This is a genomic window from Kitasatospora sp. NPDC004723 (genome assembly GCF_040609255.1).
Lineage (GTDB): Bacteria > Actinomycetota > Actinomycetes > Streptomycetales > Streptomycetaceae > Kitasatospora.
Window position 1 is genome coordinate 113111 of the sequence record NZ_JBEXJT010000012.1, and the last position, 56695, is coordinate 169805.

Here is a 56695-nt window from a genome sequence, read left to right on the forward strand (position 1 = left end):
CGGTCAACGGCACCGGCAAGGCCGGTGATGTCCGCTCCCCCTACGACACCAAGGCGGTCTCCGCCGACGGCCACTCGGCCCTCGTCCAGCTCACCGTGAACGGCGAGCGCGAGGAGGCGGTGAAGAACGTCACCGCCGTGGTCGACGCCGTCGCCGCCGTGCAGAAGCAGCACCCCGACCTCACCGTCGTCGAACTCGGCGACGCCAGCTCCGGCAAGTGGATGGAGGAGCAGTTCTCCGACGACTTCGCCCGCGCCGAGTGGACGGCGGTCCCGCTCGCCCTCGGCATCCTGCTGGTCGCCTTCGGCGCGCTGGTCGCCGCCGTGCTGCCGGTCGTGCTCGCGCTCACCGCCTTCGTCGCGGCCGGCGGACTCGTCGCGCTGAGCAGCGGGCTGCTGCACACCAGCAACAACGCCAGCTCGGTGATGCTGCTGGTCGGCCTCGCCGTCGGCGTCGACTACTGCCTCTTCTACCTGCGCCGCGAGCGCGAGGAGCGGGCCGCCGGGCGCGACCTGGAGACCTCCCTGCGGATCGCCGCCGCCACCAGCGGCCGGGCCGTGCTGGTCTCCGGCGTCACCGTGGTGATCGCGATGGCCGGCATGTTCCTCACCGGCATCGCCGAGTTCCAGGCCATGGCCTACGCCACCATCGTGGTCGTCGTCACCGCCGTGCTCGGCTCGCTCACCGTGCTGCCCGCCCTGCTGTCGATGCTCGGCGACCGGGTCGGCAAGGGCCGGGTGCCGTTCCTCGGCAGGCTCCGGCACCCGGACGCCGCGACCACCGGCGGCCGGTTCTGGAACGCCGTGCTCACCCCGGTGCTGCACCGCCCGCTGGCCGCCACCGTGCTCGCCGGGGCCGTGCTGATCGGACTGTCCGCCCCGCTGCTCACCATGCACACCGCCAACCTCACCTTCCAGCAGCAGCTGCCCAAGGGCAACGAGCTGGTCGCCGTCTCGCAGAAGATCGAGGCCGCCTTCCCCGGCAGCCCGGCGCCCGCCTCCGTGGTGATCAAGGCGACCGACATCGGCTCCCCCGCGATGACCGCCGCGATCGCCGACCTCGAGGCCCGCGCCCTGGCCAGCGGGCAGATGCACGGACCGGTCGACGTCACCGTCCACCGGCAGCAGAACGTCGCCACCGTCGACATCCCGCTCAACGGCACCGGCAACGACGAGGTCAGCAACGCCGCGCTGAAGACCCTGCGCGAGCAGCTCGTGCCCGCCACCGTGCTCAAGGTTCCCGGCACCGAGGCGCCGGTCACCGGCCGCACCGCCGGCTCGTACGACTTCAACGCCAAGATGACCGGCTCGATGCCGCTGGTCTTCGGCTTCGTGGTGGCCTTCGCCTTCCTGCTCATGCTCACCTCGTTCCGCTCGCTGGCCGTCGCCGGCACCGCCGTGGTGCTCAACCTGCTGTCGGTCGGCGCCGCGTACGGGGTGCTGACGCTGGTCTTCCAGCACGGCGTGGGGGCCTCGCTGCTCGGGACCGAGGGTGTCGGCGCGGTGGAGTCCTGGGTGCCGCTGTTCCTCTTCGTGATCCTCTTCGGCCTCTCGATGGACTACCACGTCTTCGTGGTCTCCCGGATCAAGGAGGGCCGGGACCGGGGTCTGCCGACCCGGGCCGCGATCGCCCACGGCATCCGCTCCACGGCCGGTGTGGTCACCAGCGCCGCGGTGATCATGGTGGCGGTGTTCGCGGTCTTCGGCACCCTGTCCATGCAGGCCATGAAGCAGATGGGCGTCGGCCTCGCGGTCGCGGTGCTGATCGACGCGACGATCATCCGCGCCGTGCTGCTGCCCTCGGTGATGACCCTGCTCGGCGAGCGCAACTGGTACCTGCCGCGCTGGCTCGGCTGGCTGCCCTCCCTCTCGCACGGCGAGAGCGTCCCGCCGGTCGGCACCGGCGCCGCCGCCCAGACCGCCCCGGTCCCGCAGGCCGCGACGGAGCCGCAGGCCCACCAGGCCCGGCACCGCCGGATCGAGGTCTGACCTTCCCCAGCGGTCCTCGGACCCTCGGACCTCGGACGATGCCGGGCCCCGTGCGACACGGGGCCCGGCAGCCGTTTGCCAGAATGATCGCCCACCCACACCCGGCTGTCATGCAAGGAAACGGACACCCTCATGCTCCCCTTCGACGAGGGGCGGGCCCGAATGCTGCTCGCCCACGCCTGCGAGTCGGCCGGCCTGCCCGGCCCCGCCGACGCCCGGCTGCTCGCCCTCGGCGAGAACGCCGTCTTCGACCTCGGCGACCCGGCCGTGGTCGCCAAGGTCGGCCGCGGCCCGGAACTGCACGAGCGCGCCCGCCGTGAGCTCGCCGTCGCCGACTGGCTGGCCGGCCACGACGTCCCGGTGGTCCGCCCGTACGACGCGGTCCCCGTCGAACCGCAGCTCGCCCACGGGCACCCCGTCACGTTCTGGCACCGGCTGGCCCCCGCCGAGCGGCCCGCCCGCCCGGTCGACCTCGCCCCGCTGCTGCACGCGCTGCACCGGCTGCCCGCCCCGCCGTTCACGCTCGGGCGGCGCGATCTGCTGGCACCCGTCGGGCGCTGGCTCGCCTCCGCCGAGGGCCATGTCGACCCGGCCGACGTCGACTTCCTGCGTCGGCGCCGGGACGCCTTCGAGGCCGAGGCGGCCGCGCTCGTCCCGCACCTGCCGACCGGTGTGATCCACGGCGACGCGCTGCCGCGCAACGTCCACATCGGCCCGGACGGGCCGGTCCTGCTCGACCTGGAGTTCGTCGCCGACGACCTGCGCGAGCACGACCTGGTGGTGCTGGCGCTCAGCCACGACCGGTACGGCGTGCCGGGCGAGGAGTACCGGGCGTTCACCGAGGCGTACGGCTGGGACGTGCGCGAGTGGCCCGGCTTCACGGTGCTGCGCGGGGCCCGGGAGACGGCGAGCGCCTCCTGGGTTGCGCAGCAGGCGCCGGGCAATCCGGCGGCGCTGGCCGAGTTCCGGCGGCGGGTGGACTCGCTGCGGACGGGGGCCTCGGAGGTGCGCTGGTACCCGTTCTGACCGGTTCCGGCCCGGGTCGCGGTGGCCGGAACGCGCCGGTCGGCCGGGGTGTCGGGCCGTGGAACGGGAACCGACCACGGTATGAAAGACGTCTTGTCGGTCAGTCATCCTGACCGAGGATCGGCACCGTCTCTGCCCCTCAGGAGCCGCCGCCATGCCGGAGCCCGCTGCCCCGCGGTCCCTCTCCCCCGCCGTCCGGCGCGGCCTGCGCCGGACCGCGGGGGGCATCGCTGCGGCGCTCACCGCGCTGGCCCTGGCCGCCTGCGGCACGGCGAACGGCGCGCTCCGGCCGGAGCCGAGCACCACCGCCCCGGAATCCCCCGCGCCGGCCCCGTCCTCCCCGACGGCGACCCCGTCCTCCGCCGCGCCGGCCCCGGCCTCCCCGGAGCCCACCCCCACCCCCACCCCGACGGCCGCCCCGCCGCCCGCCGTCTCCCCCACCACCGGCGTCCCCACCGCGGTCGTCCACTCCACCGCCTCCGGCGGCCGGACGGTCGCGCTCACCTTCGACGACGGCCCCGGCCCCGCCACCGGCCAGGTCCTGGACCTGCTCGCCCGGTACGGGGCCAGGGCCACGTTCTGCGTGATCGGCCGGCAGGCCGCCGCCGACCCGGCCGCCGTGCAGCGGATCCTCGCCGCCGGCCACCGGCTCTGCGACCACACCGTGGACCACCCGCAGCCCTTCGCCGCGCTCCCCCACGACCGGGCCGAACACGAGATCGCCGACGCCCGGCAGATGATCGTCCAGGCCGGCGGGCCGGGCACCGAGGTGGGCTGGTTCCGGGCCCCGGGCGGCGCGTTCACCGCCGACAACCGGACGATCGCCGCCGACCACGGCCTGCGCCCGCTGGGCTGGTCGGTCGACCCGCGCGACTGGTCCCGCCCGGGCACGGCGGCCATCGTCGCCGCCGTCCAGGCACAGCTCAAGCCCGGCGGCGTCGTCCTGCTGCACGACGGCGGCGGGGACCGCACACAAACCGTCGCCGCGCTACGGCAGTTGCTGCCCTGGCTGACCGCCCAGGGCTACCGGTTCGACCTCCCCGCCGCGTGATCCGGCCGACCGGAGCCCCTACACTCCGCCCCATGGCCACTGATCAGCCCACCGTCCTCGGACCGCGCCTGAGCAGCGGTCGGATCGTCGGACTCGTCGTCGTCTCGGCGTTCACCGCGACGGCCGGATGGCTCACCGCCACCGGTTTCGTGCGCGCGTTCGCGGCCCACGCCTGCGGTCCCGAGCAGGGGTGCGGCGCCCTCGGCACCACCCTGTACCTCGCGGGCGGCATCCTGCTCTGGCTGCTGTGCCTGGTGGCCACCGCCACCACCGCGCACGGCGACGCCCCCACCACCGAGCCCTCGGCCACCTCCGACCGGGGCGTCCTGCTGGCCTGCCTCGCCCTCGGCCTGCTCGGCGCGGCCCTCGCCAACGGCTCCCTCCACCCCTGGCTGCTCGTCCCCGTCCTCCCGCTCGCCCTGCTCACCGTGGTCCTCGACCGGTGGGGCGCCCGCCGCTGGCGCACGTTCCAGCGGGACAGCCGGATCCGGGCCGGGCGGGAGGACCGCCTGGAGCGTCACGGCATCACCGTTCCCGGGCGGATCACCGGCCTCGGCCACACCGGGAGCACCTACAACGACTGCCCGGAACTGCGGATCACCGTCGCGTTCACCACCGCCGACGGCGAGCAGCACGCGACCACCGTCATCGAGAGCTTCCCCGCCTACGACGCCCCGCGCCGGGGCGATGCCGCCGAGGTCCGCTACGACCCCGCCGACCCGGGCAACGCCCGCGCCTCGCTCGTCGCCGGCCCCGCCCCGGACGCCGTCCCGGTCGGGCCGGCCGCCCCGGACGCCCCGCCGACCCCGGGCCTCGACCTGATCGCGGCCCTGGAACGCCTCGCCGCCCTGCACCGCGACGGCTCGCTCGACACCGCCGAGTTCACCGCCGCCAAGGCCCGGCTGCTGGGGACCGGGCTCAGCGCAGGGGCCAGCGGGGGTCGATGACGGCCTCCGGGTCCTTGCCGCGCCGCAGCCAGGACTGGAGGTCCTCGGCCCAGGCGCGGAACCAGTCGATCTGGCGTGCGTGCAGCTCGGCCACGGGGACGTCGCCGACCCGGTCGGGGTAGCGCTCGGCGAGGGCGACGGCGACCCGGACGGCGGCCAGGGCGTCGCTTCCGGCCTCGTGGGCGTCGGTCAGCTCGACCCCGTACACCTCGCAGACCCGCTGGAGGGTGCGGGAGCCCTTGCGGTACTTGTCCACGGCGCGGTCGATGACCAGCGCGTCGAGGACCGGCGCGACCGGCCCGCCGAGGCGCTCGGCGAGCGGCGGCAGGCCGTGCCGGCGCAGCTCGGCGTCGAGCAGCGACAGGTCGAAGGGCGCGTTGAAGGCGACCACCGGCCGCCCGGCGGCCAGCCGCTCGCACAGCGCCGCGGCTATCTCCTCCACCGCCTCCTTGGCCGGCCGCCCCTTGGCCCGGGCCAGGTCGTCGCCGATCCCGTGGATCGCCGCGGCCTCCACCGGGATCGGGACGCCCGGATCGATCAGCCACCCGGTGACACCCACCCGGCGGTCCCCGACGGTGTCCACGAGGGCGGCCGTGACGATGCGGTCCACGGCCGGGTCGGTGCCCGTGGTCTCCAGGTCGAAGCCGACCAGTGGCTGCTGCCACCAGCTCATAGGGGTGTGTCCTTCCGTCCTCCGGTGCGAAGCAGCCCCTATCATCACCCGCCCCTCCGACAATCCGGCCGGTGGGGGCTCGCCGCCCGTGCACCGGCGCCCGTTCTCGGCGGCACGGCTGGGACACTGTCCGGGTGGCCATCACGACAACCAGCACCCCCGACTGGAGCCTGCGCCCGGGCAGGTCCGCCGATGTCGAGCCGATCGCCGAGCTGCGGGCCGAGGTGATGCGGGCCGATCTGGTCCGGCTCGGCCGCTACGACGAGGACCGGGTCCGCCGGCGGCTGCGGGAGACGTTCTCCACCCGGTACACCCGGGTCGTCGAGGTCGACGGCGCCCTGGCGGGCTGCGTCACCGTCCGGCCGGACGGGCCGACGGACGGGCCGGACGGGCCGGACGAACCGGGCGCGCGACTGCTGGAGCACTTCTACCTCGCTGCGGCGCACCAGGGCCGGGGGCTGGGGGCCGCCGTGCTGCGGCACGTGCTCGCGGAGGCCGATGCCACGCGGGCCGCGGTCCGGCTGGTGGTCCTCCAGGGCAGCGCCGCCCGCCGGCTGTACGAGCGGCACGGCTTCACGGTGGAGGGGCAGGACCCGGTCGACGTCTTCATGGTCCGCCCGGCGGCGGACCGGCCGGGCGGACCCGGACGCTGACGTCAGGACACCGGGCGGGAGTCGGCCCAGACGCCCTCGAACTCCTCGCGGTAGACCTCCAGCAGCCCCGCGTCCGTGCCGCCCGGCTGCTGTCCGGCGCCGCCGCGCAGCACGAGGGCGGGCGACTCCATGCCGCGGGCCCGGCGCAGATAGGGCTGGACGACGCCGAGGTCGCGGGTCTGGCGGCGGCCACCGGGAGCCGGGGCGGCGGACGGCACGCCCTCGACCAGGTAGGCGGTGAAGCGCGGGGTCTCGTCGAACACCCGGATCTCGAAGCCGCCCTGGTCGCGCAGCGCGGCCCGGACCCGGCGCACGTGCAGGATGTTCATCTGGATCGAGCGGCCCAGTTCGCCGCGCCCGAGGCCCAGCTCGCGCTCACGGCGGCGGACGGCGCTGCTGGCCGGGTTGAGGAAGAGCAGCCGGACCCGGCAGCCGTCGGTGGCGAGCCGCACGAGCCGCTTGCCGGTGTAGTTCTGGCAGAGCATGCCGAGGCCGATGCCCAGCGCGTCCAGCCGCCGGGCGCCGTCGAGCAGGTCCTCGACCGGCAGGTCGCGCTGGAGCCGGACCCGGTCGGGGTGGACGGCGACGACGTCCGCGTACCGGCCGGCGACCAGCGACTCGACGACGTCCGCGGGGACGGCGCCGGCGCCGCCGTCGAACAGGGCGAGCAGCCGGGCGGCGGCCCGTTCGGTCTGGGCGAGGACGGTCGCGGTGAGCACGCGGTTGCGGGAGACGACGTGCCGGGCGACCTCCAGCTCGTCGAGGGCCAGCTCGATCTCCCGGCGGTCGGCCAGGTAGGGCTCGAAGCACGGCCAGTGCTGGACCATCAGCTCGCGCAGCTGTGGCAGGGTGAGGAAGACCAGCGGATCGTCGTCGGCCGGGTCGAGCAGGTAGCCCTTGCGCCGGCTGACCTCGCGCACGGCGCCGGCCCGGTGCGCCCACTCCTCGCCGGCCGGTCCGGCCGCGGCGGTGACCCAGTCCTCGCCGTGGGCGGGCGCGTAGATCGGGTGCAGCACCTCGTCGACGAGCGAGCGCAGCCGCTGCTCGACCAGGTTGAGCCAGACGTAGGCGCGGCCGGAGAGGCGCACCCGCTGGTAGGCGTCCTCCCATTCGGCGCCGGACCAGGCGAGCGCGGGGACCTCGACCGGTCCGCCCTGGGCCGGGACGAGCGAGCGTCCGCCGGTCAGGGCGGGCCGCATGACCACCGTCGGCGCCTCACTGCGGGCGCTGCCCCGGTCGGGGCCGCCGGGCCCACCGCCACGGCCGCCGGCGGGGAACACCATGCGCCACCTCACCTGGTTCCTGCTGGGAGCCGCCGGGGCCGCTCGGAGCTGTCTGCCTGCCGTCCGGCCGGTCGGCCGCACGGCGCGCCATCGGCGCCCGCACCGGCGGTTCGCCGTCGGTTCGCCTGATGGACCGCCACGAGCCCCGGACGGCCGGACGATCAAGGGTACTGCCCGCCGCGAACCGCCCGCAGCCGGTTGGGCCACGGCGTCCCCCGGACCGGGCCGCCCGCCCCGGCCGTCCCACCCGCCCCGTGCGGCACACAAGCCCCACGGCGGGGCCGCGACGCCGGAGCAGCGCCACCGGGGCCCGTGGGGACACCCGTTCGGGCGAACACGGCGCGAATGGCCCCGCCGTCGGGGAGGGCGTCGGGGAGTATGGCGGACTGTGTCGCCTGTGTGCCGTACGTCACGGCGCCCGGCCGGCACGCGCGCCCGGTTCCGCCCGGCCGGTCGGAAGTGCGCCCCCGCGGTCCGCCGCCCCGACCATCCAAATGCCCGTCAGTTCTCCTTCTGGACCAGGAAGTCGAGGAAGCATGCAGGTCTGGCCAGGGACCCCCTACCCCCTCGGTGCCACCTACGACGGGGCCGGCACCAACTTCGCGGTGTTCTCGGAGAGCGCCGACCGGATCGAGCTCTGCCTGCTCGGCGAGGACGGTTCGGAGACGGCGGTCGAACTGCGCGAGACCGACGCCTTCGTCCGCCACGCCTACCTCCCCGGCGTCCAGCCGGGCCAGCGCTACGGCTTCCGCGTCCACGGACCGTACAACCCGGGCCTCGGCCAGCGGCACAACAGCGCCAAACTGCTGCTGGACCCGTACGCCAAGGCGATGAGCGGTCACATCGACTGGGACGAGTCCGTCTACGGCTACCACTTCGGCGCCCCCGAGCGGCGCAACGACCTCGACTCCGCCCCGCACACCATGCACTCGGTGGTGATCAACCCGTACTTCGACTGGGGCACCGACCGCCCGCCGCGCACCGACTACCACCGCACCGTGCTCTACGAGGCCCATGTGAAGGGCCTGACCAAGCTGCACCCGGGGATCCCCGAGGAGATCCGCGGCACCTACGCGGGCGTCGCCCACCCCGCCGTCATCGAGCACCTCGCCAAGCTCGGGGTCACCGCGATCGAGCTGATGCCGGTGCACCAGTTCGTCCGCGACCACCGGCTGCGTGACCTCGGGCTGGCCAACTACTGGGGCTACAACACCGTCGGCTTCTTCGCCCCGCACTCCTCCTACTCCTCCACCGGCGACCGCGGCCAGCAGGTGCAGGAGTTCAAGTCGATGGTGAAGGCGCTGCACGCGGCCGGCATCGAGGTCATCCTCGACGTCGTCTACAACCACACCGCCGAGGGCAACCACCTCGGGCCCACGCTCTCGCTGCGCGGCCTGGACAACGTCTCCTACTACCGCCTCGCCCAGGACCAGCGGTTCTACGAGGACACCACCGGCACCGGCAACAGCCTGCTGATGCGCAGCCCGCACGTGCTCCAGCTGATCATGGACTCACTGCGCTACTGGGTCACCGAGATGCACGTGGACGGCTTCCGCTTCGACCTCGCCGCCACCCTCGCCCGGCAGTTCCACGAGGTGGACCGGCTCTCCTCGTTCTTCGACCTCGTCCAGCAGGACCCGGTGGTCTCCCAGGCCAAGCTGATCGCCGAGCCCTGGGACCTCGGCGAGGGCGGCTACCAGGTCGGCAACTTCCCGCCGCTGTGGACGGAGTGGAACGGCATGTACCGGGACACCGTGCGCGACCTGTGGCGCGGCGAGAACGCCACCCTCGCCGAGTTCGGCTCCCGGCTCACCGGCTCCTCCGACCTCTACCAGGACGACGGCCGCCGCCCGATCGCCTCGATCAACTTCGTCACCTGCCACGACGGCTTCACCCTGCGCGACCTGGTCTCCTACAACGAGAAGCACAACGAGGCCAACGGCGAGGGCAACCGGGACGGCGAGTCCTTCAACCGCTCCTGGAACTGCGGCGCCGAGGGCCCCACCGACGACCCGGCCGTCGAGGAGCTGCGGGCGCGCCAGCAGCGCAACTTCCTCGCCACCCTGATGCTCTCCCAGGGCGTGCCGATGGTGTCCCACGGCGACGAGTTCGGCCGCAGCCAGCAGGGCAACAACAACACCTACTGCCAGGACAACGAGCTCACCTGGGTGCACTGGCCGGAGGGGGACGGACCGCGGACCAGGCTGCTGGAGTTCACCCAGCGGATGGTCTGGCTGCGCCGCGACCACCCGGTGTTCCGGCGGCGGCGCTTCTTCCACGGCCGTCCGGTCCCGGGGCGGCCCGCCGGGGAGGGCGGGGGCGGCGGCGAGTACGAGGACCTCACCGACATCGCCTGGTTCACCCCGGCCGGGGAGGAGATGACCAAGCGCAACTGGGGCGCCAGCCACGCCAAGTCGCTCACCGTGTTCCTGAACGGCTACGCCATCTCGGAGCCGGACCGGCGCGGCGGGCGGATCGTCGACGACTCCTTCCTGCTGATGTTCAACGCGCACTTCGAGCCGCTGGAGTTCACCGTGCCGGCCGGGCACGGCCAGGAGTGGCAGGTGGTGGTGGACACCGCCCTGGCCCGGCTGCCCGCCCCCGGCGCCGGGGCCCGGGTCAAGGCCGGCGACACCCTCTGGCTCACCGACCGCGCGCTGATGGTGCTGCAGCGTCCCGCCTGAGCCCCCTCCTTGCGGCCACGTCGGCCACCGCGCTTGCGCACCGGCCGTCGCGCGGGCCACGGTGGTCCCCGGGAGTACCGGGGACCGAGGGGGCGGCCGAGATGGCGGGCGATCGACCGAGCGCGACGGAGTTCATCCTGGGGACGCTGCTCTCCGTCCCCGGCCGGATCGCGGACGCGACGATCCGGCGCCCGCCCCCGTACCGGCGGGTGCTGGCGCGCACCCGCACCCCCGAGGCGGAGGCCGCCCGGGCCGCCGAGCGCGCCGTGGTCGACGGCCTGGCCGCGCGGCTCGGCGCGGTCGACGGGCTGATCCACGTGGTGACCCAGGTGGACGACCGCCGGATCACTCCCGGCCCCGGGCTCGACCCCGGCCGCCGCCTGGAGCTGGTCTGCCGGCTCGCCGCGACCGCCTACTTCGCCACCGCCCTGGACGTCCCGGAGCTGCTGCGCCGGATCGGGGCGGCCGAGGTCGCCGACTGGGGCGGCGGCCTGTACCAGGACCCCCGGCTGCCGCACCCGCGCGGCTCGGTCGCCGAGGCGCTGGCGTACTACCGGAGCAACGGCCGCCACCCGGACGGATCGCCGCGCGACAGCCCCCGGCTGTACGCGCTGGGAACCACCCTGATCTGGGACGACCCCGCCGGCCTGCCCATCCCCGAGCCGACCCCGACCATGTTCAACAGCGCGATCACCCAGTACGCGGACGACCCGGACGCCGCCGCCCGGGTCGCGGATGCCCGGGCCGAGCACGGTCTGATCCTCAGGCTGGAGCACTCCGGGGCCGGCGGACCGCAGCGTCCGGGCTACTTCACGGTGCCCCGGAGCCGGCGGCGCCGGGGCCACTGAGCGCCGGGCCGGTGAGCACCCCCGGCACCCCCGCTCACCTGTTCGGATCAGCAACGGGTCTTGCCCCCGCCCCCCGCCGGGTAGGCATGAAGGCATGACCCACGCCGCCGAGCCCGCGCAGCCACGCCCGGCCGCCTCCGTCCCCACCTCCGCCCCTCCCGCCCCTCCCGCCGCCACCGCCACCGCCGTCCCGACCGCCACCTACCGGCTCCAGCTCCAGCCCGGCTTCACCCTGCACGCCGCCACCGCCGCCGTCCCCTACCTGGCCGCCCTCGGCGTCTCCCACCTGCACCTCTCCCCGCTGCTGGAGCCCGTGCCCGGCTCCGCCCACGGCTACGACACCGTCGACCACGGCCGGATCGCCGAGCAGCTCGGCGGCGAGCCGGCCCTGCGCGCCCTGGCCGCCGAGGCGCACCGGCACGGCCTGCGGCTGCTCGCCGACGTGGTGCCCAACCACATGGCCGTGCCCGCCCCCGAGCACCTCAACCGCCCGCTCTGGCAGGTCCTGCGGGACGGCCCCGACTCGCCGTACGCCCGCTGGTTCGACATCGACTGGACCGCCCAGCCCGGCCCGCCCGACGCCCCCGGGCACGGCCGGGTGCTGCTGCCGCTGCTCGGCGACCGGCTCGGCGCCGTCCTCGACCAGCTCGCCGTCGACGGCGACACGCTGCGCTACCACGACCACGTCCTGCCGCTGCGCCCCGGCACCGAGCGCCTCGCGCTGCCCGAACTGCTCGCCCGGCAGTGGTACCGGCTGGCCTGGTGGCGGCTGGCCCGCACCGAGCTGAACTACCGGCGGTTCTTCACCGTCAACGAGCTGATCGCGGTCCGGGTCGAGGACCCGGAGGTCTTCGAGGCCACCCACGGCACGCTGCTGCGGCTCCACCGCGAGGGGGTGCTGGACGGCTTCCGGATCGACCACCCGGACGGGCTCGCCGACCCGCGCGGCTACCTGGAACGGCTCGCCGAGGCCACCGGCGGCGCCTACACGGTGGTCGAGAAGATCCTCACCGGCGAGGAGCGGCTGCCCGCCGACTGGCCGTGCGCCGGCACCACCGGGTACGACGCGCTGCGCCGGATCGACGGCGTGCTCACCCACCACGCGGGCGCCTGCCGACTGGCCGGGGCGTACGAGGCGTTCCTCGCCGGCGCGCCGCCGGGCGGCGAACCCTGTGCCGACCCGCACCCGGCGCTGGCCGCCGCCCGGCAGGGGCGGGCCGACATGACCGGCCCCGAGGGCGAGCTCGCCGCCGAGGTGGAGCGGCTGGCCCGGCTGGCCGCCCGGCTCGGCGCCGCCGACCCCGCGCACGCCGACCACCCGCCGGAGCGGCTGCGCGCCGCACTGCGCCGGCTGCTCACCGGCTACCCCGCGTACCGGCCGTACGTGCGCCCCGGGGAGCCGCTGCCGGAGGCCTCCGCCCGGCAGCTGCACGAGGCGCTCGCCTCCGACGGCGGGCCGACCGACGCCACCGACCGCTTCGTCGCCGCCCTCGCCGAGGGCACCCTCGGGCGCGGCCCCGAGCAGGACGAGTTCGCCGTCCGCTTCGCCCAGACCGCCGCCGCGGTCGCCGCCAAGGGCGTCGAGGACACCGCCTTCTACCGGTGGAACGCGCTGCTCAGCCTCAACGAGGTCGGCGGCGAACCGGCCCACCCCGGGCTGCGGCCCGAGGACTTCCACGCCTGGTGCCACTACGTCGAACGGCACTGGCCGCACACCATGACGGTGCTCTCCACCCACGACACCAAGCGCAGCGCCGACGCCCGCGCCCGGCTCGCGGTGCTGGCCGAGCAGCCCGAGGCCTGGGCCGCCGAGGCCGCCGCCTGGTCCACCGCGGCGGGGCACGGACCGGCCGCCCGCTTCGACCCCGACAGCGACTGGCTGCTCTGGCAGACCCTGGTCGCCGCCTGGCCGGCCACCCCCGAACGGCTGGTCGCCGCCGTGCTCAAGGCCGCCCGGGAGGCCAAGGTCCACACCTCCTGGACCACCCAGAACGTCCGCTTCGAACGCGCCCTCGCCGACCGCGTGCACGCCGTCTTCGGCAACCCCGGGCTGCTCCCCCGGATCGAGGGGTACGTGACCGCGCTCGCCCCGTACGCGCGCTGCAACACGCTGGCCGCCGCGCTGCTGCACCTCACCGTGCCCGGCGTGCCCGACCTCTACCAGGGCAGCGAGGAGCCGCTGTACACCCTGGTCGACCCGGACAACCGGCGTGCCGTCGACCTCGGGGCACTGGCCGTGCGGCTCACCGACTCCGCGACCGCCCGCGCGGGCGACCTCGCGCGCGAGAAGCTGCACCTCACCACCACCGCCCTGCACCTTCGCCGCACCCGGCCGCTGGGCGCCCACCGGCCGCAGACCGCCGTCGGCCCGGCCGCCGGGCACCTGCTCGCCTTCGGCCGCGGACCGGACGTCCTGACCGCCGTCACCCGGCTGCCGTACGGGCTCGCCCGGGACGGCGGCTGGCGCGGCACCGAACTGCACCTGCCCACCGGGGGCGAGTGGACCGATGCGCTGACCGGCCGCCCCGTCCCGTCCGGCCCGGTGCTGGTGAAGGACCTGCTGGCCGACCTCCCGGTGGCCCTGCTGACCAGGAGGGGCGCGGCATGAGGTACGAGGTCTGGGCGCCGTACGCCGCCGAGCGGGTCGAGGTGGCCGTCGACGGCGGATCCCACCCACTGGCCCGGGACGGCGCCCGCGCCGGGTGGTGGCACGGCGAGGCGCCCGCCGGGGACTACGCGTTCGTCCTGGACGGCGGCCGGCCGCTGCCCGACCCGCGCTCGCCCCGGCAGCCGCACGGCCCCGACGGCCCCAGCCGCGCGGTCGACCACGCCGCGTTCACCTGGTCGCACACCGGATGGCGCGGCCGACCGCTCGCCGGCTCCGTGCTGTACGAGCTGCACATCGGCACCTTCACCGCCGCCGGCACCTTCGAAGCGGCGGCCGGGCGACTGGACCATCTGGTCGAACTGGGCGTGGATTTCGTCGAGTTGATGCCGGTCTGCCCGTTCCCCGGCAAGCACGGCTGGGGCTACGACGGCGTCTCGCTGTGGGCCGTGCACGAGCCCTACGGCGGGCCCGAGGGACTGAAGCGCTTCGTCGATACCGCGCACCGCAAGGGCCTCGGCGTCGTCCTCGACGTGGTCCACAACCACCTCGGCCCGGCCGGCAACCACCTGCCGATGTTCGGCCCGTACTTCACCGATCGGCACCACACCCCGTGGGGCTCGGCCGTCAACCTGGACGCGCCCGGCTCCGACGAGGTGCGCGCCTATCTGATCGGCAGCGCCCTCGCCTGGCTGCGCGACTACCGGATCGACGGCCTGCGGCTGGACGCCGTGCACGCCCTCGCCGACGACCGGGCCGTCCACTTCCTGGAGGAACTCGCCCGCGCGGTGGACCGGTTGGCGGTGACCACCAACCGGCCGCTGTTCCTGATCGCCGAATCCGACCGCAACGACCCGCACACCACCGCCCCGCGCGAGGCCGGCGGGCAGGGACTCGCCGCCCAGTGGAGCGACGACTTCCACCACGCCCTGCACTGCGCCCTCACCGGCGAGTCCCAGGGCTACTACGGGGACTTCGCCGCCGCCCCGCTCGCCGCGGTGGCCAAGGCCCTCACCCGGGGCTGGTTCCACGACGGCAGCTGGTCCTCCTTCCGCGGCCGCCACCACGGCCGGCCGTTCCCGTCCGCGCACGGGGACCGCCTGCTCGGCTACCTGCAGACCCACGACCAGATCGGCAACCGGGCCCTGGGCGACCGGATCTCCACCGGCCTCTCCCCCGGCCGGATCGCCTGCGGCGCCGCACTGGTGCTGACCTCACCGTTCACGCCGATGCTGTTCATGGGCGAGGAGTGGGGCGCGGCCACCCCCTGGCAGTACTTCACCGACCACACCGACCCCAACCTCGCCGAGGCCGTCCGCCGGGGCCGGCGGCGGGAGTTCGCCGAGCACGGCTGGGCGGCGGACGCGGTACCGGACCCGCAGGAGCCGGCCACCGTGCTGCGCTCCGTCCTGGACTGGACCGAGCCCCGGCGCGCACCGCACTCCGAACTGCTGGGCTGGTACCGGCTGTTGATCCGGCTACGGCGGGATCACCCGGAGCTCTCCGACCCCGACCTGGCGGCGGTGCGGGTGGAGGCCGACGAGGCCGCCGGGTGGCTGGTGGTGCACCGGGGGCCCTACCGGGTGGCGGTCAACCTCGGGGCGTCGGCGGTGGCCCTGCCGCTGGGCGGGGAGGTGGTGGCGGCGTTCGGCGGGCACTCCGGTTCCGAAGGCCGGATCACCCTCGGACCGGACTCCGTGGTGATTGTGCGTCCTTGACGGCTCGCTACCCGAGGAAGGCGCCGATCCGGTCGCGCAGCCCGTGCGCGTCCAGCCCGTAGGCGGCCAGGTGCTCCGGGATCGATCCGTACTGCCGGTGCTCGGCGCGCGGCACTCCGAGGGCGAGCAGCCGGTGCGGGCGGTCGGCGAGCGCCTCGTGGGCCTCGTTGGCGGAGGTGCCGGCCAGGTAGGGCTCGACCAGCACCACGTCCGCGCTCCGCTCCGTGGCGGCGCTCTCGGTGGCGGCGCTTTCGGTGGCGGCACGCAGCGCGGCGGCGTCGAACGGACGGACGGTGGCCGCGTAGAGCACGGTGACGTCCAGGTTCTCGGTGGCGGCGAGCACGGCGTCCAGCATCGGGCCCACCGCGACCACCGTGCCGCGGGTGCCGCTGCGCACGACGGTGAAGCGGCCCGGCTCGATCGCGGTGGCGCGCTCGTTGCTGTGGTCGGACAGGCGGACGTACACCTTGCGGTCACCGTCCGCCACCGCGTGCCGCAGCACCTGCTCGGCCTCGTCCGGGTGGCCGGGCACGTGCACCGTCCAGTCGGGCAGGGTGGCCAGCAGCGCGACGTCGCCCGGCGCCATGTGGGTCCGGCCGCCGGCCGGCCAGTCGTACGAGCCGGCCGCGCTCACCAGCACGGCGCCGACGCCCTGGTGGCCGAGGTCGAGCTTCACCTGCTCGAAGGGGCGCTCGACGAGGAAGCTGGCGAAGGTGTGGGCGATCGGGCGCAGCCCGGTGAACGCCAGACCGGCGGTGGCGCCGATCAGCAGCTGCTCGCGGATGCCGACGTTGATCAGCCGGTCGGGGTGCCGCTCGGCGGCCGGGGCGAAGCCGGCGGCGCTGATGTCGGCCAGGACGAGCGCGAGGCGCGGGTCCTCGTCCAGCAGGCGGGAGGTGGTCGCGATGAAGCGGTCGCGCATGGTGTCCACGGTTCTGGTGTCCCTCTCGGCTCAGGAGTTCTTCGGCTCGACGCGGGCCACCACGACCCGCGGCCGGCCCGGGTGCGCGGCGGTGTACGCGGCGAACAGCGCGTCGTGGTCGCGGCCGTCCACCGTCTCGGCCGACCAGCCCTCGGCGGCGAAGCGCGCGGCGATGCCGCCCCGCCAGCCGTGGGTGGCGGAGGAGTTGTCGATCACCAGGGCGTGCAGCCGGTCCAGCCCGTGGGCGCCGGCGAAGGCCACCGCCTCGTGGTTGGAGCCCTCGTCGAACTCGGCGTCCCCGATCAGCACCCAGACCGCCGGGTCGGTGAGCCCCTGGGCGCGCAGGCCGAGGGCGGTTCCGACCGCGATCGGCAGGCCGTGGCCGAGCGAGCCGGAGCTGATCTCCACCCCGGGGATCAGCAGGCGGTCCGGGTGGTGGCCGAGCGGCGAGTCGTAGGCGCCGAAGCTGGGGAGCACCGCCGGGTCGAGGAAGCCCTTGGCGGCGAGGACGGCGTAGTAGGCCATCGGGCCGTGGCCCTTGGAGAGCAGGAAGCGGTCCCGGTCCTGGTCGTCGGCGGTGGTGGGGGTCACCCGCAGGACCCGGTCGTAGAGCACCCACAGCGCGTCCAGGGTGGAGGTGGCGGCCGGACCGTGCTTCTCGTCGCCGGTCATCAGGGCCATCAGACCCGGCAGCTCGGCGTAACCGAGGGAAGTGGGGGGCGTCGTGTTCATGCCCTCGATGCTGCTACTTGAAGTCGACTTCAAGTCAAGCGCTAGAGTGGCGCGCATGAGCGCCCACACCCCCAGCCGGCACGACCTCCTCACCATCGGCCAGCTCGCCGACCGCAGCGGCCTCGCCGCCTCCGCCCTGCGGTACTACGAGAAGCTGGGGCTGATCCACGCCACCCGCACCACCGGCAACCAGCGCCGCTACACCCGCGGCACGCTGCGCCGGATCGCCTTCGTCCGGGCGGCCCAACGGGTCGGGCTGTCCCTGGACGAGGCCAAGGTCGCCCTGGACCGCCTCCCCGAGCACCGCGCGCCGAGCGGGGCGGAGTGGGACGGCGTCGCGCAGTCCTGGCAGAGCCGGATCGACGAGCAGATCGCGGAGTTGGAGCGACTGAAGGCCAAGCTCACCGGCTGCATCGGTTGCGGCTGCCTGTCGCTGACCCGCTGCGGCCTCTACAACGCCGCCGACCGCGCCGCCGCCGCCGGCCCGGGCGCCCGCTACCTGCTGACCCGCGACCCCACCACCGGCCCGGAGCCGGCGGGGGGCGACTTCACGGAGTGACCCATCGCAGCCGGATCCGGATCTCCCCGGCCGGGAGCTCCAACACGCCGTCATTGTCGAGGCGTTCGGCGACGAAGCGCTCGGCGCCGGGGCCAGCGAGGCAGCATTCCAGCTGCTGCCACTGCGGCCTGCTCATGGGCTGGAAGCGGACGGCCGCCCAGAGGTCGGACAGGGCCTTGGAGAGGAGGGCGTAGGTCGTGGGCGGGACCAGGCCGGCGACCTCGACGGTGACGAGCCGCGCCGGCGTCACCGGGCACGTCCGACGGGCGACTCGACCTCGACCTCGACCCACACGATCTTGCCCACGCCACCGTCGCGCGGGCAGCAACCCCAGCGGTGGGCCAGCAACTTGACGATCGCGAGCCCGCGCCCGGACTCGTCCTCCCCACCGGCCGCCCGCAGCACGGGGCCGCGCTCGCCCCGGGCGTCGTGCACCTCGATGCGGAGGCGTTGACGGTCGACGTTGAGGACGATCTGCACCCGCCGCCCCATCGGCGTGCCGTGCAGAACGGCGTTGGTCACGAGTTCGCTGACGAGCAACTTCCCGGATTCGAGGAAGCGTTCACCCCCGGGAGCACTGTCGAGCAGCTTTTCGAGCAACCGGCGCGCTTCGCCCGGCGAGCGCCTGCTGCGCGGGAGCCAGCAGGAGAGGGAGGGGGAGGAGGGGAGGCAGGAGGACATGGCGGATTCACCTTCCTGGTACAGGGGGTTGAAGGCGTGGTGCTGCCACGGAGACGGCTGGATGGGCATGGAAATGCCCGGTAGTCACTCAGAAGAACCGTCGAGTTACTGGATGTAGCATGCACCTCGCGGCAGATTGCGCGCAAGCGCATCCGATCTGCAATTGCATCCTCTGCCAGCATGGTTGAGGCTTCAGGAGGGGTGGCAAACTATGCAAGTAACCGAACAGCCAGGGAGTGTGACGGGTGAGCAGTCCGACCGTGCTGCGGCGTAGGCTCGGCGGGGAGCTTGGCAAGTTGCGCGCGCAACGGGACTTGAGCGCGAAGGACGTGGCCGCCGCCCTGGGGTGGTCCGCCTCCAAGCTGAGCCGCATCGAGAGCGGCCTGGTCTCCCTACAAGAGCGGGACGCGGCCAAGCTGCTGGCCCACTACGGCATCACTTCACCCGATGAGGTGAAGCAGTTCCTCAAGCTCACCAGGCAAAGCCGGCAACAAGGTTGGTGGCACGCCTACGGCGACGCCCTGCCGGACAGGCTCCGCGCCTACGTCGGCTTCGAGTCTGACGCCACGAAGATCGCGACGTTCCAATGCGAGGCAGTACCCGGACTGCTTCAGACCGAGAGCTACGCGCGAAGCATCATCCGAGCGATGAGGCCCACAGAATCCACCGAAGCGGTGGAACTGAAGCTCGCCCTCCGAATGGAGCGACAGCACATCCTCGACCGCCCCTCCCCACCCCAGATCTGGGCAATCCTCGGCGAGGGAGCCATTCGACGACCCGTCGGCAACGAACTCATCATGGCCGACCAGTTGAACCACATCGCCACCATGGCGGAGAGATACCCCAACATCACGGTGCAGGTACTCCCGTTCACGGCAGGCGCCCACGCTGCCATGGGCTCGTCGTTCTCGCTCCTCTCGTTCAGTGACATCCCCGGTAGCGTGGTCTACTGCGAGACGATCAGCAGCAAGACCTACATCGAGCAACAGTCCGAGATCGACCGCCACGAGGACGTCTTCCACCGGCTCATGGCGTCATCAGCTCAGCCCGAGAAGTCCATCTCCTGGTTGAGGCAGGTCGCAGAGGAGTACAGACAATGAAGCCCGATTTCCGCGGCATCCAATGGCGTAAGAGCAGCTACAGCATCAGCGATGGCGAGTGCGTCGAGGTCGCTGACGGCCTCTCGGACATAGTCCCGGTCCGTGACAGCAAGGACCCTCACGGACCCGCCCTCATGTTCACCACCACCGCCTGGCAATCCTTCCTCACCGCCATCCACGACGGCGAACTCCCCACCCACGCCTGAAAGCCCCGGCGGCGCCCGCGCTGCTGCGCAGGCGCCGCCGAACCAACCACGCGTACATGGGATTCCACCGAATCCCCTTGGGAGCGCCTACCGGGGGGTGTTCTTGGCGGCGGTCTGGGTCTTCTGGTTGTAGATCTCCTTGCCGTCCGCGTTGAAGGCGTGGACGTAGGAAACCGGGGAGAAGGGGTTCCCATTGCTGCCGGGGGTGATGGCCGCCGTGTGGACGAACGCGCCGCCCGCCATCACGGCCGGGTACTGCGTCGGGTCGTCGCCGTAGCTGACGGTGACCTTGGCGACCTCGGACGTGTAGTGCCCGGCGCCCAGCGAGAGGTACTGCCCGGCACCGGCCGGCGCGCTGAAGCCGTCGAAGAACTCGATCCGGTGACCGGCGCCCCACAGGCGGTCGTTGATGAGCGTCGGAGGGGCCGACATGCTGCTGCCGCTGCTGCCCTTCGTCTCGCACTGCACGTACTTTCCGGCGGAGTCGACGGCGACGACCACGCCGTCGGTGTCCGACGAGGCGACGGGCGTGCGGACCGCGATCACCGCGTGGTACCGCGACGCATCCGAGCCCAGACAGGTGCCCAGGATCCCGGCGACGGCCCCGGCCTCGATCGGCACCGTCGCCGTGCTGGTGACGGTGAAAGCGGCCGGAGGGGCGGGAGAAGCCGGCGCGGAGGAGGCGTCCGAGGTGGCCGCTCCTTGCTGCGGTTCCGGCGATTGCTGCGGTGCCGGTGAGTTCTGCGTCCCCGGTGTTTGCTGCGGCCCCGGTGAGTTCAGCACGGACGGGAGGGCCAGACAGAGGGCTGCCGCGGTGCAGGCCACGGCCGCGCCCAGGGCGCGCCGGCGGTGGCGGCGCCGGTCGGCGCGGCGGCGGATCTCCGCAGCGGGCAGGGTCGGTGCGGACATCTGCGTGCCGAGCAGCCGCAGCCGGTCGCCGAGGGTGTCGTGCGTGGGGTCAGACACGGAGCTTTCCTTCCTCGCTGGTCGGGATCCGGTCGGCGAGTACGGCCGCGAGCGCGGCCCGGCCGCGGGCGAGGCGGCTCTTGACGGCGCTGACGCCGGCGCCGGTCTCGGCCGCGACCTGCTCGACGGACAGGTCGCACATGTGGTGCAGGACGAGCGCGGCCCGCTGTGCCTCGGGCAGGCACCGGAGCGCGGTGACCAGCATCAGGTGCTCCTCACTGGGCGGCTCGACGGTGGGCGGTTCCTGGCGGTGGTGGCGTCCGGCCAGGTGCAGGCCCCGGGCCAGCCGCCGCCAGCGGGAGTGGGCCAGCCGCCGGGCCGTGGTCCGGATCCATGCCTCCGGGGCGTCGTCCGGGTCGAGGGTGCGCCTTCGGTCCCATGCGCGGATGAAGGCCTCCTGGACCACGTCCTGCGCTTCGGACCAGTCGCCGGTTATCGCGTAGAGCTGCCCGGTCAGGCGGGAGAAGGACGCCGCGTAGAACGCGTCGAACTCCTGTGGCGTCATCAAGGGCCTCTCTCTTCTGGGACTGTCCGGCAGCTCGCGGCACAAGCGGGTCGTGAGGAGGCACTCCTCGCCCGCGGCGGTGAAAGCCGTGCGTCCCGGGTGAAGCCTCCCGCTCTGTACGCACGAGCGCCGTGCCGGGGTCGCACCCGCGGCCTATGACATGGATCACGCGTGCGGGGTGCGACCCGCCGGGTGTCGGGGGGCCTACAGGGGTGCCGGCGTCAACCGGACGCCCGCAGGAAAGGACACGGATTCATGCGTATCCGCCCGATCATGCTCATCGCCGCCACCGCGACCGCCGCGGCCGTGGCGGCCGCCGGGGGAATGGCCACCGCCGCGACCGGCACCTCCACCCCCGCCCCCACGGTCCACAGCGAGCCCGCCGCTGCCCCGGCCACCACGCCGACCGCCAAGCCGACCGCCACGCCGGAGGCCGCGCCCGTCGCCGCGCCGGCCACCGCGCCCGCCGCCACGGCCTCCGGCAGCGGCACGGCCGTCACCGGTGCGCCTGGCGCCCCGGCCGCTTTCACCGTCACCAGCACGGCGACGACCCCGATCGACGCCGGGACCGTCACCGGGATCCTGGGCTCCTGCCTGGGCTCCGACGCGTCCAAGTACCACGCGGTGATCGCGGTCCGCACCCCCGTCGCCTCGTCCGACACCGACGGCGTGGTCGTCGCCGTCGACTCCGCCGGCAAGTACGTGCAGTGCGAGACGAAGGGCAGCAGCGGCAACAGCCTGTCCTCCCCGCCGACCTTCATCAACGACCGCCTCTGGGGCACCGGTCACCGGATCGAGTTCTTCGACAGCTTCAGCGAGCCGGTCGCTCCCGGGCAGCACCTCTCGCTGGGCGCCGGGCACTACACGTCCGACGTCGCCAAGATCACCGTCAGCTACGGCGACGACCCGACCCAGTACCCGGCCGTGATGGCGGGCGGCGCGTTCGTCCACACGGCGGCCGTCTCCACCGACCCCAACGAGAAGCGCTTCCCCGCGACCCCCTACGTCCACGCCTTCAACGCCGACGGCAAGGAGATCTACAACCAGAAGGCGCAGCCCAACGTCAAGAACACCCACCGGTAGGCGTTACCAAGGGCGCCCGGTGCGGGAAGTCGGCCGGCCCGACTTCCCGCACCAGCCCGCACCCGGGGGGGATGCGGGCAGTGCCGCGCTGGACCTGGCATAGGAAGTCGGCCAGTTCGACTTCCGGCTCCTACCCGCGCCCGGGGGCGCCCGACACAGAAAGTCGGCCGGCCCGACTTCCTGTGCCAGGCGCCGCCGGGTTGTCAGTTCCCCCGGCGGGGGCGTAGGGCGAGGGCAAGGGCGAGGCCGGTGGCGGCGGTCAGGATGCCGAGGAGGGCGAGGGGGCGCGACCACTCGCCCGCGCCGGTGTCGGTGAGGGCGGCCGGGAGGGTGAGGGCGGAGGCGGCGAGGGCGGCGACGGTGTGGGTGGGGCGGGGGCGGCGGCGGTCGGGGCCGAAGGCGTCGAGCAGCAGCAGGTAGGCGGTCAGCAGGACGGCGACGGCCGCGCCCCGCCAGAGGCCGGGCTCGCCGAGGGCGGCGAGCAGGACGCAGCCGGTCGCCAGCAGGGTGGTGCGGCGGGTGGCCAGCCGGGCCGGCCAGGTGGTGGGGCGGCGCTCCGGCTCGGGCGGCGGCAGGGCTGCCCAGGTGGCCAGGGCGAGCAGCGCCACCAGTCCGACCGGCCCGACCAGGGAAGCCGCGCCGTCGTCGGCCCCGACCCCGGCGGAAGCCAGCAGCAGGGCGTCGCCGACGACGCACAGGAGGACCCTCTCCAGCCGGTTCGTCATCGGGATCCTCCTGTGATCCGGCGGCGCAGCAGCGGTGCGAGGGCGAGGTCCAGTGCCTCGCCGGGGGTGTACCGGGCGACCGGGACGCCGCGGGCGCGCAGCGCCGAGCGCATCGCCTCCCGCTCGGCGCGCCAGAGCCGCAGGGCCAACGCGCCCACCTCGTCGTCCTGTTCGACCACGGGCTCGCCGGCCGGGATCTCCACCACCACCAGCGGGTTGCCGTGGTCGGCGACGCGGCCGAGCACCTCCAGGATCCGCTGGTCGGCGAGCGGGGTGAACGCGTAGACCAGGGCGTGGCCCGGCAGGGCGGTCAGCGGCAGCCGGGGCAGCGCGGGCCCGCGGTGGGCCCGGTCCTGACGGACCTCCAGCACACTCTCGACCATCCGGTACACCTGGCGGTCGCCGGTGCCGGCGGTGAGCCAGCGCAGTTGCCCGCCGATCGCGATCAGGCCGACCCGGTCGTGCCGGCGCAGGTAGGCGCGGGTCAGTCCGACGGCGGCGCGCAGGCTCTCGTCCAGGCTGGACAGTCCGGTGGCCGGGTCGTGGACGTCGTCGAGCGTATCGAGCAGGACGACGGCGTCCGAGGCCCGTTCGGCGGCGAACTGGTTGATCTGGATGCTGCCGCGGCGGGTGGTGGAGGGCCAGTGGATGCGCCGCTGGCGCTCGCCGTGGACGTACGGGCGGACGCCGACCACCTCGACGCCGGCGCCGTCGTGGCGGGTGGTGTGTTCGCCGAGGCGCTCGGGCAGCCGGACCGGGATCGGGGTGAGGCGGGCGGTCGCGGGCACCGGGAAGACGTCCGCGGTGCCGAGCTCGGTCCGTACGGTGCGGCGGGTCAGGGCGCCGGCGTCGTGCACGTCGATGTCAACGGTGCCCAGGCTCCAGCGGCCCCAGCTGTCGGCGCGCAGGGCGAGGTCCACACCGGTGGGGCGCACGGTCAGCGCCTCCAGGACGACGCCGGGGCCCAGGGCGATGGTGGGGTCGAGCGGGCCGGTCCGCCCGTCGTGGTGGATCTCGATGCGGGCGGTGATGCGCTCGCCCTCGAGGCAGCGGCGCGGCTCCACGGTGGCGGTGGCCGCCAGCTCGGTGGGCCGGCCGCGGCCCGGGGCCGACAGGGCGAGCAGCACGGCGGGGGCGGCGGCCAGGGCGAGCAGCCAGCCGTGGCCGGTCAGCAGGGCGGCCACGGCGGCCGCGGCGGCGACGGAGAGCAGCCGCAGGGTCCGTTCGGCGGCCCGCCAGTGCGGCGAGGGCGGGCTGCTGGGCAGGCCGTCGGCGGTGGCCCGGGCGCTGCGGGCGAGGATGCGGGCGGTCACCGGGTCGGGGGTGGGAGGCGGGTCCGCGGCGGGAGGCGGGACGGTCACCGCGCAGCGTCCACGCCCGGCCCGGCGGCGCGCGGCACCGTCTGCGGAGCGGGGACACCGGCGACCACCCGCGCCAGCACCTCGTCCGCCTCGACCTGGCGCACCCACAACTCCGGCTTGAGGGTGACGCGGTGGGCCAGCGCGGGGACGGCGAGTTCCTTGACGTCCTCCGGTATCAGGTAGTCGCGTCCCTGCAGCATCGCGTGCGCCCGGGCCAGCTGCACCAGCGCGAGGCCGCCGCGCGGCGAGGCGCCGACCTGGATCTGCTGGTCCTTGCGGGTGGCGTCGACCAGCGCGACGACGTAGTCGACGAGGTCCTCGTCGACCTCGACGCGCTCGACCGCGGCCCGTACGGCGAGCAGTTCGGCGGGGCTACTGACGGTGTCGAGCACCGCCTCGGGGGCGGACCGGTCCAGCCGGGCGCGCAGCATCGCCGCCTCCAGACCGGTGGACAGGTACCCCATCCGCACCCGCAGCAGGAAGCGGTCCAGCTGGGCCTCGGGCAGGGAGTAGGTGCCCTCGTACTCGATCGGGTTGGCGGTGGCGATCACCGCGAAGGGCTGCGGCAGGCGGCGGGTGGCGCCGTCGACCGAGACCTGGCCCTCGGCCATCGCCTCCAGCAGCGCGGCCTGGGTCTTCGGCGGGGTGCGGTTGATCTCGTCGGCCAGCAGCAGCTGGGTGAAGAGCGGACCGGGCCGGAACACCATCTCGCCGCTGTGCTGGTCGTAGAACGGCGCGCCGGTGACGTCCGAGGGCAGCAGGTCGGGCGTGAACTGGATCCGGCGGAAGTCCAGGCCCAGGGTGGTCGCGAACGAGCGGGCCAGCAGTGTCTTGCCGAGCCCCGGCAGGTCCTCGATCAGCACATGGCCGCCGGCGACGATGCCCAGCATCACCAGGCGCAGCGCGTCGGGCTTGCCGACGACGGCGCGTTCGATCTCCTTCAGCACCGCGCGGACGCGCTCCCCGGCCTGCTGCGGCGTCAGCTCTCCGGGCCCGCCGTGGTCGCTCGGGTCGACGGGGGCCTGCGGGTCGGCGGTCATGGCTCTCCTGAGGGGACGGGCGGGACGGACGAGACGGACGGAACGGACGGGACGGGCGGCTGCGGACGCCTCGGCGTCGGGACTCACTGGTGGAAGGACGCTCGACCGGGCGGCTACAGGGACTCCAACCGGTCGACGAGCTCCCGCAGGACGTCCGGCGGGAAGGCCGGGGCCGGCGGCTCGCCGACCGGGTCGATCCACGGCCAGAGGCGGGCGCCGATCAGCTCCGCAGCCCGCTGCCGGTCGGCGGTGAGCGAGACGTGGTGCTCCTCCGACAGCCGGGCGGCGAACAGCCGTTGGAGCCGGCCCCGCAGCAGCTGGGCGTCGCTGTCCGGCGTCAGCCCCTGGCGCACGGTCCAGCGCCAGTCGGACAGGCCCGGCTCGTGCGAGTCCATCAGCCGCGGCCGCCGGCGCAGGCCCACGTCCTGGGACCCGGCACCGGCCACGTACCGGCCGGTGAGCAGGGCGACGGCGACGAGTACGGCCGCCCCGGCGACGACCGCCGGCGGGCCGCCGACCAGTCCGAGCACCACCTCGGCGAGGACGGCGACGACGGTCAGTTCGGTCAGGCTGTGGCGTACGGAGCCGGTTCGGGTCGGCTGCCGTCCGCCCTCGGACGCGGCGGCGCGGCGGCGGGCTGGTTCGCTGCTCATCGACGGCTCCGGGGCACGGCGGCGCGATCGGCCGCGGACCGCCCGGCCCCGTCGGCGGCGGTCCGATCGCCGCCGTCCGCGGCCAGCCGGGCGGCGATGGTGTCCAGGGCGGCGCGGGCCCGGCGCACATGGCCGTCGTCCATCGGGTGGGAGGAGTACCTGGCCTCCCGGAACAGCTCGGTGAGCGCGTACGCGGGGGCCCGGTCGACCCGGTCGTCCGCGACGGCCCGCTCCAGCAGCTCTGCCGGGTTGTCGCCGATCCGCCGTTCCAGGCCGGATTCGGCCAGCGAGCCCTCCATCGCGGCGTAGCAGGCGATCACGGCGGCCCGCGCGTCGGCGCCGTGCAGGGAGCGCCGGCCGGTGGCGACGGCGGCCGCGAGGGCGTCCTCCCCGGGGGCGACCCGGCCGACGGCGGGCAGCGAGCGCGCCCGCTGCCGGGCGCGGTACCGGACCAGCACCACCCGGGTCAGCGCGACGACCAGGGCGACCACGAGCAGCGCGCCGAGCGCGTACAGCAGCAGGGTGAGCAGGTTGCCGCCGCCCTCGACCGGCGGGCTGTCCTCCGGGGGCTCCGTCGGGGCCGGCCGCGTCGGGAGCACCATCGGCTCCTGCGGGCCGGACGGTTTCCGCAGGCGGTTGTGGAGGGCGAGCAGCAGCAGCGGGACCAGCGCGGCGGCGCCGCCCAGCAGCAACCCGGCCGCCTCGCGCAGGCGTTCGGTCCAGGGCGTCGGCCCGACGAGCGGGCGGACCTCCGCCCGGAAACGCGCCGCGAACCATCCGACGAGCACCGCCCAGCCGAGGGCGATCAGCACCACGGGGCCGGTCGTACGGACCACCGCGTCCCCGGGCGGGCCCAGCAGGCCATCGGCCGGCCGCAGCGCCGCGGCGGCGAGCAGCAGCCCGCCAACGACCAGCAGCAGCGGTACCGTCCGACCGCCGACCGCTCCCCCGCCGGCCCGGCGACGGCTCCCGTCCGGCGGCACGTGCTCGGCCATCCGACCCCCCGACTCCCCGACTCCCCGAGTCACCGCGCCCGCGTTCGACCGTGCGGCCGGGCTGCGCGTGCGTGGAAGCGTCGCACACCCACGGTCGCACTGTCACCCTCCGCCCGGAGACCGGACCACGGAGCCCGGACCACGGACCACAGCGCTACGGACCCCGGCGCTACGGCAGCCCCAGCAGGCGGGCCACCGTGCCCGGCGTCCCGGGGCCGTCCGCATGGACGGCGGTGATGCCCAGCGCCTCGGCCGGGGCGAGGTTCGGGGCGTGGTCGTCGACGAAGACGCACGCCTCGCCCGGCAGGCCGAGCCGTTCCAGGGTGAGCCGGTAGATGTCCGGGTCCGGCTTGGCCAGGCCCGCCTCGCCGCTGATCACCCGGACGTCGAAGAGGTCCCAGACGCCGGTGGCGGTGTACGGGTTGTAGGGGTCGAGGCCGTAGGAGTTGGAGAGCAGGGCGACGGCCAGGCCCGCCGCGCGGGCCGCCCGCACCAGCCCCACCATCGCGGCGACGGGCCGCACGTCGGCGTGCGCCCGGCCCATGAGGTCCTCGGGCTCGACCCCGATCAGGGCGGCGGTGCGGCGGTTCCACTCGTGCTGGGTGATCCGGCCCAGCTCCAGCTCCCCGTACAGCGCCCGCCCGGCGGGGTCGTCCACCAGGGCGCGCCGCCAGGTGTCCGGCGGGAGGCCGTTGCGCGTGCACCAGCCGCGCACGGACTCGCCGAGCGGGGTGGTCAGCACGCCCGCGAAGTCGATGATCAGGCCCTGGTACGACACCGTCCCCGTCCCTTCCGGCCGTCCGCCCGGCTTCCACCGCGTCACAGGTCGCAGGGCACCCGTTGTCAGTGGGGTGTGCCACGCTACACGGGCCGCGGCGGGCGGGTGACGTCCGCGGCCGCCGCACCACCGAGCCCCAAGGAGACCGCCGTGCCCTCGGCCGCCGAGATGCTCAACCCGGACACCGTCGCCGGACTCGCCCGCTGCCTGGCCCGGGCCGGCCACGGCGTCACCACCGACGCCCTCGACGGCTGCGCGGCGGCGCTGGACGGCCTCGGCTTCAGCGAACGCGTCGCCGCGATCCGCGACGCCGTGCTCGCCGATCTCCCGGCCGACTACCCCGCGTTCGAGCGGGTGCTGCGCGCGGCGCTGCGCGACGAGGAGTTCGCCGGCTGGATGACCTTCCCGGTCGGCGAGGCCGTCGCCGTCCGCGGCCTGGACGCCTTCGAACCGGCGCTCGCGCTGCTCGCCGCGCTCACCCCGCGGCTGACCTCCGAGACCGCCGTCCGCCCCTTCCTCCGCGCCGACCAGGGGCGCGCGCTCGCCGTCGTGCAGCGGTGGACGGCCGACCCGGACCCGCATGTGCGCCGCCTCGCCAGCGAGGGCACCCGGCCGCGGCTGCCCTGGGCCCCCCAGCTCCCGGCGCTGATCGCCGATCCGGCGCCCGCCCTGCCGGTGCTCGACGCGCTGTACCGGGACCCCTCGGAGTACGTCCGCCGCTCGGTCGCCAACCACCTCAACGACATCAGCCGCGACCACCCCGGCACCGCCGTCGAGACCGCCGCCCGCTGGCTCGCCGACCCGGCGCCGACCACCCTCCCGCTGGTCCGGCACGGCCTGCGCACCCTGATCAAGGCCGGCCGGCCCGAGGCGCTCGCGCTGCTCGGCCACCGCCCCGACGTCCCGGTGGACGTCGAGGGCCCGCTCGTGCGCACCGCCGAGATCCGGCTCGGCGAGGAGCTGGTGTTCGAGTACGCGGTCACCAACACCCACGACGAGAGCGCCAGCGTGGTCATCGACTACGTCGTGCACCACGTGAAGGCCAACGGCGGCCGCACGCCCAAGGTCTTCAAGCTCACCACCCGCTCGCTCGCGCCCGGCGAGACCTGGCGGGCCGTGCGCCGGCACGCCGTGAAGCCGATCAGCACCCGGCGCTACCACGCGGGCGTGCACCTGCTGGAGCTCCAGGTCAACGGCCGCCGCCACGGGGAGGGTTCGTTCACCCTCCACCTGTGAGGGGCCGCCGCCGCCCGACCGCCGCGAGCACGGCGTCCGCCAGCTCGTCGGCGGACCGTCCGCCCCCGGCGTCGAGCCGGACCGGCCCGGGTCCGTGCGGCCCGAGCCGGTCCAGCTCCGCCAGCATCAGCTCCTGGTACCGGACGCTGCGGGCCAGGAACCTGTCCATCAGGTGCCGCCCGTCCTCCGTCGCCTCCGCGTACCGACCGCCGAGCCGGATCCGCTCACGGATCACGGTCTCGTCCGCGGTGAGCCAGAGCGCCGCGGTTCCCGGGCCGACCAGCCGTGCCGTGCCGTCGGGCCACAGCGCCGAGCCCTCCAGGACGAGACCGGGGCCGTCGCCGTCCGCCACCCGCTCGGCGACCAGTTCCCCGATCACCGGTCGCAGCCGCGCGTAGTGCGCGAGCACCGAGGCGATCAACTCGTCCACCGTGAGCGTGCGGTAGTGCTCCGCGACGTGCGGCGGCACCTCCCACCCCGGCACCGGCCAGGGGCGGCCCGGGTGCCGCGCCAGCGTGTCGGTCGACCGGTACTCGAAGCCGAGCCGCTCCGCCACCAGCCGGGCGACCGTCGACTTCCCGGTGTTCGACGTCCCCCCGATCAGCACCACCCGCAGCAGCTCGTCCGTCATGCCGCCGACCCTACCCAGCGGCAGTGGACCGAGACCGAACCTTGACCTCGGACGGCCCGCCCCGACCCTCGCCCGCGCTGCTGGACGGGCCCTTCCCGGCCTCCCGCGACAGCGCCACCGGCCGGCCGCCCCCACCCCCGAGGGACCCTGCCGGACCGCCGCCGGCCGCGCCCGCCACCGCCCGCACGGGCCTTTCGGCGAAGCCGACTCGGGGGTGCCCGGACGCCCGCGAACTCCTAGGCTCGACCGTACCGAACCCCCGCCGGAAGGGCCGCCCTTGAACCGCTCCATCCGTTCCACCGACGACGTCCTCGCCCTGCTCGACGGGCTCTTCGCACCCGAGGCGGACCGCTGGACCGACCGGGCCGCCGACTGGTGGGACGGCCTCTACGCCGACCGCGCCTCCGGTCGGCCGTTCTTCGCCGCCGCGCCGGACGAGAACCTCGTCGCCCACCTCGACCGCGGCCTGCTCGCCCCCGGCGCGCGGGTGCTGGACCTCGGCTGCGGGGCCGGCCGCAACGCCGTCCACCTCGCCGCCCGCGGCTTCGAGGTGGACGCCGTCGACCTCTCCGCCACCGCCCTCGCCTGGGCGCACGAGCGCGCACAGGCGGCGGGGGTCGCACCGCGGTTCCACCACGGCAACATCTTCACCGTGGAACTCCCCCTCCCCGCCTACGACCTGGTGTACGACTCGGGCTGCCTGCACCACCTGCCGCCGCACCGCCGGATCAGCTACCTCGCGCTGCTGGAGCGCGTGCTGGCACCCGGCGGGCACCTCGGGCTGACCTGCTTCGCGGCCGGCGCGATGGGCTCGGAGCTGCCCGACGCCGAGCTCTACCGCACCGGGAGGCTGGACGGCGGCCTCGCCTTCACCCCGGACGAACTGCGCTGGATCTTCGGCGACTTCACCGAGCTGGAGCTCCGCCCGATGCTGCCGCAGGAACCCGGCTCGCCGCTGTTCGGCCTGCCCGTGCTGCTCACCGCGCTGTTCCGCAGGCCGCCCGCCGGGTGAGACGCGCGTCGGCGCGGGGTAGGAGGAGGGACGGGGGTGGCCGGCCGTACCGGCCAGTGGAGCAGGGCGACCAGAGGGGACGGGACACATGTCCGCCGACGAAACAGTGTGGGACGCCGCCGTCGGGCGCGGACTGGGCTTCCTGCACGGGGCGTTGGGCCCCGGCGGGCTGCCGTCCGCCCGGCCCGGCCTCGACCCGGAACTGCGGGCACCGCTCACCGGCGCCGACGCCCGCCGGCGCCTGCTGGTCTCGCACGGGGTGGACCTCGGGTTCGACCCCGACCACGAGGGCCTGTCCGCGATGTGGGGCCTCGCCCTGCTGCGGCCCGACGCCGAACGGCCCGAGGAGCGCGAGCTGGTGGCCGCGCTGGCGGGGCAGGTCCAGAGGTACCGCCACCCCTCGCGCCACCGGTACGGCCTCTTCCCGCCCGGCGTGCCCTTCGCCGCCGACACCGGCAGCACCGCGGTCGCGATGTCCGGACTCGCCCGGCACGGGCTGCTCGCACCGGACGAAGCGGCGGACTACGCCGAGCAGTTGCTGGACACCCAGATCGGCCCGGACGACGGCCCGATACCGGCCTACTGGGAGGACAGCGACCAGACCTCCTCCCGCGGCCGGCGCTACGACGCGGTCATCGCCGCCGACATCCTCTTCGCGCTCCACCTCCCGGGCGCCGCGGGCCGGTTGCCGCACCCGGCGGCCGAGGCGACGCTGCGGTACGTCCGCCAGCACCTGAGCGGCCCCCGCACCGGCACCCGGTACTACGCCTCGCCCGAGGCCTTCCTGCACGCCGCCGCCCGGGCGGCCACCGCCGTGCCCGAACTGGCCGCACCGGCGCGGCGCGCGGTCGAGCACGTCACCACCCAGTTCGCCGACACCCCGCTCGAAACGGCGCTGCTCGTACTCGCCGGCGAGTACACGGGCGCCACCGCCGACCTGCCCGGTCTGCGCCGGCGGCTGGCCGGGGCCCAGCTGCCGGACGGCTCCTGGCCGGCCGGCGGCTACTTCCGCACCGGGAACCTGCCGCTGTACTTCGGCTCGCCGCACCTCACCACGCTGTTCGCCGTCCGCGCCCTGCGGCCCGAGACCCCGTCGGCGAGCTGACCACCGACGCCGACCGCCGACGGGGCGAACCGGGTCAGTCGGCGAGGCTGAAGTCGCCGCCGACCGCCGCGGCGATGGTGTCGGCGCGGACCAGGTCGGTGAAGGTCCGCACCGGGGAGCTGCTGTCCGTGGTGCTGCCGTCGCCGAGCTGGCCGGAAGCGTTGGCCCCGCAGGAGTGGACCTCGCCGTCGGCCAGCAGGACGACGGTGTGCTCACGGCCGCCCGCCACCTGCCGCACCCCGGCCAGGCCCGGGACCGGCACCGGCGTGACCCGGAAGGTCGTGCTGCCGTCGCCGAGCTGGCCCGAGGTGTTCTGCCCCCAGGCCCTGAGCCGGTGGTCGCCGCCGGTGACGGCCAGGCTGTGGTGGGAGCCCGCCGCGATCCAGCTGACCCCGCCGGACCAGCCGCCCCGGGTGTGGACCGGGGTGTAGCGGTTGATCGTGGTGTTGTCGCCGAGCTGGCCGGAGGCGTTGAAGCCCCAGGCCTTCACCGCGCTCCCGCCGCTCACGGCGAGGCTGTGGTTGGCGCCGGCCGCGATCCGGCTGACCGCACCGAGGCCGGCCACCTGGACCGGGACGTTGCGGGCGGCCGAAGTCCCGTCGCCGAGCTGGCCGTTGACGTTGTGGCCCCAGGCCCACACGGTGCCGTCCGCGCGCAGCGCCAGACTGTGGTGGAGGCCGGCGGCGATGGCGATCACCTCGTCGAGGCGCCTGACCCGGACCGGGACACTGCTGTCGGCGTCGCCACCGTTGCCGAGCTGACCGTGGGCGTTCCGGCCCCAGGCCAGCACCGTGCCGTCCTCGCACAGGGCGAGGCTGTGGGCGCCGCCCGCGGCGATGTCGGTGGCATCGCCCAGGTTGACGACCCAGTCGGGCGCGCCGCGGCCGGAGACCGAGCCGTCACCGAGCTGCCCCGAGCCGTTGGCGCCCCAGGACCGCACGCTGCCGTCGGTCAGCAGCGCCAGCCCGTGCCCCGTGGCCGCACCCGCCCCGCCGGCGGCGGTCCTGACCACGTCGGAGCCGGCCAGCCCGAGCACGGTGGTGGCCTTGGTGTGCAGGGCGGCCCAGGAGCCGTCACCGAGCTGGCCGGCACGGTTGTTGCCCCAGGCCTTGAGCCGCTTGTCCGCCACTTCTTCTCCCGTCTGTCGATGAACGGCCGCCGCGCCGGACCCACAGGGGTCGACGCGAGCGCCGCGCGCCATGCGTAGCCAACCAGACACCCACGGTGTTCATGGGCCCGTGACGGGCCGACGGGGCTTCCGACACACGCAGGGGTGACACGGCGGTGCGGCAGCACGGACGGACGCCGCCGGAACGGACCAGTCCGGCGGGCGGGCGCCCCGTCCCCGACCTAGGCTTCCCGCACGGAAGCTCCCCCGGCCGCCTCGGATCGGAACCCCCATGCACCCTGTCGTACGCGGCGCCGGAGCCCTGGGCCTGGCCGTGGCGCTGGCGTGCGGCCTCGCCGCGTGCCACAACGGTTCCCCGGCGAGCTCCGCCAAGGTCGAACCGTCGACCCCCGCGAGCACCGCCGCCTCCCCCTCCCCCTCCACTGCCTCCGCCACCGCCACCGCCATCCCGGCGCTGCCCGCCGCGCTCACCGGCCAGCAGCTCGCCTGGCACGCCTGCCCGGCCCCGTCGGCCGCCCAGGGCGGCGGCCGGGCCCCGGGCGCGCCGTGGGAGTGCGCCACCCTGAAGGCCCCGCTGGACCACGCCCGGCCCGACGGGCGCACCATCGACCTCGCGCTGATCCGGGCGAGGTCCACCGGCGGGCCGAGGATCGGCTCGCTGATCTACAACTTCGGCGGCCCCGGCGCCTCCGGCGTCACCACCCTGCCCGCCCTCGCCAAGGACTACGCCGACCTCAACACCCGCTACGACCTGGTCGGTTTCGACCCGCGCGGGATCGGCGACAGCGCCGGCGTGCGCTGCCTGGACGACGCCGCCACGGACGCCTCGGCCGCCGTCGACGGCACACCGGACGACACCGCCGAGGCCCGGGCGCTCGACGAGGCCAACACCGCGTACGCCGCCGCCTGCCAGCAGAACTCCGGCGCCGTCCTGCCCTACGTCGACACCGTCTCGGCCGCCCGCGACCTCGACCTGCTGCGCCAGGTACTCGGGGACGACCGGCTGCACTACTTCGGTTTCTCCTACGGCACCGAACTCGGCGGCGTCTACGCCCATCTGTACCCGCACGACGTCGGCCGCCTGGTGATGGACGCCGTCGTCGACCCGACCCAGGATCCGCTGCAGAGCTCGCTCGGCCAGGCCAAGGGCTTCCAGCTCGCCCTGGAGAACTTCATGGCGGCCTGCGCCGACCAGGCGGGCGAGGCCTGCCCGACCGGTCCGGGCGGCGCCGAGGGCACCCGGCGGATCACCACCCTCCTGCAGGGCCTGGACGCCGCCCCGCTGCCGGCCGACAGCGGTCGCAGACTCACCCAGGACCTCGCCGTCACCGGCATCGCGGCCGCGCTCTACAGCGAGGCGAGCTGGAACGCCCTCGCCGTCGGCCTCCAGGAGGCGATGCAGGGCGGCTCCGGCACCACCCTGCTCGCCCTCGCCGACGCCTACACGGGCCGCGACGCCCAGGGCCACTACAGCAACCTGCTCGCCGCCAACCGCGCCGTCAGCTGCGTCGACGACCGGCAGCGCTACACCGAGGCCGAGGTGCGGGAGCAGCTCCCGGCGTTCCGTCAGGCCTCCCCGGTCTTCGGCGACTTCGCCGCCTGGGGCCTGACCGCCTGCTCGCACTGGCCGGTGCCCGGACGGACCGACCACCCCGAGGTCGACGCCCCCGGCGCGGCGCCGATCGTGGTCATCGGCAACACCGGCGACCCGGCCACCCCGTACGAGGGGGCCCGCGCGATGGCGCAGCGGCTCGGCCCGGGCGTCGGGGTGACCGTCACCCTGCGCGGGCAGGGCCACGGCGGCTACGACACCGGCAACCCCTGCCTCAAGCAGGCCGTCGACCAGTACCTGCTGGACGGCGTGGTGCCGCCCGACGGCACCACGTGCGCGTAACAAGCCTTCACCAAGCTCCCACCCCGGTCGGGGACTTCGCGACCTGACGCCCTACCGTGGGCCCCGGAAAGGGGACCACATGACCGCCAACCCGCCACGGCTGCAGGGCAACCGCCGCCTCCTCGACCCCGCGCGCCCGTTCCCCGAACGGGTCGCGCGGCTGGTCCGGGACTGGGAGGACGACGGCCGGGCCGGCTACCGCCTGGTCGACGGCCGGGCGCTGCTCGCCCTGTACTGCTGGCACCTGGACGCCACCCGGCGCGGCACCGCCGACGAAACCCCGGCCACCACCGCCTACGTCGCCGCGGCCTTCGCCGCCAACGGGGGTGCGGACGGCTGGGACACGCTGCTGCGCGAGCGGGCCGACTGCACCTGTCACGGCCAGAGTTGGCGGCTGGAGAACATATCGATCTGTCTGGGCTGTCTGCGCTACGTCTGCTACCGGGTCGACACCCCCTGCTGTCCCGGCGCCCGCATCGTCGGCTGAGTCCCGTCCGGATCCCCCGTCAGCAGCCGGGCCAGCAGCGCGCCGGGCCCCTCCGGCAGGGCCCCGTGGACGAGTTCGGTGCGGTGCACCAGGCGGGGCGCCCGGACCGGGACGGCCACCACCCCCGGCGCACCGGCCGCCACCGCGGCGGGCAGCAGGGCCGGCCCGTGCCCGGCCGCGACCAGGGCGAGCAGCCCGCGCACATCGGTGCCCAGGTAGCGCAGGGACGGCCGGTAGCCGTCGACGGCGGTGGCGGCGCGCAGCCGGGCGCCGGTCGGGGCGAGGGCGGGGGCGTGCAGCCAGCGGGCGGCGGACAGGTCGGCGAGCGCGAGCCCGGAGCGCCCGGCCAGCGGGTGGCCGGCCGGCAGGGCGACGGCGAGCGGCTGCTCGGCGACCGCGACGGTGGCGAGCGGGCCCACGTCGGGCAGCGGCAGCGGGTCGGACGGGGCGGCCGGACCGTCCACGAGCGCGAGGTCGACGGCGCCGGTCGCGACCTCGGCGGGCAGCGCGTCCTGGGCGAGCACCCGGACCGTCAGGTCCACCGTCGGATGGACCCGGCGCACCTCGGCGAGCGCGCGCCCCACCTCCGCCCCGAGCGCCAGCGGCGTGGCCCCGACGGTGAGACAGGCACTCGCGGCACCCGCCAGGCGTGCGATGTCGGCACGCGCCGCGTCGATCCTCAGCAGCAGGGCCGAGGCGTGCTCCAGCAGCCGCGCGCCCGCCTCGGTGGGGCCGACCGGACGGCGGTGCAGCACCGCCGTGCCGAGGTCCGCCTCCAGCGCGGCGATCTGCTGGGAGACCGCCGACTGGGTGTAGCCGAGTTCGCGGGCGGCCTCGGAGAACGAGCCCAGCCGGACCACGGCGACAAAGGTGCGCAGCTGCTGCGGCTCCACGCGCTCATCACGTCCACTGATCGAGGGGTAAGCAATCATCGTTGGCGCTGATGCGGCGCCGCCGGTCAGGATAGCCCCATGACCCACCCCGTCCCCCGCCTCGCCCTGGTCGGCGACCGCTCGACCGCCGTCCGCTCGCACACCCGCGTCCCCGCCCTGCTCGACGCGCTCGCCGACCGCGACCAGCTCGTCCTGGACGCCTACTGGATCCCCACCGAGGACGCCGCCGCCCCCGGCGCACTGGACGGCTTCGACGCCGTCTGGCTGCTCCCCGGCAGCCCGTACCGCAGCGAGGACGGCGCGCTGGCCGCCGTCCGCACCGCCCGCGAGCGGCGCATCCCCTTCCTCGGCACCTGCGCCGGCTTCCAGCACGCGGTGCTGGAGTACGCCCGCCACGTCTGCGGGATCGGCGGCGCCGCGCACGGCGAGAGCCATCCCGGCGAGGCGGACCTGGTGATCGTGCCGCTCAGCTGCTCGCTGGTGGGACACGAGGGCGCGGTGCGGCTGACCCCCGGCTCGCTGGCCGAGCGCGTCCTCGGCGCGCCGCGCACGGTGGAGCGGTACCACTGCGCGTACGGGCTGAACGACGCCTACCTGGAGCGGCTGCGCGCGGGCGGCCTGCGGTTCAGCGGCGCGGACGACTCCGGGCAGCTGCGGATCCTGGAGCTGCCGGCCGAGGCGCACCCCTTCTTCCTGGCCTCGCTGTTCCAGCCGGAGCTGGCCGACGACGGCACCCGGGCCCACCCGATGATCCGCGCCTTCGCCGCCGCCGCGGCCGACCGCGTCACGGTGTCACGGTGAAGAGCCGCTAGCGGCGGGCGGTGAGCCGCTCCCACACCTCGGCGACCCTGGGCGCCAGCTCCTCCAGCGGGCCGCTGTTGTCGATCACCAGGTCGGCCACGGCCAGCCGGTCGGCCCGGCTGGCCTGGGCCGCCATCCGGGCCCGGGCCTCCTGCTCGGTCATCCCGCGCAGCCGGACCAGCCGCTCGACCCGCACCTCGTCCGCCGCGTCGACCACGATCACCTCGTCGTACAGCGGCCCGAGCCCGTTCTCGGCGAGCAGCGGGACGTCGTGCACCACCACCGCGTCCGGCGCCGCCGCCGCCTCCAGCTCGGCGGAGCGCGCCCGGACCAGCGGGTGGACGATCGCGTTCAGCGCCCGCAGCCGCGCCGGGTCGGCGAAGACGATCGCGCCGAGCGCCGGCCGGTCCAGCGAGCCGTCCGCCGCGAGCACGCCCGCGCCGAACTCGGCGACCACGGCGTCGAGGCCCGAAGTACCGGGGGCGACCACCTCACGGGCGATCACGTCGGAGTCCACGATCACCGCGCCGTGGGCGGCGAGCAGCCGCGACACCTCGCTCTTGCCCGCGCCGATGCCGCCCGTCAGTCCGATCTTCAGCATGGCGCCAGGCTACCGGCGGACCTCACCGCGCGGTCACCCCAGGTCGAGTCACCCCAGGTCGAGTCACCCCAGGTCGAGGCTCTCGCCCTCGCCCAGGGTGTGCAGCTCCGCGCCGGTGCCCGGGCCGCCGGGGCCGACCAGCCGGGTGTGCACGGCGACGCCGGCCGGGCTGAGCACCGCGTCGTGCACCGGGACGGCCTGCCGCGGCCCGGCCTCGCGCACGTAGTCGATCAGCTCGCCGACCTTGGTCCACGGCGCGGCGATCGGCAGCAGCAGGGTGTCCACCGGCTGCGGCGGCACGGTCAGCGCGTCACCCGGGTGGAACAGCCGGCCGTCGAAGAGGAAGCCGACGTTGCGCACCCGCGGGATGTCCGGGTGGATCACCGCGTGCCACTCGCCGTGCACCGAGACGCCGATCCCGCCGAGGTCGAAGGCGTCGTCCTCGCCGACCGCCGTCACCCGCCGGCCCACCCCCTCCAGCTGCCGGGCGACGTCCGGGTTGGTCCACACCCGCAGCGCCGGGTCCGCCTCCAGCGCGGCCCGCAGCCGGGCCTCCTCGAAGTGGTCGGCGTGCTCGTGGGTGATCAGCACGGCGTCCGCGCCCACCAGGGCCGCGGGATCGGTGAACATCCCGGGGTCGACGACGACGGTCGTCCCCTCGTGCTCCAGGCGTACGCAGGCATGTCCGAACTTGGTGATCCGCATGCCTCAGCACGGTACTCCGGAACCGTTACGGGGCGGTGCCGACCAGTTCCTTCGGAGCGGCGGGCCGCTGGACCGGCAGCGCCGCCGGCCCGATCTCCGGCAGCTCGACGTGCTCGCTCAGCCCGAACCGGTCGTGCAGCCGGCGCAGCGGGGCCGGCGCCCACCAGTTGAACTCGCCGAACAGCTTCATCGCGGCGGGCACCAGCAGGCAGCGCACCACCGTGGCGTCGACCGCCACGGCGACCGCCAGCGCGATGCCCATCTGCTTGACCATCAGCATGTCGCCGAGCGCGAACCCGGCGAAGACGATCACCATCAGCAGCGCCGCCGAGGTGATGATCCGACCGCTGCGCTGGACGCCCAGCTCCACCGACCGGGAACAGCTGTGCCCCTTGTCCCGCAGTTCCTTGATCCGGGAGAGCAGGAAGACCTCGTAGTCCATCGACAACCCGAAGGCGAAGGCGAACACCAGCACCGGGATGAAGGTCTCCAGTCCGCCGGTCGGGCTGAATCCGAGCAGTCCGCTGAACCAGCCGTCCTGGAAGACCAGGGTGAGCGCGCCGAGCGAGGCGCCCAGCGAGAGCAGGTTCATCAGCAGGGCCTTGACCGGCATCACCACCGAGCCGGTCATCAGGAAGAGCAGGATCAGTGTGCCGAGGGCCACCAGGCCGAGCGCGATCGGGCCGCGGGTGCGCAGTTCGTCCTGGAAGTCGATCACCGAGGCCGCCCCGCCGGTCACCTGGGTGGTGAGCCCGCCGCGGTCCGCGCGCAGCTCCTTGACGACCTGCTTCGCCTGCCCGCCCTGCGGGTCGCCGTGCACCAGCACGTCGATGGTGGAGACGGTGTCGCTCACCGGGGTGACGGCGCGCACGCCGCTGACGCCCGGCAGCTTGGCCACCACGTCGTCCGCGTAGGCCTGGGCGACGGCCGCACCGCTGTCCACCACCACGGTGATCGGAGCGGCCGAGGCCTGCGGGAAGCGCTGGTCGATCGTCTCGGCGACCTGCCGCCCGGCCGAGGAGGCGGGCAGCACGGCGGCACCGGAGTTGCGCATGTCGGCGTGCAGGAACGGCGCCCCCGCGGCCATCAGCAGCGCGGTGCAGGCGAGCACCACCGGCACGGCCCGCTTGCCGACCCGGCGCACCGTGCGGCTGAAGAAGCCGTCGTCGGGGACGGGCGCGGTGGGCGTCTTGATCCGGCTCCCGGCGAAGCCGAGCAGCGCCGGGACGAGGGTGAGCGCGGCGGCGACCGCGATCACCACCACGCTCACGCCGGCCGCGGAGACGGCGGCGAGCACCGGGCTGGTGAAGACGAACAGGCCGGAGAGGGCGACGGCCACGGTCAGGCCGGAGAAGGCGACGGTGCGACCGGCCGTGGCGGCGGTCCGCTCGACGGCGGCGGCGATCGGGGCGCCGTGGCCGCGTTCCTCGCGGAAACGTTGCACCATGAGCAGCGCGTAGTCGATCGACAGACCCAGGCCCAGCACGGTGGCGATCGGCAGCACGCTGGTGTCGATGTCCATGATCCGGCTGAAGCCGAACATGGCCAGCAGCGCTCCGCCGACCGAGGCGACGGCGCCGATCACCGGAAGGCTCGCGGCGGCCAGGCCGCCGAAGACCAGGACCATCACGACCAGGGTCAGCGGCAGGGTGACGATCTCGCCGAAGCGGGTGTCCTTCTCGGTCTGCTTCTTGACCTCGTCCTGGAGCACCAGGTCCCCGCCGACGGTCACCTTCGCGCCGTCCGTCCCGACCTCGCCCTGAATGGCGGAAAGTCGCTGGGTGACGGCGGTGGTCTCGGCGGAGGTACTGGTGTCGGCCATCCGCACCGAGACCAGGCTCGCGTTGCCGTCGGCCGAGCGGAGCGCCGCCGCGCCCGGGCCGGGGCCGTAGGCGTCGGTGGCCGAGGAGACCCCGGGCAGGGCGGCGATCTCGGCGGTGGCCCGGGTGACGGCGTCCCGGACGGTGGTGTCGTCCACCGGCCGGCCGTCCACCACGGCGGTGACGGTGCCCTTGGCCGGATCGGCGGCGGTGACGACGGCGCTGCCGCGGTCCGCCTCGGAGGCGGAGGAGGAGGCGCCGGCCACCGAGCCCTCGAAGACCCGTCCGCCGATCAGCACGCCTATCACCAGCACGACCGCCCAGAAACCGAGCACCCAGCGACGCTGCCGGTAGCAGAACCGGCCGAGGGCGGCGAGGCGTCCGCCGACCTGCGGATCGACGGACGGGCGGGGGGAGGCAGCGGAGGACACGGCGGAGCGAAGGCTCATGTGCGGAGGGTGCCTAGCGTGCGGGGCCGGGTGAGCGACCCATCGGGCAACTCCTCCCAAGGTAGGCCTGAATTCCCGAATCACCCATAGGCATTGAATGAGCCCCTCATCACAAAAATCCCTCACATAAGGAATGAATAATGAAGGTCGAAAAACAATGAACCCCGCTCGGAAACCGAGCGGGGTTCATCGGTGACGCTATGCGCTAGTCACGCACCAGCGGGGCAGAGCCTCAGCTCTGGCCACCGGCCAGCTTCTCGCGCAGGGCGGCCAGGGCCTCGTCCGAGGCCAGGGCGCCGGAGCCCTCGTCGCTGCTGGACGAGTAGGAGCCACCGGCAGCGGCGGCGACGGCGTCGCCACCCTCGGCAGCGGCCTCCGCGTCGGCCTCGCGGCTCTTGATGACCTGGGCCTGGTGCTGCTCGAAGCGCGCCTGGGCCTCGGCGTACTGCCGCTCCCACTCCTCGCGCTGCTTCTCGTAGCCCGCCAGCCAGTCGTTGGCCTCGGGGTCGAAGCCCTCCGGGTAGATGTAGTTGCCCTGGTCGTCGTAGGACGCGGCCATGCCGTACAGGGTCGGGTCGAACTCGACCTCGGCCGGGTTGGCACCCAGCGCCTCGTTGGCCTGCTTCAGCGAGAGGCTGATGCGACGACGCTCGAGGTCGATGTCGATGACCTTGACGAAGATCTCGTCGCCGACCTGGACGACCTGCTCCGGGATCTCGACGTGGCGCTCGGCCAGCTCGGAGATGTGGACCAGACCCTCGATGCCCTCGTCCACGCGGACGAACGCACCGAACGGAACCAGCTTGGTGACCTTACCCGGAACGACCTGGCCGATCTGGTGGGTACGGGCGAACTGCTGCCACGGGTCCTCCTGGGTCGCCTTCAGCGACAGGGAGACACGCTCGCGGTCCATGTCGACGTCGAGAACCTCGACGGTGACCTCCTGGCCGACCTCGACAACCTCGGACGGGTGGTCGATGTGCTTCCAGGACAGCTCGGAGACGTGAACCAGGCCGTCGACGCCACCCAGGTCCACAAAGGCACCGAAGTTGACGATCGAGGAGACGACGCCGGAGCGCACCTGGCCCTTCTGCAGGGTGGTGAGGAAGGTCTGGCGGACCTCGCTCTGGGTCTGCTCCAGCCAGGCACGGCGGGACAGGACCACGTTGTTGCGGTTCTTGTCCAGCTCGATGATCTTGGCCTCGAGCTCCTTGCCCACGTAGGGCTGGAGGTCGCGGACGCGGCGCATCTCGACCAGCGACGCCGGCAGGAAGCCACGGAGGCCGATGTCGAGGATGAGACCACCCTTGACGACCTCGATGACGGTACCGGTGACGATGCCGTCCTCTTCCTTGATCTTCTCGATCGTGCCCCAGGCACGCTCGTACTGAGCGCGCTTCTTGGACAGGATGAGACGACCCTCCTTGTCCTCCTTCTGGAGAACCAGGGCCTCGATGTTGTCGCCGACGGCGACGACCTCGTGCGGGTCGACGTCGTGCTTGATCGAGAGCTCGCGGGACGGGATGACGCCCTCGGTCTTGTAACCGATGTCGAGGAGGACCTCGTCACGGTCGACCTTCACGATGACGCCCTCGACGATGTCGCCATCGTTGAAGTACTTGATGGTCTCGTCAATCGCGGCGAGGAAGGCCTCCGCGTCGCCGATGTCGTTGACCGCGACCTGCGGGGTGGTGCTGAGGGAGGAGTCGGTGGGGCTCGTCATTAGGAAAAGGGCTCCGGTACGGACATGAAGTCGTAGGTAATGCCACGCGGAGGGCCCGTATCGCTCCCACCGAAAGCCGGACAGCCAAGAACACGGAGCACCGGGGTTCCCGAGACAACGGGAGATCGGCGTCCGTCTTGCGACCGTGGGGTCTTCGACAGATGCGAGCGCGACCTGCTCCGTCCGAGGCGCGCAGGCCCGCAGCGCAACTTGTAGCATACGGGGACGGCCAGGCACGGTCAACGCCAAGAACGGCAAGACGGTGGAGCCCGGTATGGAACAGGCCATATCCTCCGATTGCGCACCTCAACGGGTGGCGGCCGCTGGGAGGACCTTCCCCGGATGCCACCGCCGGGACACCGGACCTCTCGGCCCGGTTCGCGGCAGCGGCGCTTCCGCAGACGACACCCTACGCGATGGGCCTAGCAACCGTGACCGGCACCCCCCTCCCCGACCCCATTGATCTTGACGAGGACGGCGACGACGCGGTAAGGCGCTCCGCCGGCACCGGCGAGAGCAGCCGCGCCAGCCGCCACTGGTGGGACCGCAACGCCGACGAATACCAGGACGAACACGGCGAGTTCCTCGGCGACGACCGGTTCACCTGGTGCCCCGAGGGCCTCGACGAGGCGGACACCCGGCTGCTCGGCGAGGTCGCCGGCCGCACCGTCCTGGAGATCGGCGCCGGCGCCGCCCAGTGCTCGCGCTGGCTGGCCGGCCAGGGCGCCCACCCGGTCGCCCTGGACATCTCGCACCGCCAGCTCCAGCACTCGCTGCGGATCGACCTCGCCCGAGGCGCCGCCCCCGTCGCGGTCGTCCAGGCCGACGCCGCCGTGCTGCCGTTCGCCGACGCCTCCTTCGACCTCGCCTGCTCCGCCTACGGCGCCGTCCCGTTCAGCGCCGACACCACCGCGCTGATGCGCGAGGTCCACCGGGTGCTGCGGCCCGGCGGGCGCTGGGTCTTCTCGGTCACCCACCCGATCCGCTGGGCCTTCCCCGACGAGCCCGGCGTCGAGGGGCTCACCGCCGTCTCCTCCTACTTCGACCGCACCCCCTACGTCGAGCAGGACGAGCAGGGCCGGGCCACCTACGTCGAGCACCACCGCACCCTCGGCGACCGGGTCCGCGAACTCGTCGCCGCCGGCTTCCGGCTGGTCGACCTCGTCGAGCCCGAATGGCCCGAGGGCCACGAGCAGGACTGGGGCGGCTGGTCCCCGCTGCGCGGACGGCTCATCCCCGGCACCGCGATCTTCGTCGCCGAGCGGGGCTGACACCTTGCTGAACCCGGCCTGGCGCGAGCTGCCCGTCCGCACCGCCCTGCCCGCCCTGCACCGGGCCCTCGACGCCCACGGCACCGCCGTGCTCGCCGCCCCGCCCGGCACGGGGAAGACCACCCTGGTGCCGCTCGCCCTGGCCGGCCTGCTCGGTTCCGGACCTGTTCGCCGCGTCCTCGTCGCCGAACCGCGACGGCTCGCCGTCCGGGCCGCCGCCCGGCGGATGGCCTGGCTGCTCGGCTCCACGGTGGGCGCCGAGATCGGCTTCACCGTGCGCGGCGAGCGGCGCGTCGGCCCGGAGACCGTGGTCGAGGTGGTCACCACCGGTGTGCTGCTCCAGCGCCTCCAGCGCGACCAGGAGCTGCCCGGCGTCGACGTGGTCGTCCTCGACGAGTGCCACGAACGGCACCTGGACGCCGACACCGCGCTCGCCTTCCTGCTCGACGTGCGCGCCGCCCTGCGGCCCGAGCTGCGGATCGTCTGCGCCTCGGCCACCTCCGACACCGCGGCCTGGGCCGAACTCCTCGGCGGCGCGCCGGTCGTCGAGGCGCACGGAGTCTCGCACCCGGTCGAGGTGGTCCGGGCGCCGCCCGCCCGGGCCGTGCGGCCCGCGCACGGCACCCGGGTGGACTTCGCGCTGCTCGACCACGTCGCCGCCACCGTCCGGCGGGCGCTCGCGGAGCGGGAGGGCGACGTGCTCTGCTTCCTGCCCGGCGTCGGCGAGATCGCCCGCGTCGCCGGGCAGCTCGCCGGCGCGCCCGCCGAGGTCCTCCAGCTGCACGGGCGCGCCCCGCAGGCCGTCCAGGACGCCGCGCTCGCGCCGTCCGCCTCCCGCCGCGTCGTCCTGTCCACCTCCGTCGCCGAGTCCTCCCTCACCGTCCCCGGCGTCCGGATCGTGGTCGACGCCGGGCTGGCCCGCGAACCGCGCACCGACCACGCGCGCGGACTCGCCGCCCTGGTCACCGTGCGCGCCTCGCTGGCCGCCGCCCGCCAGCGGGCCGGCCGCGCCGGGCGCGAGGCCCCCGGCACCGTCTACCGGTGCTGGCACGAGGCCGAGGACGCCCTCGCCGCCCGCTTCCCCACCCCCGAGATCGCGCTCGCCGACCTGACGTCCTTCGCCCTCCAGGCCGCCTGCTGGGGCGACCCGGACGCCACCGGCCTCGCCCTGCCCGACCGGCCCCCGGCGGGCGCGATGGCCGCCGCCCGACAGACCCTGCTCGCCCTCGGAGCCGTCTCCGCCGACGGCCGGGCCACCCCGCGCGGCATCCGGCTCGCCCGTACCGGCCTGCACCCCCGGCTGGGACGGGCCCTGGTGGACGGCGCGCCCCTGGTCGGCGCCGACCGGGCCGCCGAGGTGGTCGCCCTGCTCTCCGAGGAACCCCCACGCACCCTCGGCGACGACCTCACCACCGTCCTGCGCACCGTCCGCACCGCGCGAGACCCCTACGCGGGCCGCTGGCGCGAGGAGACCCGCCGCCTGCGTCGCGCCTCCGGCTCCGAACCGTCCACCGGCCTCCCCGACTCCACGGCCGTCGGCCTGGTCGTCGCCCTCGCCTTCCCCGAACGCATCGCCCGCGCGCGGGTGGAGCGGCCCGCCCCCGGCGAGCGCAGCCCCTACCTGATGGCCTCGGGCACCGCCGCCGAACTCGCCCCGGGAACCGCGCTCGGCGCCCTGCCCTGGCTCGCCGTCGCGACGGCCGACCGCCCGGCCGGCTCCCCTTCCGCCCGGATCCTGAACGCCGCCGCCCTCGACGAGGACACCGCCCGGCAGGCCGGTGCGCCGCTCCTCACCACCCGCGCCGAAGTCCACTGGGACACCCGACGTGGCGAAGTCGTCTCCCGCCGGGTGGAATCCCTCGGTGCCATCGAACTCGCCGAGAAGCCCCTCACCAACCCCGACCGGGCCCTCGTCCGCGCCGCTCTCCTGGAAGGCCTCACCCGCGAGGGCATCAGCACCCTCCTGAGCTTCCCGTCCAACCTGCGCGAGCGCCTTGCGTTCCTCCACACCGCCATCGGAGCCCCCTGGCCCGACGTCTCCGACGAGGCGCTGCTCAACCGCGCCGACGAGTGGCTGGAACCCGAACTCTCCCGCGCCCGCCGCCGCTCCGACCTCGCCCGCATCGACACCACGGCGGCCCTCCAGCGCCTCCTCCCCTGGTCCACCGGCGAGGCCGGCCGCCTGGACGAACTCGCCCCGGAACGCATCACCGTGCCGTCAGGCTCGAAGATCCGCGTCGACTACACCACCGAACGCCCAGTACTGGCCGTCAAGTTGCAGGAACTCTTCGGTTGGAAGGCCGCCCCGGCCCTGGCCGGCGGACGAGTGCCACTCACCGTCCAACTGCTCTCCCCCGCCGGCCGGCCCGCCGCCATCACCGGTGACCTGGAAGGTTTCTGGCGCAACGGTTACCACGCCGTCCGCGCAGACCTCAGGGGCCGCTACCCCCGCCACCCTTGGCCCGAGGACCCGACCACGGCGGAGCCCACCAAGCGCACCAACGCCAGGAAGCAGTAGGTGGCGGAGCCTCACACAACCCGCCCGGTTCCGGTCAGGCCGTCCTCGCCATCGGTCGAGCACGGTCGTACAGGTCGCGTGCGTGCCGGTTGCCCTGGTAGGGCTTGATCATGGCCATCATCGAGCGGAAGCGATCATCAGCCCGACCGGACTGGATGGCCTGGTAGTCGTCGAGAGCCCGGTGCCAGTCCACACAGGCTTCTTCAAGTCGGCCGGCCTGCACCTTCCATTCTGCGAGCATGCCGGTCATCCGCACCCGGTTACGGACGTAGACGGAGTACCGCAGGCGGTCGGACGTCTCCATGGCGGCGATGGCGCCGGCCTTGTCGCCGAGTTCCCAGCGGACCTTGGCCTCGTGGTACGCCAGGGAGGACGGGTCGTAGGAGCCGAACGCCTTGGCCTTGGACTCGGCCTGCTCCATCGCGACCTCCGCTATCCCCAGGTGGTACAGGGCTCCGGCCTTGTCGCCGGTCTGGGCCGCAGAATGGGCCTGCTGTCCGGCGAGGAAGGCCCGCATCCGAGGGCCGGCCTGCGGTGAGGCGGCTGAGGCGGCGTCCGCGAACCGCATGGCGGTACTGCCGAACAAGCTGCTGATCACCGGAGGTGCGGGCTTCATCGGCTCGCACTTCGCCAGGCGGCTGCTGCGGTGTGACCATGTGGCCCAGGTGACCGTGCTCGACGCCCTCACCTACGCCGGGAGCGTGGAGAACCTGGGCGAGGTATGACCGAGGGCGACGTCCACCACGTCGCCGCCACCCTCAAGCGCGCCACCGGGAACGGATGGTGAGGCGCGCGGCCGTCCTCGGGAAGGGGGCCCTCGCCGCGCACGCGTGCGAGACGATCGCCGCTCTGACCGGCACCGTACTGGACACGGTGATCCCGAACGCGGTCGAGCCGGACTGGGACATGCGGCTGTCCGACTACGTCACCGAGCGCTGGCCGGCCACCCGCGTCCTACGCTCGGGCGACTGGCGGGACCTGGAGCCGGGCCGCTGCGACCTGGTGTTCAGCGTTCTCTATGACAAACTCATCGGCCCAGAGCTTATCGACGCCACCGAGCACATCATCAACTGCCATCCTGGCCGCCTGCCCGGCTACCGGGGCGTGCGGCCGGTCAACTGGGCGCTGCGCAACCGCGAGCACCTGCACGGCATCACGATCCACGTCATCGACTCCGGGATCGACTCCGGGCCGATCCTCGCCGAAGCGGTCTTCTCCATCTGGCCGGACGTGGACGAGGTCAAGGACGTGTGGCGGCGGGCCATGGAACACGGGCGGCTGCTCATCTCGGACACGCTGCCCAAGCTGGAGCACATCGTGCCCCGACCGCAGGAGACATCTGCGGCGGTCACCCACTTCAGCCGCGACAACGCCGGCCTCGGCGAACGCAGCAACTGGACGCGGGCGGAATCCAATGAGATGTCTTCTTAAGGCAGGAGCGCTCTCACCGCGGTGTCCAGGCCCTGGATCTCGACGGCCACCGCCGTGGTGGCGGCCAGACCCTGCCCGGCCCGGGCCAGGTAGGCCAACACCTGCTCCCAGCGCCGCGCGGGTGCGGCGACCGCCTGCTCGAGGTCCTCCGCCGCTTGAACCCTGGCGGGGTCGGCGCTCCCCCGGAGCTGCTCGGCGAGCGCGAGCACCCGGCGGGCGAGGGCCTCCTCATCCACCGGCGTGGACGTGGAGTGGACGGTGACCGAGGAGTGCTCACCGGCCGCCACCCCCGATCCGCTGAAGCTCACGTTGGCGTTGCCACTGATGTGGAGTCCACCGCTGATGCGCCGGTCCTCGGTCATCGGTCCTGCCCCCTTCCACCGGTCGACGCGAGGCCGACCCGGGTCATGATCCTGCTGGCGGCTCCGGCGGCCACCGGGGAGTCGACGAAGTTGACGGTGGCGTCGCCGGAGGCGAACACGCCGCCGTTGTAGATCACGTTCTGGCGTTCCCGGAGGTCGGAGATGTCCACCTGGTGGTCGGCCAGGAAGTCCGTGAGGGTGTCCAGGACGCGGCGTTCGACGATCTTGAGGTACATCTGACTGTCGATCTGCTGGAAGTACCGGTGGAACCGGGAATCGCTCGCCGTCTCCCGGAGGCTCAGCTTGGCACCGTAGTCGAACGCGCCGAGGGCGATCTGCCGGCGTTGCTTGCGGTACTTGTGCTTCTCGGTCAGCTGCCCCCAGACCATGAAGGCCAGCCTGAACGGGGCGGCCACCAGCCGGAACGGGGCGGCTCTGGCCGAGGACCGCAGGAGCGCAAACAGCTGCCACCCGGTAGGGCGGTCGAGCAGGTGGTCGACCTGGTGATGGCGGCGGTGGAGCGGCAGCAGCAGCGACATGGCACCCTCGACGAACAGCAGGTCCCGGGCGGGGCTCAGGGAGAAGCGGACCGTAGTGGTGGCCACCAGCTCGCTGTTCCACCCCGAGACCGAGGTCACCAGGTAGGGCCGGACCCGCCCGACACCGTCGTCCCGCAGACGGTCGAGCACGGCCGGGTCCAGGGCGATCTGCGGCCGGTCCTCGGGCCGGGGAAGCAGCAGCGGGCGGAGCGCCGGGTCCAGGCCCTGCGCCAGGTCCGCCCCGCTGACGAAAACGCGCTCGGCGATTTCCACCCCGGGCAGTCCGAGGGTGGTGACCGCCGTCATCACCTCGGCGTCCAGGGCCTTCAGGGTGAAGGGGCGCACGTCGTCGTACTGCTTATCGGGCCGGTCCACCGGGACGGTGAAGTTCCAGTTGTTGAGCAGCCTCCCGTAGCCGACGAACGGCTCGTAGCCGGAGAAGACCGAGACGTTCCCCTGTCGGTCCTCGGTGGCCAGCCGGCGCAGCACTTCCTCGTCCTGCAGCCGGACGTGCGGCGCCTGCGCGGGGTCGAACGTGGCCCGGCCCAGCTTGGGCCGGAGGACGCCGTAGAACGTGATCAGCTGTTCGACCAGCACGATCACCCAGGCCACGGCGAGGAGCGGGAAGGCGAGCGGCGGATGCGGGAACAGGAACGGATCCAGGAGAAACACGACGATCGACGCGAACTGGGAGAGGGGGTGGAAGCCGTGGGGGAAGTGTAGGGAGCCGTCGGAGAGGGGTTGGAAGACGAAGGCGCCCACCATCCCGATCATGGTCAGCGCGAGCAGCACCAGGGCGGTGGTCTGCCGGAAGCGCGCGGCGAGCGCGTAGCGCAGAACGCAGACCAGGTCGACGCCAGGCGAGGAGGCGATGGCCCGATGGGGCTCCTTGAGGACGGACTCGATGACCTTGTTGGCCAGGTTGCCCTCCGACTGCACGGCCGCGCAGAGATAGCGAGTGGCGTCCGATGCCGGATGCGGAGCCTGCTGATGCGCAACGGCACCGTGCGGCGCGGTGCGGAACAGGCCGCTGTGGGCAGGCGCCGTCGTCCAACTGCTCGGTGTCGCAGATGCCCTGCCGGTGCTGCCGGTGACCGGGGCGGGCGGCGCGAAGGTGGGGGCCATCGGAGGCGCCGGCTTACCGCCGGCCAGCACGGTCGCCCCGGGCGGCGTAGATCTGAGGGCGGCGCCGCAGACGGCGCAGTCGACGGCGGCCGCCGGGCAGACCGTGCCGCAGTGCGAACAGGTCCACAGGTCGAATGTGTTCATCCGGTCATCGCCGGTTCTCGTACGACCCGGAGGTCCTAGCGGGCCTGAGGGAAGGCCCCGGCCGGACGACGAGGTGTTGGGCGTGATGCATGCTCACAGCATGCATCCTGCCGGAGGTGACTCGGCGTCATATGGACTCGCTGTTACCAAAGCAAGTCATAACGGTAGATCAAATCACTTAAAAGACAATGCTGTTGGGCAATTCGCACGGGCTGATGCCACCGGTGGGCCGCTCCCTGCGAAGTGCTCCGGGTCGAAGGGCTCAGCGGGGCATCCCCCTCCCCCTCGCCACCTGAACACCACTCCTCAACCACCAGCGCTGCGCAGGAAGTCGATCCTCCCGACTTCCTGCGCACCTGTCCGGCCGTCCGTCCGGTACCACCGAACCTTGACCGGTTGCCACCGACGTCTGACCACGCCCCCGGAGGGCAACGCGACGGGCTCTCACGCACGGTTGTCGCGCTCACCTGGGAGGCACGTGTCCGACGGCGGTTCCCATACGAGTCCTTCCGCCTCCAAACTGTCGATGATCCACTTCCGGCCGGTCTCCCCAGCCGCTGCCCAGGTGTGTTCCATACGGCGACGCCGCTTCCGGCTGAGCCTCCACAGCCTCGTTCGCCCACGAGGCCATGCCAGGTTGTGCACCAGGTCGGCGAGCCACCCGATGCAGACGACATAGTCATCGCCCATCCACTGGTAGAAGGGCTGTCGCCGCCGAGCCATAGCGCGAATCTGAATCACGGCGATGTACACCAGGGCCGCGGCGGCCTCGTCATCGTCTACCGTCCTCACAGCCCGCCCCCCTCTCCTCCAGGCCGCCGAGTCCAACCTGGTCAGAAACCCGGTCAGACTGCCTGGGGCAGAAAACCGGCGGTCGTCAAAGCTCGGTGGCGAACGGCCAGGCTCACCGAGACTCCGCCATGTTCATCGAGGAGGGACAGCACCCACGTCCCGGTGGCGCGGGGCTCAGGAGGAGGCCCACCAGGTCGAGGGGGAGGCGACGGTGTAGCCCAGGGACTCGTAGAGCGGGCGGCCCAGTTTCGAGGCGGTGAGGGTGGCCGGGAGGTCCGTCAGGTGGGCGAGGGCGCCGAGCATGACGGCGCGGCCGACGCCGCGGGAGCGGAAGGCGGACGAGGTGGCGATCCAGTAGTGGCCGGCGACGCCGTCGGCCACGACGCTCACGCCGGCTCCTGCGGCCGCGCCGTCGACCGAGGCGACGAACACGTCCACGCCCGGCTGTTCGATCAGCGCGGCCGGGAAGAGCTCGCCGGGGTGGTGGGGCTCGAAGCTGTCCAGCTCGAAGCCCTCGATCACGATCCGCTCGGCCGCTTGAAGGTCCTCGGGCCGACGCGCCCGGGTCACGTCCAGTGCCGGGGCGTCGACGGGGCCGGGCAGGCGCAGCATGATCGGCATCTGCCAGGTGCGCAGGCCCAGGTGGCTCAGGTCCGTCGAGCTGAACGGATCCTCGACGATCACCGGACCGGCGGCCCGGCGGACCAGTTCGCCCACCTCGGCCACCTCGCCCGGGTCGAGGTCGGGCTCCTGGATCAGGATCCGCCCGCCGGCTCGCTCGTCGCCGCGGACGGCGAGGAACCCGCGGCGCCGGATCACCTCGTGGCCCCGGGACACGCCGGTCGCGGTCCAGCAGGCGGCGGAGTTGCGGGCCTGGAGCGTCGGCGCCCCGGCCGGGGAGGTGGACTGGTCGGTCGTCCCGGATTCCGTCGTCATCGGGCCCACGGTAGTACGAAATCGACTCCTTGACACGGGTTGATCAACTGCGGGCCGGCGCAGCGCACGGACGCGCGACGCGCCGGCCCGGTGACGGCGGGGACGCGTCAGAGCGCGCTGACCCAGTACGGCTCGACGGTCATCCAGCCGTTGGCCCGGGCGCCGTTGAGGCGGCCGGTGCTGGTGCGGGCGAGGGTGTACCAGGACTCGACGTAGTCCGGGTCGTCGGTCCACCAGTTCGAGGGCAGCGCCGCCAGGACGGCGTTGACCAGCGGGATGTAGGCGCCCTGGTCGGCGATGGTGAGCAGGACGGCCGCCACCGCCTGGGCGAGCGCCAGGTAGTTGGTGTCGCCGTCGTCCTCCATCAGGACGACGTCGGCCAGGTTGTACTTGTAGTTCGACCAGTTCACCAGGATCTGGTTCGGGTAGTAGACCGTGTGGTCGTACTGGAGGTACGGCATGGCGACCGAGTCGACCCGGACCTTGCCGTCCTGTCCGAAGCCGGACACCAGGCTGAACATCTCGGCGGCGCCCTTGAACCAGGGCTCCTCGTCGTCGTTCACCTCGATCGAGGTGATCTTGGTGCCCCACCAGCCGGCGGCCTGCGCGGTGGTGGGGGCCTGGGCCGCAGGAGCGATGCCGCGGGTGGCCAACTCCCGCTGGAGCACGGCGATCCCGGCCGTCAGCGCCTTGGCGGTGTCGATGTCGACCAGGTAGACCGGGCGGGTGGGCAGGGTGGCGGCGGCCAGGGCGCGGGCCCGGCCGGCGGTGTCGTAGGCGCGGACGGTGCGGGCGTGCTCGTCGGTGCCGGCGGTGGCCACCAGCGGCGCGGCGCCGGCGTCCAGGGCGGCCCGCATCGACGGGTCGGCCAGCTGGACCCGCAGCAGCGGCCCGAGGTCGGCGCCGAGGCCCTTGGCGGCGGCTATGCCGAGGTCCGCGCGGGTGGTGGCGGCGGCGAGCCCGCGGGCGGTCGCGCCGGACAGGCCGGCGGCCAGCGGGGCGAGTTCGGCCCCGGCGGGCGCGGCAGCGGTCGCCGAGCGCAGCCGCTCGCGCAGGGCGGGGTCGGCGAGGGAGGCGGCCAGGGTGCGGGCGACCTCGTCCTCGATCGCGGTCACCTGGGAGGCGGCGGGGATCGGGGCCGGGGCCGGGGTGGCCACGGCCTGGCCCGCGCCGAGCGCGAGCAGCGGCAGGGCCGTGAGCGCGACGACGGCACGTCGCACGCGGGAGTGGGACATGAGGGACTCCAGGCTCGTCGGGGTGAGGCGTCGGAGCATCGGTGCGGACGGTTCCGGCGCCGCACTCGCACGCGACGGCGCCATGACAAGTGAAGAGGTTCCCCGACGCCGGTTCAACCCCCGTCGGCGCACCGGCCCTTCCGTTCACCGTGAAAACGCCTGCGGGCGTGGATCCGGCCGGATCCACGCCCGCAGGCGTTCACTGACGGCGCCTCAGTGCGCGGCGGCCTCCCAGTCGGCGCCCACGCCGACCGAGACGTCCAGCGGGGCGCGCAGCGGGTAGGCGCCGGCCATCTGCTCGCGGACGATCGCCTCGACCGGCCCGCGCTCGCCCGGCGCCAGCTCCAGCACGATCTCGTCGTGCACCTGGAGCAGCATCCGGGAGGTGAGCCCGGCCGTGCGCAGCGCCTCGTCGACCCTCAGCATGGCGATCTTGACGATGTCGGCGGCCGAGCCCTGGATCGGGGCGTTGAGCGCCATCCGCTCGGCCATCTCGCGGCGCTGGCGGTTGTCGCTGTTGAGGTCCGGCAGGTAGCGGCGGCGGCCGAGCAGGGTCTCGGTGTAGCCGGTGGCGCGGGCCTCCTCGACGACCCGGTGCAGGTAGTCCCGCACACCGCCGAACCGCTCGAAGTAGGTGTCCATCAGGCCCTGGGCCTCGGCGGGCTTGATGCCGAGCTGCTGGGAGAGCCCGTACGCGGAGAGGCCGTAGGCCAGGCCGTAGGACATCGCCTTGATCTTGCGGCGCATCTCGGCGTCGACGGCGTCGCGCGGCACCTCGAAGACCTGGGAGGCGACGGTGGTGTGGAGGTCCTCGCCGCTGGCGAAGGCCTCGGTCAGCGCCTCGTCCTCGGAGAGGTGGGCCATGATCCGCAGCTCGATCTGCGAGTAGTCGGCGGTGAGCAGCGACTCGTAGCCCTCGCCGACGACGAAGGCGCGGCGGATCATCCGGCCCTCCTCGGTGCGGACCGGGATGTTCTGCAGGTTGGGGTCCTGCGAGGAGAGCCGGCCGGTGGCGGCGACCATCTGGTTGAAGGTGGTGTGGATGCGCCCGGCCGGGGAGACGGTCTTGAGCAGGCCCTCGACGGTGGTGCGCAGCTTGGCCTGGTCGCGGTGGCGCAGCAGGATGACCGGCAGCTCGTTGTCGGTCTGGGTGGCGAGCCAGGTGAGCGCGTCGGCGTCGGTGGTCCAGCCGGTCTTGATCTTCTTGGTCTTCGGCAGGGCGAGCTCGCCGAAGAGGATCTCCTGGAGCTGCTTGGGCGAGCCGAGGTTGAACTCGTGGCCGGCCGCGGCGTGCGCCTCCTCCACCACGCGCTGGATCTCGGCGGCGAACTGGGCCTCCAGGCCGGTGAGCCAGTCGCGGTCGGCGGCGATGCCGGTGCGCTCCATGCGGGCGAGCAGGGCGGCGATCGGCAGCTCCATATCGCGCAGCAGCTCGGTGGCGCCGACTTCGGAGAGGCGGGTGTCGAAGAGCGCGGCGAGGTCGAGCACGGCGCGGGCCTGGAGCATCAGCGCCTGGGCGTGCGCGGCCGGGTCCTCCTCCGGGGCGTCGAAGGCGAGCTGGCCGGACTCGGCGGCCGGGGCCGGGGCGAGCGAGCGGCCCAGGTACTCCTCGGCGAGCACCTCCAGGGTGAAGGTGCGGCGGCCGGGCTTCTCCAGATAGGCGGCGAGCGCGGTGTCGGCGACGACGCCCTCGACGGTCCAGCCGCGCTCGGCGAAGGCGCGCATGACCTGCTTGGCGATGTGCAGGGCCTTAGGCGCGGCCGGGTCGGTCAGCCAGTCGGCGAAGGCGCGCTCGTCCTCCTCGGCGAGCAGCGCCGGGTCGAACCAGGCGGCCGTCTCCCCCGCGGCCAGCGCGACCTCGGTGACCTCGCCGCTGCCGAGCGCCCACTGGTACACGGCGGCCAGCGCGACCGGGGACTTCCCGCCGGCGTGCTCGCGCAGCCAGGCGGCGAGGGTGCCGGGGTCGGTGAGCAGTTCGCCGTCGACCTCGACGCCGGGGGCGAGCTCGGGGGCCTCCGGCTCGGCGGCGGCCGGGTCGATGCCGAAGACCCGGTCGCGGAAGTTGGCGTTGCGGAACTCCAGCGACTCCATCAGCGCGCCGACGGCCGGGGCGTCGAACGGCGCGCGGGCCAGGTCGCCGACGCCGAGCGGGAGTTCGACGTCACGGACCAGCTCGGTGAGGACGCGGTTGCGCTTGACCGAGTCGAGGTGCTCGCGCAGCTTCTCGCCGATCTTGCCCTTGACCTCGTCGGCGCGGGCGACCAGCTCGTCGAAGGAGCCGAACTGGTTGACCCACTTGGCGGCGGTCTTCTCGCCGACGCCCGGGATGCCGGGCAGGTTGTCGGACGGGTCGCCGCGCAGCGCGGCGAGGTCCGGGTACTGGCGGGGGGTGACGCCGTACTTCTCGGCGACCTTCTCCGGGGTGTAGCGGGTGAGCTCGGAGACGCCCTTGGTCGGGTAGAGCACGGTGATGTGCTCGGTGACCAGCTGCAGGGAGTCGCGGTCGCCGGTGACGATGTCGACGTCGAAGCCGGCCGCCTCGGCGGCGGTGGCCAGGGTGGCGATGATGTCGTCGGCCTCGAAGCCCTCGGCGGTCAGCCGCGGCACGTGCATGGCGTCGAGCAGCTCGCCGATCAGGCCGACCTGGCTGCGGAACTCGTCCGGGGTCTTGGCCCGGTTGGCCTTGTAGTCGGGGAACTCGACCGAGCGGAAGGTCTGGCGGGAGAGGTCGAAGGCGACCGCGAGGTGGGTGGGCGCCTCGTCCCGGACGGTGTTGGCGAGCATCGAGGCGAAGCCGTACACCGCGTTGGTGGGCTGGCCGGTGGAGGTGTTGAAGTTCTCCACGGGCAGTGCGTAGAACGCCCGGTAGGCCATGGAGTGCCCGTCGAGCAGCATCAGGCGGGGCCGCGACCCGGCTCCGCCGCCACCCGCCGCGCCCTTGTCCGTACTCTGCGTAGCCACGTCAACGTCCGTTCCTGCCGATTCCACTACCGGCCACCGATCCTAGGGCCCGCCACCGACAAAAGGGGCACGCCCGGGGTGGACGCCCCTCGGGTGCGCTCGTGTCCCGGCCGCCACACCGGACATCTCCCGTCACCATCTCTACCGCCGAGTAGGACGGTCGTACGATCACAGGCAGCACGACGACGTGACCCCCGAGCGGCAGGAGCCCCCCATGACCGACCCGGCCACCGACCCGGCCACCGCCACCTCCGGCGCGGCGCCCGGCGCGACCCCCGACGGCGGCGTCCAGGCCCCCTTCCTCGACGCCTCGCCGGAGATGCTGGAGCACTTCGCCCGGCTCGGCGTGGACCCGGCCGCCTTCTCCGGCGGGCGGCTCGGCGAGAAGCTGGGCATCCGGATCGTCGAGGCCTCCGGCGACCGGGTGGTCGGCACCATGCCGGTGGACGGCAACCAGCAGCCGTACGGCCTGCTGCACGGCGGCGCCTCGGCGGCGCTGGCCGAGACGCTGGGCTCGGTCGGCGCGATGCTGCACGCCGGCCCGGGCCGGTACGCGGTGGGCGTGGACCTGAACGCCACCCACCACCGCTCGGCCACCTCCGGCCTGGTCACCGGTGTGGCGACCGCGGTCTTCAAGGGCCGCACGGCCGCCACCTACGAGATCGCGATCACCGACGACACCGGCAAGCGGGTCACCAGCTGCCGCCTCACCTGCATGCTGCGCGACCTCTGAGCCGATTCTTCGTCAAATCCCTTGCCCGCCCCCTTGTTTGACCTTCGACCGCCCTGGGCAGTCGTTGGTCTGGACAAGGGGGCGGTGTCATGTCCAGGCATTTTCGCCGATGTAACACTGCGTAACAAGTAGGACATCCAAGCAACTCAGAGTTTCGGGGGCCGAAACAGAGAACAGCAGTCCGCCGGACCCGCCTCTGTCCGATATTCGAACATCCATGCCCGCCACCAGCACCATGAACACCACCGTCCGATTACCGGCGAGGCCAGGAGTCACCTGCCCTTCTACGCCTTACATAGGGCGAGTTGAGAAAAGAACCCCTGGCAGCGAAGGATCGGTCGAACCAGAACGACCACATAGTGAGACGGCTTCTCTGTGTG

General features: G+C 73.9%; 49 protein-coding genes and 2 pseudogenes (1 of these 51 only partly in view). 24 read left to right on the forward strand and 27 right to left on the reverse strand.

Going from position 1 to position 56695, the window contains the following annotated elements:
• The 4 genes from ABZW10_RS15445 to ABZW10_RS15460 all read left to right on the forward strand — a co-directional run.
• Positions 1-1988: the 3' portion of an MMPL family transporter gene (locus ABZW10_RS15445; RefSeq protein WP_355364847.1), read on the forward strand. The gene continues 277 nt to the left of window position 1, outside the view; only the last 1988 of its 2265 coding nucleotides appear in the window; the start codon falls outside the window, past its left edge; its stop codon occupies positions 1986-1988.
• Between the two features lie 132 nt (positions 1989-2120).
• Positions 2121-3014, forward strand: a complete 894-nt coding sequence (locus ABZW10_RS15450; RefSeq protein WP_355364683.1) for an aminoglycoside phosphotransferase family protein — start codon at positions 2121-2123, stop codon at positions 3012-3014.
• A 154-nt stretch (positions 3015-3168) separates the two neighbouring features.
• Positions 3169-4065, forward strand: coding sequence for a polysaccharide deacetylase family protein (locus tag ABZW10_RS15455; protein ID WP_355364686.1), 897 nt, complete (start codon positions 3169-3171; stop codon positions 4063-4065).
• Between the two features lie 32 nt (positions 4066-4097).
• Positions 4098-5012 (forward strand): DUF3592 domain-containing protein, encoded by a 915-nt coding sequence (locus ABZW10_RS15460; RefSeq protein WP_355364689.1) that lies wholly within the window; start codon positions 4098-4100, stop codon positions 5010-5012.
• Here the strand turns inward: ABZW10_RS15460 and ABZW10_RS15465 are convergent.
• Entirely contained in the window at positions 4984-5685 is a 702-nt protein-coding gene (locus ABZW10_RS15465) for an exonuclease domain-containing protein (RefSeq protein WP_355364692.1), read from the reverse strand. The genes ABZW10_RS15460 and ABZW10_RS15465 overlap by 29 nt on opposite strands.
• A gap of 134 nt (positions 5686-5819) precedes the next feature.
• Here ABZW10_RS15465 and ABZW10_RS15470 point away from each other — a divergent pair, with 134 nt between their 5' ends.
• Complete coding sequence (locus ABZW10_RS15470) at positions 5820-6338, forward strand: GNAT family N-acetyltransferase (RefSeq protein ID WP_355364695.1); 519 nt, start codon at positions 5820-5822, stop codon at positions 6336-6338.
• A gap of 2 nt (positions 6339-6340) precedes the next feature.
• Here ABZW10_RS15470 and ABZW10_RS15475 read toward each other — a convergent pair whose 3' ends face one another.
• Positions 6341-7621 carry an SAV2148 family HEPN domain-containing protein gene (locus tag ABZW10_RS15475; RefSeq protein WP_355364698.1) on the reverse strand — a complete coding sequence of 427 codons (1281 nt, stop codon included), beginning with the start codon at positions 7619-7621 and terminating at the stop codon, positions 6341-6343.
• A 536-nt stretch (positions 7622-8157) separates the two neighbouring features.
• Between ABZW10_RS15475 and glgX the strand changes: the two genes are divergently transcribed.
• From glgX to treZ, 4 genes are all read left to right on the forward strand, one after another.
• Positions 8158-10305, forward strand: a complete 2148-nt coding sequence (glgX, locus tag ABZW10_RS15480) for a glycogen debranching protein GlgX (RefSeq protein WP_355364701.1) — start codon at positions 8158-8160, stop codon at positions 10303-10305.
• Positions 10306-10406: 101 nt separating this feature from the next.
• Complete coding sequence (locus tag ABZW10_RS15485) at positions 10407-11153, forward strand: hypothetical protein (protein WP_355364704.1); 747 nt, start codon at positions 10407-10409, stop codon at positions 11151-11153.
• 94 nt (positions 11154-11247) lie between these two features.
• Positions 11248-13761 carry a malto-oligosyltrehalose synthase gene (gene treY / locus ABZW10_RS15490; protein WP_355364707.1) on the forward strand — a complete coding sequence of 838 codons (2514 nt, stop codon included), beginning with the start codon at positions 11248-11250 and terminating at the stop codon, positions 13759-13761.
• Positions 13758-15476 carry a malto-oligosyltrehalose trehalohydrolase gene (gene treZ / locus ABZW10_RS15495; protein ID WP_355364710.1) on the forward strand — a complete coding sequence of 573 codons (1719 nt, stop codon included), beginning with the start codon at positions 13758-13760 and terminating at the stop codon, positions 15474-15476. Before treY ends, treZ begins: the two co-directional genes overlap by 4 nt.
• Positions 15477-15483: 7 nt before the next feature.
• Here the strand turns inward: treZ and ABZW10_RS15500 are convergent, their stop codons facing one another.
• Together ABZW10_RS15500 and ABZW10_RS15505 are read right to left on the reverse strand one after the other, a co-directional pair.
• Positions 15484-16407, reverse strand: coding sequence for a transketolase (locus ABZW10_RS15500; RefSeq protein ID WP_355364713.1), 924 nt, complete (start codon positions 16405-16407; stop codon positions 15484-15486).
• Between the two features lie 21 nt (positions 16408-16428).
• Positions 16429-17130, reverse strand: coding sequence for a transketolase (locus ABZW10_RS15505; RefSeq protein WP_355364716.1), 702 nt, complete (start codon positions 17128-17130; stop codon positions 16429-16431).
• 55 nt (positions 17131-17185) lie between these two features.
• Here ABZW10_RS15505 and soxR point away from each other — a divergent pair, with 55 nt between their 5' ends.
• Entirely contained in the window at positions 17186-17689 is a 504-nt protein-coding gene (gene soxR / locus ABZW10_RS15510) for a redox-sensitive transcriptional activator SoxR (RefSeq protein WP_355364719.1), read from the forward strand.
• On the opposite strand, the gene ABZW10_RS15515 is transcribed toward soxR, so the two are convergent.
• Positions 17679-17939 carry a hypothetical protein gene (locus ABZW10_RS15515; protein WP_355364722.1) on the reverse strand — a complete coding sequence of 87 codons (261 nt, stop codon included), beginning with the start codon at positions 17937-17939 and terminating at the stop codon, positions 17679-17681. The two genes, soxR and ABZW10_RS15515, sit on opposite strands and share 11 nt — an antisense overlap.
• The gene (locus ABZW10_RS15520) at positions 17936-18370 is read right to left on the reverse strand and encodes an ATP-binding protein (protein ID WP_355364725.1); all 435 of its coding nucleotides are present in this window, start codon (positions 18368-18370) and stop codon (positions 17936-17938) included. The genes ABZW10_RS15515 and ABZW10_RS15520 overlap by 4 nt, the downstream gene beginning before the upstream one ends.
• A 245-nt stretch (positions 18371-18615) precedes the next feature.
• On the opposite strand from ABZW10_RS15520, the gene ABZW10_RS15525 reads away from it, so the two are divergent.
• Together ABZW10_RS15525 and ABZW10_RS15530 are read left to right on the forward strand one after the other, a co-directional pair.
• A complete protein-coding gene (locus ABZW10_RS15525) occupies positions 18616-19470 on the forward strand; it encodes a helix-turn-helix transcriptional regulator (RefSeq protein WP_355364728.1) in 855 nt (284 codons plus the stop codon).
• Positions 19467-19676 carry a DUF397 domain-containing protein gene (locus ABZW10_RS15530; RefSeq protein ID WP_355364731.1) on the forward strand — a complete coding sequence of 70 codons (210 nt, stop codon included), beginning with the start codon at positions 19467-19469 and terminating at the stop codon, positions 19674-19676. The genes ABZW10_RS15525 and ABZW10_RS15530 overlap by 4 nt, the downstream gene beginning before the upstream one ends.
• Positions 19677-19763: 87 nt before the next feature.
• On the opposite strand, the gene ABZW10_RS15535 is transcribed toward ABZW10_RS15530, so the two are convergent.
• Both ABZW10_RS15535 and ABZW10_RS15540 read right to left on the reverse strand, forming a co-directional pair.
• Positions 19764-20642 carry a hypothetical protein gene (locus ABZW10_RS15535; protein WP_355364734.1) on the reverse strand — a complete coding sequence of 293 codons (879 nt, stop codon included), beginning with the start codon at positions 20640-20642 and terminating at the stop codon, positions 19764-19766.
• A complete protein-coding gene (locus ABZW10_RS15540) occupies positions 20635-21147 on the reverse strand; it encodes a SigE family RNA polymerase sigma factor (protein WP_355364737.1) in 513 nt (170 codons plus the stop codon). Before ABZW10_RS15540 ends, ABZW10_RS15535 begins: the two co-directional genes overlap by 8 nt.
• 255 nt (positions 21148-21402) lie before the next feature.
• Between ABZW10_RS15540 and ABZW10_RS15545 the strand changes: the two genes are divergently transcribed.
• Positions 21403-22230, forward strand: a complete 828-nt coding sequence (locus ABZW10_RS15545; RefSeq protein WP_355364740.1) for a hypothetical protein — start codon at positions 21403-21405, stop codon at positions 22228-22230.
• A 203-nt stretch (positions 22231-22433) separates the two neighbouring features.
• On the opposite strand, the gene ABZW10_RS15550 is transcribed toward ABZW10_RS15545, so the two are convergent.
• From ABZW10_RS15550 to ABZW10_RS15575, 6 genes are all read right to left on the reverse strand, one after another.
• Positions 22434-22955 carry a hypothetical protein gene (locus tag ABZW10_RS15550; protein ID WP_355364743.1) on the reverse strand — a complete coding sequence of 174 codons (522 nt, stop codon included), beginning with the start codon at positions 22953-22955 and terminating at the stop codon, positions 22434-22436.
• Positions 22952-24268: a DUF58 domain-containing protein gene (locus ABZW10_RS15555; RefSeq protein WP_355364746.1), complete on the reverse strand. Its 1317-nt coding sequence runs from the start codon at positions 24266-24268 to the stop codon at positions 22952-22954. The genes ABZW10_RS15550 and ABZW10_RS15555 overlap by 4 nt, the downstream gene beginning before the upstream one ends.
• A 44-nt stretch (positions 24269-24312) precedes the next feature.
• Positions 24313-25356: a MoxR family ATPase gene (locus tag ABZW10_RS15560; RefSeq protein ID WP_355364749.1), complete on the reverse strand. Its 1044-nt coding sequence runs from the start codon at positions 25354-25356 to the stop codon at positions 24313-24315.
• A gap of 113 nt (positions 25357-25469) precedes the next feature.
• A complete protein-coding gene (locus ABZW10_RS15565; RefSeq protein ID WP_355364752.1) occupies positions 25470-26009 on the reverse strand; it encodes a hypothetical protein in 540 nt (179 codons plus the stop codon).
• The gene (locus ABZW10_RS15570) at positions 26006-27004 is read right to left on the reverse strand and encodes a DUF4129 domain-containing protein (protein WP_355364755.1); all 999 of its coding nucleotides are present in this window, start codon (positions 27002-27004) and stop codon (positions 26006-26008) included. The genes ABZW10_RS15565 and ABZW10_RS15570 overlap by 4 nt, the downstream gene beginning before the upstream one ends.
• A gap of 169 nt (positions 27005-27173) precedes the next feature.
• On the reverse strand, positions 27174-27782 hold the full coding sequence (locus tag ABZW10_RS15575; RefSeq protein WP_355364758.1) for an HAD-IA family hydrolase: 609 nt from the start codon (positions 27780-27782) through the stop codon (positions 27174-27176).
• A gap of 150 nt (positions 27783-27932) precedes the next feature.
• Between ABZW10_RS15575 and ABZW10_RS15580 the strand changes: the two genes are divergently transcribed.
• Positions 27933-29018 (forward strand): DNA alkylation repair protein, encoded by a 1086-nt coding sequence (locus ABZW10_RS15580; protein WP_355364761.1) that lies wholly within the window; start codon positions 27933-27935, stop codon positions 29016-29018.
• Here ABZW10_RS15580 and ABZW10_RS15585 read toward each other — a convergent pair.
• Entirely contained in the window at positions 29002-29649 is a 648-nt protein-coding gene (locus tag ABZW10_RS15585) for a hypothetical protein (RefSeq protein ID WP_355364764.1), read from the reverse strand. The genes ABZW10_RS15580 and ABZW10_RS15585 overlap by 17 nt on opposite strands.
• Before the next feature lie 277 nt (positions 29650-29926).
• Between ABZW10_RS15585 and ABZW10_RS15590 the strand changes: the two genes are divergently transcribed.
• Together ABZW10_RS15590 and ABZW10_RS15595 are read left to right on the forward strand one after the other, a co-directional pair.
• A complete protein-coding gene (locus ABZW10_RS15590; RefSeq protein WP_355364767.1) occupies positions 29927-30661 on the forward strand; it encodes a class I SAM-dependent methyltransferase in 735 nt (244 codons plus the stop codon).
• Between the two features lie 88 nt (positions 30662-30749).
• Positions 30750-31766, forward strand: coding sequence for a hypothetical protein (locus tag ABZW10_RS15595; RefSeq protein WP_355364770.1), 1017 nt, complete (start codon positions 30750-30752; stop codon positions 31764-31766).
• 34 nt (positions 31767-31800) lie between these two features.
• On the opposite strand, the gene ABZW10_RS15600 is transcribed toward ABZW10_RS15595, so the two are convergent.
• The gene (locus ABZW10_RS15600) at positions 31801-32895 is read right to left on the reverse strand and encodes a hypothetical protein (RefSeq protein ID WP_355364772.1); all 1095 of its coding nucleotides are present in this window, start codon (positions 32893-32895) and stop codon (positions 31801-31803) included.
• Positions 32896-33166: 271 nt separating this feature from the next.
• Between ABZW10_RS15600 and ABZW10_RS15605 the strand changes: the two genes are divergently transcribed.
• Positions 33167-34789 (forward strand): alpha/beta hydrolase, encoded by a 1623-nt coding sequence (locus tag ABZW10_RS15605; RefSeq protein ID WP_355364775.1) that lies wholly within the window; start codon positions 33167-33169, stop codon positions 34787-34789.
• Between the two features lie 79 nt (positions 34790-34868).
• Positions 34869-35276, forward strand: a complete 408-nt coding sequence (locus ABZW10_RS15610; RefSeq protein WP_355364778.1) for a hypothetical protein — start codon at positions 34869-34871, stop codon at positions 35274-35276.
• Here the strand turns inward: ABZW10_RS15610 and ABZW10_RS15615 are convergent.
• On the reverse strand, positions 35228-36169 hold the full coding sequence (locus ABZW10_RS15615; RefSeq protein WP_355364781.1) for a LysR family transcriptional regulator: 942 nt from the start codon (positions 36167-36169) through the stop codon (positions 35228-35230). The two genes, ABZW10_RS15610 and ABZW10_RS15615, sit on opposite strands and share 49 nt — an antisense overlap.
• Before the next feature lie 78 nt (positions 36170-36247).
• On the opposite strand from ABZW10_RS15615, the gene ABZW10_RS15620 reads away from it, so the two are divergent.
• Entirely contained in the window at positions 36248-36970 is a 723-nt protein-coding gene (locus ABZW10_RS15620; RefSeq protein WP_355364784.1) for a hypothetical protein, read from the forward strand.
• A 7-nt stretch (positions 36971-36977) separates the two neighbouring features.
• On the opposite strand, the gene coaE is transcribed toward ABZW10_RS15620, so the two are convergent.
• From coaE to rpsA, 4 genes are all read right to left on the reverse strand, one after another.
• Positions 36978-37571, reverse strand: coding sequence for a dephospho-CoA kinase (coaE, locus tag ABZW10_RS15625; RefSeq protein ID WP_355364787.1), 594 nt, complete (start codon positions 37569-37571; stop codon positions 36978-36980).
• Between the two features lie 63 nt (positions 37572-37634).
• Entirely contained in the window at positions 37635-38276 is a 642-nt protein-coding gene (locus ABZW10_RS15630; RefSeq protein ID WP_355364790.1) for an MBL fold metallo-hydrolase, read from the reverse strand.
• Between the two features lie 25 nt (positions 38277-38301).
• Complete coding sequence (locus ABZW10_RS15635; protein WP_355364793.1) at positions 38302-40545, reverse strand: MMPL family transporter; 2244 nt, start codon at positions 40543-40545, stop codon at positions 38302-38304.
• A gap of 232 nt (positions 40546-40777) precedes the next feature.
• Entirely contained in the window at positions 40778-42268 is a 1491-nt protein-coding gene (rpsA, locus tag ABZW10_RS15640) for a 30S ribosomal protein S1 (protein ID WP_355364796.1), read from the reverse strand.
• Positions 42269-42684: 416 nt separating this feature from the next.
• On the opposite strand from rpsA, the gene ABZW10_RS15645 reads away from it, so the two are divergent.
• Both ABZW10_RS15645 and hrpB read left to right on the forward strand, forming a co-directional pair.
• The gene (locus ABZW10_RS15645) at positions 42685-43539 is read left to right on the forward strand and encodes a class I SAM-dependent methyltransferase (RefSeq protein ID WP_355364799.1); all 855 of its coding nucleotides are present in this window, start codon (positions 42685-42687) and stop codon (positions 43537-43539) included.
• Between the two features lie 4 nt (positions 43540-43543).
• A complete protein-coding gene (gene hrpB / locus ABZW10_RS15650; RefSeq protein WP_355364802.1) occupies positions 43544-46057 on the forward strand; it encodes an ATP-dependent helicase HrpB in 2514 nt (837 codons plus the stop codon).
• A 34-nt stretch (positions 46058-46091) separates the two neighbouring features.
• On the opposite strand, the pseudogene ABZW10_RS15655 reads toward hrpB, so the two are convergent.
• Positions 46092-46628: pseudogene (locus ABZW10_RS15655) on the reverse strand (tetratricopeptide repeat protein); the annotation flags it as partial.
• Between ABZW10_RS15655 and ABZW10_RS15660 the strand changes: the two are divergent.
• Positions 46624-46773, forward strand: a pseudogene (locus tag ABZW10_RS15660) (GDP-mannose 4,6-dehydratase); the annotation flags it as partial. The pseudogenes ABZW10_RS15655 and ABZW10_RS15660 sit on opposite strands and share 5 nt — an antisense overlap.
• Positions 46774-46837: 64 nt before the next feature.
• Positions 46838-47488: a formyltransferase family protein gene (locus ABZW10_RS15665; protein ID WP_355364805.1), complete on the forward strand. Its 651-nt coding sequence runs from the start codon at positions 46838-46840 to the stop codon at positions 47486-47488.
• On the opposite strand, the gene ABZW10_RS15670 is transcribed toward ABZW10_RS15665, so the two are convergent.
• The 5 genes from ABZW10_RS15670 to polA form a co-directional block, all read right to left on the reverse strand.
• A complete protein-coding gene (locus tag ABZW10_RS15670) occupies positions 47485-47850 on the reverse strand; it encodes a hypothetical protein (protein WP_355364808.1) in 366 nt (121 codons plus the stop codon). The two genes, ABZW10_RS15665 and ABZW10_RS15670, sit on opposite strands and share 4 nt — an antisense overlap.
• Complete coding sequence (locus ABZW10_RS15675; protein ID WP_355364811.1) at positions 47847-49658, reverse strand: zinc finger Ran-binding domain-containing protein; 1812 nt, start codon at positions 49656-49658, stop codon at positions 47847-47849. Before ABZW10_RS15675 ends, ABZW10_RS15670 begins: the two co-directional genes overlap by 4 nt.
• Positions 49659-50624: 966 nt before the next feature.
• A complete protein-coding gene (locus tag ABZW10_RS15680) occupies positions 50625-51386 on the reverse strand; it encodes a GNAT family N-acetyltransferase (protein ID WP_355364814.1) in 762 nt (253 codons plus the stop codon).
• A 107-nt stretch (positions 51387-51493) separates the two neighbouring features.
• Positions 51494-52621, reverse strand: a complete 1128-nt coding sequence (locus tag ABZW10_RS15685; protein ID WP_355364817.1) for a DUF3103 family protein — start codon at positions 52619-52621, stop codon at positions 51494-51496.
• A gap of 213 nt (positions 52622-52834) precedes the next feature.
• A complete protein-coding gene (gene polA / locus ABZW10_RS15690; protein WP_355364850.1) occupies positions 52835-55516 on the reverse strand; it encodes a DNA polymerase I in 2682 nt (893 codons plus the stop codon).
• Between the two features lie 385 nt (positions 55517-55901).
• On the opposite strand from polA, the gene ABZW10_RS15695 reads away from it, so the two are divergent.
• Positions 55902-56315: a hotdog fold thioesterase gene (locus ABZW10_RS15695; RefSeq protein WP_355364853.1), complete on the forward strand. Its 414-nt coding sequence runs from the start codon at positions 55902-55904 to the stop codon at positions 56313-56315.
• Positions 56316-56695 lie beyond the last annotated feature (380 nt).

Coding starts and splice junctions, on each gene's coding strand:
- ABZW10_RS15450 (WP_355364683.1), top strand. CDS start 2,121: ATGCTCCCCTTCGACGAGGGGCGGGCCCGAATGCTGCTCGCCCACGCC.
- ABZW10_RS15455 (WP_355364686.1), top strand. CDS start 3,169: ATGCCGGAGCCCGCTGCCCCGCGGTCCCTCTCCCCCGCCGTCCGGCGC.
- ABZW10_RS15460 (WP_355364689.1), top strand. CDS start 4,098: ATGGCCACTGATCAGCCCACCGTCCTCGGACCGCGCCTGAGCAGCGGT.
- ABZW10_RS15465 (WP_355364692.1), bottom strand. CDS start 5,685: ATGAGCTGGTGGCAGCAGCCACTGGTCGGCTTCGACCTGGAGACCACG.
- ABZW10_RS15475 (WP_355364698.1), bottom strand. CDS start 7,621: ATGGTGTTCCCCGCCGGCGGCCGTGGCGGTGGGCCCGGCGGCCCCGAC.
- glgX (WP_355364701.1), top strand. CDS start 8,158: ATGCAGGTCTGGCCAGGGACCCCCTACCCCCTCGGTGCCACCTACGAC.
- ABZW10_RS15485 (WP_355364704.1), top strand. CDS start 10,407: ATGGCGGGCGATCGACCGAGCGCGACGGAGTTCATCCTGGGGACGCTG.
- treY (WP_355364707.1), top strand. CDS start 11,248: ATGACCCACGCCGCCGAGCCCGCGCAGCCACGCCCGGCCGCCTCCGTC.
- treZ (WP_355364710.1), top strand. CDS start 13,758: ATGAGGTACGAGGTCTGGGCGCCGTACGCCGCCGAGCGGGTCGAGGTG.
- ABZW10_RS15505 (WP_355364716.1), bottom strand. CDS start 17,130: ATGAACACGACGCCCCCCACTTCCCTCGGTTACGCCGAGCTGCCGGGT.
- soxR (WP_355364719.1), top strand. CDS start 17,186: ATGAGCGCCCACACCCCCAGCCGGCACGACCTCCTCACCATCGGCCAG.
- ABZW10_RS15520 (WP_355364725.1), bottom strand. CDS start 18,370: ATGTCCTCCTGCCTCCCCTCCTCCCCCTCCCTCTCCTGCTGGCTCCCG.
- ABZW10_RS15530 (WP_355364731.1), top strand. CDS start 19,467: ATGAAGCCCGATTTCCGCGGCATCCAATGGCGTAAGAGCAGCTACAGC.
- ABZW10_RS15540 (WP_355364737.1), bottom strand. CDS start 21,147: ATGACGCCACAGGAGTTCGACGCGTTCTACGCGGCGTCCTTCTCCCGC.
- ABZW10_RS15545 (WP_355364740.1), top strand. CDS start 21,403: ATGCGTATCCGCCCGATCATGCTCATCGCCGCCACCGCGACCGCCGCG.
- ABZW10_RS15550 (WP_355364743.1), bottom strand. CDS start 22,955: ATGACGAACCGGCTGGAGAGGGTCCTCCTGTGCGTCGTCGGCGACGCC.
- ABZW10_RS15560 (WP_355364749.1), bottom strand. CDS start 25,356: ATGACCGCCGACCCGCAGGCCCCCGTCGACCCGAGCGACCACGGCGGG.
- ABZW10_RS15565 (WP_355364752.1), bottom strand. CDS start 26,009: ATGAGCAGCGAACCAGCCCGCCGCCGCGCCGCCGCGTCCGAGGGCGGA.
- ABZW10_RS15570 (WP_355364755.1), bottom strand. CDS start 27,004: ATGGCCGAGCACGTGCCGCCGGACGGGAGCCGTCGCCGGGCCGGCGGG.
- ABZW10_RS15585 (WP_355364764.1), bottom strand. CDS start 29,649: ATGACGGACGAGCTGCTGCGGGTGGTGCTGATCGGGGGGACGTCGAAC.
- ABZW10_RS15595 (WP_355364770.1), top strand. CDS start 30,750: ATGTCCGCCGACGAAACAGTGTGGGACGCCGCCGTCGGGCGCGGACTG.
- ABZW10_RS15605 (WP_355364775.1), top strand. CDS start 33,167: ATGCACCCTGTCGTACGCGGCGCCGGAGCCCTGGGCCTGGCCGTGGCG.
- ABZW10_RS15610 (WP_355364778.1), top strand. CDS start 34,869: ATGACCGCCAACCCGCCACGGCTGCAGGGCAACCGCCGCCTCCTCGAC.
- ABZW10_RS15620 (WP_355364784.1), top strand. CDS start 36,248: ATGACCCACCCCGTCCCCCGCCTCGCCCTGGTCGGCGACCGCTCGACC.
- coaE (WP_355364787.1), bottom strand. CDS start 37,571: ATGCTGAAGATCGGACTGACGGGCGGCATCGGCGCGGGCAAGAGCGAG.
- ABZW10_RS15630 (WP_355364790.1), bottom strand. CDS start 38,276: ATGCGGATCACCAAGTTCGGACATGCCTGCGTACGCCTGGAGCACGAG.
- ABZW10_RS15635 (WP_355364793.1), bottom strand. CDS start 40,545: ATGAGCCTTCGCTCCGCCGTGTCCTCCGCTGCCTCCCCCCGCCCGTCC.
- rpsA (WP_355364796.1), bottom strand. CDS start 42,268: ATGACGAGCCCCACCGACTCCTCCCTCAGCACCACCCCGCAGGTCGCG.
- ABZW10_RS15645 (WP_355364799.1), top strand. CDS start 42,685: ATGGGCCTAGCAACCGTGACCGGCACCCCCCTCCCCGACCCCATTGAT.
- ABZW10_RS15665 (WP_355364805.1), top strand. CDS start 46,838: ATGGTGAGGCGCGCGGCCGTCCTCGGGAAGGGGGCCCTCGCCGCGCAC.
- ABZW10_RS15670 (WP_355364808.1), bottom strand. CDS start 47,850: ATGACCGAGGACCGGCGCATCAGCGGTGGACTCCACATCAGTGGCAAC.
- ABZW10_RS15675 (WP_355364811.1), bottom strand. CDS start 49,658: ATGAACACATTCGACCTGTGGACCTGTTCGCACTGCGGCACGGTCTGC.
- ABZW10_RS15680 (WP_355364814.1), bottom strand. CDS start 51,386: ATGACGACGGAATCCGGGACGACCGACCAGTCCACCTCCCCGGCCGGG.
- ABZW10_RS15685 (WP_355364817.1), bottom strand. CDS start 52,621: ATGTCCCACTCCCGCGTGCGACGTGCCGTCGTCGCGCTCACGGCCCTG.
- polA (WP_355364850.1), bottom strand. CDS start 55,516: ATGCTGCTCGACGGGCACTCCATGGCCTACCGGGCGTTCTACGCACTG.
- ABZW10_RS15695 (WP_355364853.1), top strand. CDS start 55,902: ATGCTGGAGCACTTCGCCCGGCTCGGCGTGGACCCGGCCGCCTTCTCC.